This window comes from Hydrogenophaga sp. (assembly GCF_019264445.1).
In the GTDB taxonomy this organism is placed as follows: Bacteria; Pseudomonadota; Gammaproteobacteria; order Burkholderiales; family Burkholderiaceae_C; genus Hydrogenophaga.
Map to the genome: position 1 here is coordinate 56,395 of NZ_JAHVAB010000084.1, position 57,671 is coordinate 114,065.

A 57,671-nucleotide genomic window follows, 5' to 3' on the forward strand; every position below is an offset into this window, starting at 1 on the left:
GTCGGCCTGCAACGCGACCGCCACCGAGGTGGCCACGTCTTCCATGGTGAGGTTGAACGCTTCGCCGGTGGGTGAAAAGCCGAAAGGCGAGAGCAGCACCATGGCGCCCATGTCCAGCGTGCGCTGAATGCCTTCGGTGTCAACCTTGCGCACCAGGCCCGAGTGCTGGAAGTCCACGCCATCCATCAGGCCCACAGGGCGCGCGGTGATGAAGTTGCCCGAGATCACCCGTACCGTAGCGCCCGCCATGGGGGTGTTGGGCAGGCCCTGGCTGAAGGCGGCTTCAATTTCATAGCGCAGCTGGCCCGCTGCTTCCTGCGCGCAATCGAGCGCCACGGGGTCGGTGATGCGCATGCCGTGCGAGTACCTGGCTTCGTGGCCCTTGAGGCGCAGTTGTTCATTCACCTGCGGACGAAAGCCGTGCACCAGCACAATTTCCACGCCCATGCTCTGGATCAGCGCCAGGTCTTGCGCGAGCTTCTCCAGCTTGCCGGCCGCGATGGCCTCGCCGGCGATGCCCACGACCAGCGTGTTGCCACGGTGTTTGTGGATATAGGGCGCGACCGAACGGAACCAGGGGACGAAGGTGAAGTTGAAGACGGTGGACATGAGGCGGGTGGCAGGCAGGCGGTAGGCCGGGCGCGGATAATGGCCGGTTGCCCGATTTTGACCGAAGTTCTCCAGTTGTCCTCCACCCCGCTGCACATCGAATTTCCCGAATCCCTGCCCGTCTCGGCGCGCCGCCTCGAGATCGAGGCCGCCATGCGCGAGCACCAGGTGGTCATCGTGTGTGGGGAAACCGGATCGGGCAAGACCACACAGATTCCCAAGATCGCACTGGCCATGGGGCGCGGCAAGTGCAACGCGAAGCCGGGCCAGCGCGGGCAGCTGATTGGCCACACGCAGCCACGGCGCATTGCGGCTTCCAGCGTGGCCAAGCGCATTGCCGAGGAGCTCAAGACGCCGCTGGGTGAGGTGGTGGGCTACAAGGTGCGCTTTCAGGATCGACTGAGCAAGGACGCTTCCGTCAAGCTCATGACCGACGGCATCTTGCTCGCCGAAACGCAGACCGACCCGGACCTGCGCGCCTACGACACGATCATCATTGACGAGGCGCATGAGCGCAGCCTCAACATCGACTTCCTGCTGGGCTACTTGCGCCAGCTGCTGCCGCGCCGGCCCGATCTGAAAGTCGTCGTCACCTCCGCCACGATCGACGCCGACCGCTTTGCGCAGTACTTCGCATCGCGCCATGGCCCGGCACCGGTGCTGATGGTGTCGGGTCGCACATTCCCGGTGGAAGTGCGCTGGCGCCCGTTTGAAGAAAACCGCGACTACGACCTGAACAACGCCATTGCCGATGCGGTGGACGAACTCTGGCGCGGCCCGCAGGGTGGCGACATTCTGGTGTTCCTGCCCGGTGAGCGCGAGATTCGCGAGGCGGCCGACCACCTGCGCAAGCACCTCAGCCATGTGCCCGCTTTGCGCAACGCCGAGGTGTTGCCCCTGTTCGCGCGGCTGTCGCAGGCCGAGCAGGACCGCATCTTTCAAGACCACAGCGGCCGGCGCATCGTGCTCTCCACCAACGTGGCCGAAACCTCGCTGACGGTGCCTGGCATCCGCTTCGTGATCGATGCCGGTACCGCGCGGGTCAAGCGCTACAGCTTCCGCCAGAAGGTGGAGCAGCTCATGGTCGAGCCGATCAGCCAGGCCGCGGCCAACCAGCGCGCAGGCCGCTGCGGCCGGGTGGCCGATGGCATCTGCATCCGGCTCTACGACGAGGCGGGCTTCAACGCGCGTCCCCGCTTCACCGACCCCGAGATCCTGCGCAGCTCGCTGGCCGGTGTGATCCTGCGCATGAAGGCGCTGCGGCTGGGCGCGGTGGAAGATTTCGCGTTCATCGAAGCGCCGCAAAAGCGCGCCATCGTCGACGGCTACCAGCTGCTCGCCGAGCTCAACGCCGTGGACGAGGCCAACGAGCTCACGCCCATCGGCCAGACGCTTTCGCGTCTGCCCCTGGACCCACGCGTGGGCCGCATGATTCTGGAGGCGCAGCAGCGCGGCGCGCTCGACGAGGTGCTGGTGATCGCCTCGGCGCTGAGCGTGCAGGACGTGCGCGACCGCCCGCTGGACAAGCAGGCCCAGGCCGACCAGGCGCATGCGAAGTTCGACGACGAGAAAAGCGAATTCAGCGGCACGCTCAAGCTCTGGAAGTGGCTGGAGGACAGCAAGGGCGGACACGGCAAAGACCACAAACTCAGCCACCGCCAATACGAGAACCTGCTGCGCGAGAACTTCGTCAACGTGCGCCGCGTGCGCGAATGGCGCGACATCCACACGCAGTTGCACACGGTGGTGGCCGAGCACCAGTGGAAGCTCAATGACAAACCGGCGAGCTACGAGCAACTGCACCTGGCCATGCTGGCCGGCCTGCTGGGCAACGTGGGCCAGAAGCACGAAACGGAAGACTGGTACCTGGGGGCCCGTGGCATCAAGTTCCACCGCCATCCCGGCGCCAACCTGAGCAAACGGCCAGGGCGCTGGATCGTGTGCGCCGAGCTGGTGGAAACCACCCGCCTGTTCGGGCGTGGCATCGCCGGCATCGAGCCGCTGTGGCTGGAGCAGGTGGGCTCTCACCTCATCAAGAAGCAGCTGCTCGACCCGCACTGGGAGAAGAAGGCCGCGCGCGTGACGGCGCTGGAGCGCGCCACGCTGTACGGCCTGGTGGTTTACAGCAACCGCCGCACCGACTACAGCCGGGTCGACCCTGCTGGCGCGCGCGAAATCTTCATCCGGGAAGCGCTCGTGGCCGGCGAGTGGGAGACACGCCTGCCGTTCCTGCTGGCCAATCAGAAGCTGGTGAAGCAGGTGGCCGAGCTGGAGCACAAGTCGCGCAGGCAGGATGTGCTGGTGGACGACGAGCTCATCTACGCGTTCTACGACCAGCAACTGCCTGACCACATTTGCAACGGCGCGGCCATGGAGCGCTGGTACAGCGTCGAGTCGCGCAGCAACCCCAAGCTGCTGATGCTCACGCGCGAGGAGCTGATGCGCCACGAGGCGGCGGGCATCACCACGCAAACCTTTCCCAAGACCTTGCGCCTGGGGGGCGTGGATTGCGCCTGCAGCTACCTGCACGAGCCGGGCGACGCCCGCGATGGCCTGTCGGTCACGTTGCCGATCTTTGCGCTCAACCAGGCCAGCGAAGACCGTTGCGACTGGCTGGTGCCCGGCATGCTCAAGGAGAAAGTGCTCGCGCTGCTCAAGACGCTGCACCAGCGGCCGCGTTCGCGACTGGTGCCATTGCCTGCCACCGCCGAAAAATTCACGCAGGCGCTCTGCGAGCCGGCGGCCTTTGGCGCCGGCAATCTGCTGGATGCCGTGCTCAAGCTCGTGCGCGAAGCCACGCAGCTCGATATCCAGCGCAACGACATCAAGGTCGACATGCTGAGCGCGCACCACTTCATGCACTTGCGCGTGGTGGACGAGCACGGACGCCAGTTGGGCCAGGGCCGCAACCTGGCCGCGCTCAAGGCCGAGCTGGGTACCCAGGCGCGTGGCGCGTTCCAGGCGCTGGCTTCTCTCAAGATGGACAGCCTGCGCCCCGCGCCCGCCGCGCCCACTCGCCATGCGGCGAGCGCGCCTGCCACGCCCAAGAGCAACACGGCCCAGGTGCCTGGCGCCAGCGCCAGCCAGCGCCACACCGCCTGGGACTTTGGCGAGCTGCCCGAGCTGATGGAGATTCGCCAGGGACAGCAGACGCTGATTGGCTTTCCTGCGCTGGTGGACGACGGTGATGCGGTGCGCATCGAGGTGTTTGACGAGCCCGACGTGGCGCAGGCGAGGCACCGTGAAGGCCTGCGCCGCCTGTGCGCGCTGCAGATCCGCGATGCATTGAAGTACCTGGAGAAAAACCTGCCGGGTCTGCAGGCCATGGGTGTCGCCTACATGCAGGTGGGCAAGGAAGCCGGCGGCGGGGGCACGCTGGAGGAGCTGCGCGCGCAAATCCTCGAGCTCGCGCTGGACCGCGCGTTCCTCGGCGATCCGCTGCCCACCGACGAGGCCGCGTTCAAGCGACGGGTGGAGGAGGGGCGCGGGCGCCTCACGCTGATTGCCAACGAGATCGCGCGCACCGCCGGCCTGGTGCTCACCGAGTACGCCGCCGCCGCGCGCAAGCTCAAGGATGGCAAGCCCCCGGCCGACGTGGCCGGCGACATCGCGCAACAGCTGCAGCGCCTGGTGCCCAAGCGCTTTCTGCTGCAGACACCCTATTCACAGCTGCAGCACCTGCCGCGGTACCTCAAGGCGGTGCAGTTGCGGCTGGACAAACTGCGCGCCGACCCCGCCCGCGATGCCGCCCGCATGACCGAGCTGCGCCCGCAAGACCAGCGCTTCTGGCGCCTGGTGGCCGAGCGCAAGGGCGTGCAGGACGCCCGCCTTCAGGAGCTGCGCTGGTTGCTGGAGGAACTGCGCGTGAGCTTCTTTGCGCAGGAGCTGCGCACGCCGCAGCCGGTGAGCGGGAAGCGGCTGGACAAGGCCTGGGCACAGCTCAACAGCTGAACCCGGGGTGCGGTCCTCAGTTGGTCGCCAGCGCTGCGCGCGCTTCGGTCACGCCCAGCGCCTTGTTGGCGAGCAGCTGCTTGACCACCGCTTCTGCGTCGCTGCGCGTCGCCAGCTGGTTGATGCGCACTTCGTGGCGGCCGTCTTTGGCCACCATGTCAGCCGGGTATCCCGCCGCCTGCAGGCGGGTGCGCAGCGCGGCGGCGTCGGCCACGCTGTTGAGGGAGGCGGCCACGGCGCGCCAGCGGCCACCTTGCAGCAACACACCGCTGCCGGGCTGCATCTCGGCCTGCCCGATGAACTTGGCCAGTTGCTCCGGCGTGGCCTGGCCTGCGGGCTTTTCCGGTTGGCCCGTGAACACGACCCAGAACGCGCCTGGCTTGTCCAGCAAGATGCCGTCTTTGGCGTCACGCACCACCTCCACCTTGCCTTCGAACACGCACACCGCGTCGTGGGCAGCGTCGCTCATGGCCCAGAAGTCGGTGCCGCGAATGCCCACCGTGGCGGTGGCCACTTCAAGGTTGAGCTCGCGCGTGTTGCCCAGGGCTTTGCTGGTGTAGTCGGTGGCGTAGCGAAACACCCCCGTGATGAGCTTGAGCGAGCTCTTCTGTTCGGCGGCGCCAGACGCGCTGTCCCGCTTCGTGTCCAGTGACTGAATCTGGAACTGGGTGTCTTCGCCCAGCTTGATGGTGCTGCGGTCGTCCATGCGAAGCAACATGCGCGAACCGTTGGCGGTGATGGCCTTGTCGTTTGCGCGCAGCTGGGTGCCGGGCTCGGCAGGACGGCGCTGGCCATTGCGCTCCACCCAGGCCGGCAGTTGAACCGCTTCGACCACAGTGGCGCTGGGCGCCGCGTGTGCGGTGGGGCTCATGCTCCAGACCAGGCCGCCCAGGGCCAGGGCTGCGCAGGCGTGCCACATCAAGGCGCGGCGGTGCAGGCCTGTGGGTCGAAGCGTGGTGGTGTGTTGCATCAGGGGAGTCTCTTTCAATGAATCAGAACGGAATAAGCAGCCTTCTAGGGAGGCGATTGCTGGTACGCGAGTATCGGGCGGGTGGATGTTCTGTTGGCATGCTTACCGAAAAAACGTCGATTTCAATCACCTCCCGCGTGATCCGCATCACGACCCAGGGCTCGGTGACAGCAGGCGCATCCGTGGGGTCAAGGTTGACATCGATGGGGATCCTGCGCTTCACTTCGCCAGTCTGGTTTTCGGCTGACGGCGTCTCATCTTGAAGGGAATCGATCCATGGACCGACGGGAATTTGTGGAGGCATGTGCGTTGGGTAGCGGTTCACTGGCCGCCACACTGACGGGCACTGCCTGGGGCGCAGACGCCAAGCCCCGCGCCTACCAGCGCGCGCTGCTGCTCGACGAGCTGGGCCAGCCGCTCAAGGCGAGCAACCTCAAGGCCCAGACCAACTACGTTTTTCACTACCCCTTTGAGGCCACGCCCGTGTTCTTGCTGGACCTGGGCAAAGCGGCGGTCGCCACCCCGCTGCAGACGCGCGACAAGCAGAATTACCAGTGGCCCGGTGGCGTCGGCCCCAAGCGCAGCCTCGTCGCGTTTTCAGCCATCTGCGCCCACAAGCTGGTGTACCCCACGAAAGACCTGAGCTTCATCAGCTTTCGCAAAGGCGCAGCCACCAACCCGCAAACGCCCAGCAAGGGCAGTGACCTGATTCACTGCTGTGCCGACCACAGCCAGTACGACCCGGCCCGCGGCGCGCAGGTGCTCAACGGGCCCGCCGAGCAGCCGCTGTGTGCGGTGCTGATCGAGCACGATGCACGCAGCGACACGCTGACTGCGACAGGCACCTTGGGCGGAGAACTGTTTGACGACTTCTTCAAGAAGTACGAGATGAAGCTCAGCCTGGAAGTGGGGCCCAACGCCCGCCAGACCGTCGCCCGCCAGACCGTGGTGCGCGAGCTGGATCGCTTCTGCCGCAACCCCGTGCGGTGCTGAGCCCTCAGGCGGCGCCGCTGGATCGCGGTACGACTCAGAGCCGTGAGAGTCGCTTGAGCGCTTCGCGCAGGGTGTCGTCCTTCTTCGCGAAGCAAAAGCGCACGACGCGCTGGTCAAAGCCGTCGCCATAAAAGGCCGAGAGCGGGATGGCGGCCACGCCCATCTCGCGCGTGAGCCACTGGCAGAAATCGCCTTCAGGCAGGTCGCGCTCGGGCACGGCCAAGCTGGAGATGTCCACGCACTGGAAGTACGTGCCCTGGCCGGGCAGCAACCGAAAACGCGTGGCGGCCAGGCCTTCGCGGAACAGGTCGCGCTTTCGCTGGTAGAAAGCCGCGAGTTCGACGTAGGGCGCCGGGTTGTCCATGTAGCTCGCGAGCGCGTGCTGCATCGGGGTGTTCACGGTGAACACATTGAACTGGTGCACCTTGCGGAATTCGGCCGTGAGCGCCGCAGGCGCCACCACCGTACCGACCTTCCAGCCCGTGACGTGGTACGTCTTGCCAAAGCTGCTGACGATGAAAGCGCGCGCGGCAAGGCCCGGATAGCGAGCCACACTCTGGTGCACCTGGCCGTCAAACACCATGTGCTCGTAGACCTCGTCGCTGATCAGCAGCACATCGGTGGGCGCCAGCAGGTCTTGCAGTTGCTGCATGTCCGCTGCGCTCCAGACCATGCCGCTGGGGTTGTGCGGGCTGTTGATGATCAGGGCGCGCGTGCGCGGCGTGATGGCGCTGGCGATGCGGTCGAAGTCGGGCCGGAAGCTGCCCGGGGTGAGCGGCACGCGCACCGCCACGCCACCGGCCAGCTCAATGTTGGGTACGTAGCTGTCGTAGCACGGCTCCAGCACGACGACCTCGTCGCCCGGCTGTACCACCGACAGGATGGCGGTGAGGATGGCTTGCGTGGCACCGGCCGTGACGGTGATCTCGGTGTTCGCATCGCAAGCCAGGCCGTACAGGGCTTGCATCTTGGCCGCCATGGCCTGGCGCAGCGCGGGCACACCCGGCATGGGCGGGTACTGGTTGTGACCCGCCTGCATGGCACGGGTCACGGCATTCACGAGGGCTGGATCACAGTCGAAATCAGGAAAACCCTGTCCGAGGTTGACGGCGCCATGCTCGGCGGCCAGCGCCGACATGACCGTGAAGATCGTGGTGCCGACCTTGGGCAACCGGGAGGTGAGGGCGGGTGTTCGAGGCAATGGGGGGTTCATGGGATCACAGCTCGTAGTCGTCAGGCGTGCCGCTCATGGCGCGCAGGATCAGGTCGCGCGAGAGCCGGTCGCTCAGCAGTTCGGCAAAACGCAGCACGAAGTGGCGCAGGTAGGTGCCCCGCTTGAAGGCGACCCGGGCCAGGTTGTGGCCAAACAGCTGCGCGGCGGGGCGCGCCACGAGATCGGGCGTGAGGTTCTCGCCCTGCATGGCCATTTCAGCCACGATGCCCACGCCCATGCCGAGCTTGACGTAGGTCTTGATGACGTCCGAGTCGATGGCCTCGAGCACGATGTTGGGCTGCAGGTGGCGCAGGGCAAAGGCCTGGTCGATGCGGGTGCGGCCCGTGAAGCTGGGGTGGTAGGTGATCAGGGGCACCTGCGCCAGGTCGTCCAGCGTGATGCGCTCGCGCTCGAGCAGGGGGTGGTCAAACGGCAGCACCAGGACGTGTTGCCATTCGTAGCAGGGCAGCGTGACAAGTTCCGGGTAGTTCACCAGCGATTCGGTGGCCATGCCGATCTCTGCCACCTCTTCCATCAGCATCTTGGCGACCTGGTCGGGCGAGCCCTGGTGCAGGCTGATGCCGACCTTGGGGTAGGCCTGGCGCAGCGCAGCGACGGGCCCTGGCAGCACGTATCGCGCCTGGGTGTGTGTGGTAGCGATCGAGAGCGTGCCGCTGTCTTGCGCGGAGTACTGCTCGCCGATGCGTTTGAGGTTGTTCACCTCGCGCAAGATGATGTCGATGCTCTTGAGCACCTGCTGCCCCGGCTCAGTCACGCGCTTGATGCGTTTGCCGTGGCGCGCAAAGATCTCGATGCCGAGCTCGTCTTCCAGTTCGATGATGGCCTTGGACACGCCGGGCTGCGAAGTGTGCAGCGCCTTGGCCGCCTCGGTGAGGTTCAGGTTGCGGCGCACGGCCTCCTGCACAAAACGAAACTGGTGCAGGTTCATGGGGTGGTCTCCAGCGCAATCTGCGCAAGCAGCGCGGTCAGCCGCGGGTCTTCGCCAGCGGTCGGCAGCTTCTCAAACGTGACTTGGGGGTGCTCGGCGGTGAGCTCGGCCATGAGCACGGGCAGGTCTTCGCGCGCGTGCTTGCCCATGCCGAAGAACAAGGGCAACACGCGCACGCGGGTGGCCCCGCGTTGCACCAGCTCGCGTGCCGCCGTGGCCAGGTCGGGCTCACACAGTTCGAGGTAGGCGCACGACACCACCGCCTGGCCATCGCTCAGGGCGATCTGTTCGGCCACGGACTCGACGGGCAGGCGCCACAGCGGGTCGCGCGATCCGTGGGCAAAAACGATCACTCCCAGCATGAATGTCCTACCTTCGCAGCACCAGCCACCCGAAAGCGCCCAGTGAAAAAACCGAATAGATCAACGCCGGCGATGCCGCCGCCACCCAGGGTTGCCACTGGTTGAGGTTGCCGATGTAGCCGAAGACGTTGTTGAGCAGGAAGAAGCTGATGCCGATCATCACGCCACCGAACACATAGCCCGTGATGCTTCCCGAGCGAAAGTGCAGGTAGGCAAACGGCAGCGCCAGCACCACCATCACCAGGCAGCTGAGGGGGTAGAAAACCTTGCGCCAGAACTCGATTTCGTACCGCTGCGCGGTCTGGCCGTTGGCTTCGAGGTGGCTGATGTAGCCAAACAGATCGGCTGTTCGCATCCGCTCGGGTTTGAGCAGAGCGACAGACACCATCTCGGCATTGATGCCGCTGGGCCAGCGGAAGCTGTCGGGTGCACTGCGCTGGATGCGGCCGGACGCCAGACCCGCCGCGTCAAACTCGCGCCGCTGCACCTGGCGCAACGTCCAGGAATCGTCTGCTTCGATCTGACCCGTCTCGGCGTGCATGGTCGACACCAGAAAGCCCTGGTTGTTGAACTCGAAGATGCGCACGTTGCCCAGCTCGCCCTGGGGCGACATGGAGCCGACGTTGACCGAGAAGTTGCTGTACGGCTGCTTTTCCTTGAGCCACGCGCCCGTCTGCCCGAGGCTGATGTTCCCCTGGTAACGGGCCTTGAGCAGTTGCGCGGTCTTGTCCGACAGCGGGGACAAGTAGTCGCCGATGGCGAAGGTCAGTGCGACAAAGACGACACCCAGACCCAGCAGCATGCGCAGCGCGCGCCACGGCCCAAGCCCGCTCGTTCGCAGGATGGTGTACTCAGACCCTTGCGCCAGCCGGGCCAGCACGAACACGGAGCCGATCAGAACGGCAATCGGCAGCAGCTCATAGATGCGGCTCGGCATGAGCAAGGCCACGTAGAGCAGGGCGTGGGGCACTTCGTAGACCAGCGTTGGGTCCAGCGCCGAGGCTTTGCCCAGGGCGGGCAGCTCATCGACAAAATCAAAAAAGAAAAACAGCGACAGGAACGCCAGCAGCACGAACGCCACCGCCGCGAACACCTCGCCATAGATCAGACGGCGAATGGTTCTCACGCGCGCGCTCCTTGTGCAACAGGCCGCGATGTGCGCCGGGCACTGATCAGGCCGCGCAGGCTGACGTTGTAGTGCCGCTTCAAGAACCAGAGCAGAGTCATCGCAAAAACGCCCCCGTGCAGGACGAACATGTACCCGGCCAGACTGAAGAGGCCGCTGGCCACCCAGCTCTGGCCGAGGTTGAGCAAGTTGTAATAGAAAACGAAGGCGAACAAGGTGAAGAACAGGTTGCCGCCGCGACCCGCCCGCGGGTTGCCGGTGGTGGTGGCCACGGCAATCAGCACGAAGTTCATGGCCGTGAACGCCATGCCGATGCGCCAGCCCAGCTCCCCCAGGTTGGCGCGGCTGGGCTCGCGTATCAGGGTCAAGCTGGAGCGCGCCTTGAGTGCCTCGCCTCGTTCGCTGATGGCCGAAGAACCAATCTGCGTACCGTACTCCTCGAACTCGCTCACCCGCAGGCTGCTCTGGTCTGCGGCAGCCTCCAGCCGCTGGCCGTTGTTGAGCATCAGGAATTGCTTTTCATCCAGCCACTCGATTCGCCCCGACCGTGCGGAGGTCACGGTCTCCCGGCCGTCGTTTTCGGTGCTGGAGATGAAAATGTTGCGCCCCTCGGTGCCGTCGGCGGTGTCCTTGTCAATGAAAAATACGCGGCGTCCGCTCGACGACTCCTGAAACTGCCCGGGCGCCACGCGCTCCAGATCGCCCCGGCGTTCGAAGCGGTCGCGCAAGCTGTCGGTCTGCTGGTTGGCCCAGGGCCACACAAAGAACACCATGAGCGTGATCGCCAGCAGGATCGGCCACGAAAAGCGCATCACCGGGCCGAGAAATCCCCCGAGCGAGCGGCCGCTGGAGAACCAGATGATCATTTCGCTGTCGCGGTACATGCGCGACAGCGTGAACACGATGGCGATGAAGAGCGCCAGCGTGAGGATGGTGGGCATGCGGCCAATGACGGTGTAGCCCAGCACCAGCGCGATCTCCTGCGGGTCGACGCTGCCACGGGACGCCAGGCCGAGCGTGCGAATCAGCAGCATGGTCAGCACGATCGTGAAGAGCACCACCAGGGTGGCGCCGAAACTGCGGGCCAGCTCTTTGCGAATGGAAGAATGGAATAACATCGATCGAGAACAGGAAAACACGATTATGGACTTCGAACTCAAATCCCTTTCTCCCACGCAGGCCGCGGCGCTGTCGGTCGATGCGCTGCTGGTTCTGGTCCCTGATGCGAAGCCCGCCAAGCCGTCGGGTGATGCCCTGTCCGATCTGGTGGCGAGTGCCACCCGGCAGGGCGATCTGGAGGTCGGTTTGGGCAAACAGCTGGCGTGTTACCGGCCGGCGGGCGTCAAGGCGGCACGTGTCGTGCTGGTGCGCTCGGGCGACGGCGCTGCGGTGTCGGTGCGCAAGGCGGTGAGCGCGGGAATGGCCGCGCTCAAGCAGCCGGGTGTCAAAAAGATCGGTCTGGTACTGAGCTTGCTCGATGCCGGGAACGACAGTGTGCGTGCCGCCGTGTCAGCCTGTGCGGAGGCGACGTACGTCTACACGACCACCAAACCCAGTGCCAAAGCCAGGGCGTTGCAGCAGGTGACCGTGGGTGTGAGCGACGCGGCTGCCGTGCGAGACGGCTTTGACGTCGGTCGCGCGCAGGTGACGGGTGTGGAGTTCGCGAAGGAATGGGCCAACCGGCCGGCCAACCATGCGACGCCGACAATGCTCGCCGAGGCGGCGCGCAAGCTGGGTCGAAAGCCCGGCATCAAGACGGAGGTGCTCGGCCCCAAGCAGGTCGAGGCATTGGGCATGGGCTCGTTTCTTGCCGTGGCCAAAGGCTCTGCGGAGCCGCTGCGCTTCATCGTCATGCACTACAGCGGCGCAGCCAAAAGCAGCGCGCCCGTGGTGCTGGTGGGAAAGGGCATCACGTTTGACACAGGTGGCATCTCCATCAAGCCCGCCCCTGAAATGGACGAAATGAAGTTCGACATGGGTGGGGCTGCCAGCGTGCTGGGCACTTTCGCCGCGCTGGCCGAACTCAAGCCCGCCATCAACGTGGTGGGACTCATCCCCAGTTGCGAAAACATGCCCGACGGCCTGGCCGTGAAGCCTGGCGACGTGGTCACCAGCATGAGCGGGCAGACCATTGAAATTCTCAACACCGATGCCGAGGGGCGCCTGATCCTGTGCGACGCATTGACCTATGCATCGCGTTTCAAGCCCCGCAGCGTGGTGGACATCGCGACACTCACGGGTGCGTGCGTCATCGCACTGGGTGGTGTGCGCTCCGGTTTGTTCTCGACGCGAGACGATCTGGCTCAGGCGCTGCAGCAAGCAGGAGAAACCGCGCAGGACCCGTGCTGGCGGTTGCCGCTGGACGACGAGTACGGTGAAGGACTCAAATCCAACTTTGCCGACATGGGCAACGTGGCCGGGCGGGCTGGTGGGGCCATCACCGCGGCGAAGTTCCTGCAGAAGTTCACGGCCGATCTGCCATGGGCGCACCTGGACATCGCTGGCACCGCCTGGAAGAGCGGGGCGGCCAAGGGTTCCACGGGCCGGCCGGTGCCATTGCTGCTTCAGTATTTGATCGATCAGGCTGCGGTCCTGGCGGCTGCAGGCCAGGCAGCGCCGGCGGGCAAAGCCCATCGTGCGGCTCGCCCAGCCAAAGCCTGATCACGCCTGCGCAATGACGGAAGTGGCTTTTCATTTCAATGCGCCCGACAAGCTCGGGTACGCGTGTCGTCTGTTGCGCAAGGCGTATCTTCGCGGAGCCCGCGTTGTGGCGTTGGTGGATGAGGCCGATCGGGCGGCGCTGGACAGCGCGCTCTGGACGCAAGTGGTGGGCGAGTTCGTGCCGCACAGCGGCCCGGGCGATCCACCCCACGTGCAGACACGTTCTCCCATCCACATCGCTTCCGATGGGGCGGCGCAGAACGGCGCGACCGTTTTGGTCAACCTGCGTGCCGAGGTGCCACCCGGCTTCGAGCGGTACGCGCGCGTGATCGAGGTGGTGACGGTGGACGCTGCCGATCGCGGCAATGCGCGCGAGCGCTGGAAGCACTACAAGGCGCAGGGGATCGAGCCTCAGCGGCATGACCTGCAGCTGGCACCGCAGGACTAGTCTTTCAATTTGTCGTGTCGTCGCGCGGGGTATGTGCCTCGCTTATGGGGCATTCAACGGCGTGATGTGCCTTGGGAAAACCCTTGAACGCCCCTGTGGGCGGGGCGGTGCGCGGAATCCGCTGGTTTTTTGGAGTATCTTTATGGGCGTGGAGAAAAAAAGTTCCCTCCGCATTCCAACCTCTCATCCTTTCCGAGGAAAACCATGCAACTGAACATCAAACTGGCCGTCATCGCGGCGGCTGTCGCTCTTGCCGCTTGCGGCAAAAAAGAAGAGGCTGCTCCTGCTGCCGCGCCTGCAGCTGCTCCAGCGCCTGCCGCCCAGGTCATCAAGATCGGTCACGTTGGCCCGACCAGCGGCGCCATCGCCCACCTCGGCAAGGACAATGAGAACGGTGCCAAGATGGCCATCGAAGAACTCAACGCGGCAGGCCTGACCATCGGTGGCGCGCCCGTGAAGTTCGAGCTGCTCGCCGAAGACGACGCAGCGGATCCGAAGCAAGGCACCGCTGCTGCCACCAAGCTGGTGGACGCCAAGGTGGCCGGTGTGATTGGTCACCTGAACTCGGGCACGACCATCCCTGCTTCGCAGATCTACAACGACGCTGGCATCCCCCAGATTTCTCCTTCCGCGACCAACCCCAAGTACACCCGCCAGGGCTACGCAGGCGCGTTCCGTGTGGTGGCTGACGACGTGCACCTCGGTGGCACGCTCGGCAAGTACGCCGTGGAAACCCTCAAGGCACAGAGCGTGGCCGTCATCGACGACCGCACCGCTTATGGCCAAGGCGTGGCTGACGAGTTCGAAAAGGGCGTGGTTGCCGCCGGCGGCAAAGTGGTCGGACGCGAGTTCACCAACGACAAGGCCACCGACTTCAACGCCATCCTGACCACCCTGAAGGCCAAGAAGCCCGACGTGGTGTTCTTCGGCGGCATGGACGCCGTTGCCGGCCCGATGCTCAAGCAGATGAAGCAGCTGGGCATCAAGGCCAAGTTCATGGGCGGTGACGGCATCTGCTCCAGCGAGCTGCCGAAGCTGGCTGCTGATGGCCTGGCCGATGACCAGGTGTTCTGCGCCGAAGCCGGTGGTGTCGAAGGCGAGCAAAAGGAAGGCATGGACAAGTTCCGTGCTGACTTCAAGGCCAAGTTCGGTGCCGACGTGCAGGTGTACGCACCTTACGTGTACGACGCTGTGAAGGTCATGGCCAACGCCATGGTCACCGCAGGCTCCGCCGATCCCAAGGTCTACCTGCCTGCTCTGAAGGCCACCAACTACAAGGGTGTGACCGGCAACATCGCTTTCGACGAAAAAGGCGACATCAAGAACGGCGCGTTGACGCTCATGACCTACAAGGCTGGCGCTCGCACCACTCTGGCCGTGATCCGCTGATCCAGCCACTTGCTCCTTATTGAAAAAGCCACCTTCGGGTGGCTTTTTTCATGGAGAAAGCAGGGCGATGTCCTACAGCGCCTGTGAGCGGTTCTGTTTATCTTTGGTGGATGGCCCAGTGAGAGGGCCTCAACCCACGGAGATACACATGGACAACCTGTACGAAGCACTTCGCGAGAGTCACGACACACAGCGCGCGCTGTGCCGCCAGTTGGTGCGCATCAAGCCAGACAACCCTCGCGCCCTGGAGGTGTTCAATGCACTGCGGGTGGAGTTGGCAGCGCACGCGGCGGCAGAGGAGCGCTTCCTCTATGCACCCATGCTGCTGGACGACATGGGCCTGAAGTCGTCGCGGCACGCGCTGGCCGAACACCATGAGATTGATGAATGCGTTGAGGCGCTGGCTGCGGCTCGTCAGCGCCCGAAAGCCTGGCTTGAATGCGCTAAAAAGTTGTCGCACGAGGTACACCACCATCTGAAAGAGGAGGAGACCAAGTTTTTTCAACTGTCTGGGAAAATTCTCACCGAGCGTCAGAAGGTGACGCTTGCTGCCAAATACCGACGGGACCTGCAGCGGATGCGGCGAGCAGGCGCTGCGTAGTCGCTGAGATGGTTCAGAGGGTTCGACAAGTGAGATGAGTCCACTGCGCGGAACGTCGAGCCCTTCTGAGGCGCTTAGCCCAGCGCCATGCGGCACATCGCCGCGACCATGCGTGACGCGCGATAATGCGTCGTACCGCGTCATTCGCGGCCTATCTTCTTACAGCGCTTGGCAGAGATCTCTCATGACCCCTTCATCACACTCGGCGACATCAACGCGCTCGCGACTGCAGCGCATCTCGCTTGCATTTCTCTGCCTTTCGGCTCTGAGTGCCTGTGGTGGCGGAGGCGGGGGCTCTGCCTCCCTCGAGAGTACAGCCCAGGTACCGACACCGGCACCAGCACCCTCTCCGACGCCTGCACCCTCTCCGACACCCGCACCCTCTCCGACGCCCGCGCCTTCTCCGACGCCTGCACCTTCTCCGACGCCCGCTCCTTCTCCGACGCCCGCGCCTTCATTGGGGGATGCGCGTTCGTCCGCACGGTTGTTCTATTCGGGACACAGTCTCATGGACAACCCCCTTCCCGACTATGTGGAATCCATCGCACAAAGTCTCAACACCACAGTCGGCTGGAACCAGCAAAACGTGATTGGGTCGCCCATTCGCGTTCGAACTCGCGGCAACGATTCCAACGCGTCGTCGTTCCCCGGCTACAGCACTGGCAAAAACCGAGCTGGCTCCAACCTGAATGTGGTGAGCGAGCTGCGTCAACCGCAAACCCTGGGTGGTCAGCGCTACGACACCTTGGTTCTCACGGAGCGCCACGACATTGTGGGCTCCTTGTTGTGGGAGAACACCGTCGCCTATGCCCGCCATTTCCACGAACGGTTGATTGAAGGCAACGCTCAAGCCAACACCTACCTTTATCACTCATGGTTGGGGGTGCCCAACAAAAGTGCGCCCGCGGCATGGGTCAACTACGAACGGGCAATCGCCCCAGCCTGGCAATGTGTGGCCAGTCGGATCAATCAGTCGCTGCAATCAGAAGGCCGGAGCGATCGTGTGGTGTATCTCCCTGCCGGGCTGGCGCTGGCCAGTCTTGTTGAACAGGCGACGACACCGGGTAGGAGCGTTGCGGGGGTCACGGGTGCGAGCGCACGTGAAACGATGGACCGACTCTTCGTTGATGACGTGCACCTCACCTCGATAGGCGCTTATTACATGGCGCTCGTGAACTATGCATCGGTGTACCGCCGTTCACCTGTGGGTGCATGGGCCCCTGCAGGCGTGACGCCAACCCAAGCGCAAGCCCTGCAGAATGTGGCTTGGCAGGCAGTGGCTTCGCACTACAACTCGTTCACGTCGCCCGATCTGGCTCAGTGCCGTGCGGCGATGCGCGACACCGTGTGTGCGGCGTTCTACAACTTCACCGGCCAGCCAGCTCAGACGGCGTCCTGCGTGGGCACCTTTACGTCGACCTCGCAGAGCAACCCGTTTTACTTCAACGCTGCATCGGATCGAAGCTACTGGTTCCCTGCGCCCTGAGGGTTGGCGCAGGTTTCGGCACTGAGGCGCCGTGATGCGTCGCGCGTGAGCGGCGCGCACACGGTCGTCACGGTGCCTTGTGAGGCTGGGCTTTCTCAGTAGGCGTTCTTGCCCACCAGCGCGCCGAGTGTTCGCACCAGGATGGTCAAATCCAGCCAGAGCGACCAGTTGTTGATGTATTCGATATCGGCCTCGATGCGCTGTTGCATCCGTTCGATCTCGATGGTCTCGCCGCGAAGGCCGCGTACCTGGGCCAGCCCAGTGATGCCCGGTTTGATGTTGTGTCGCGCGAAGTAGGCGTCAATGCGTCGCGAATACTCCTCATCGTGCTGTACGGCATGCGGCCGTGGGCCCACCAGTGACATTTCGCCCTTGAGGACGTTGAACACTTGAGGCAGTTCGTCCAGGCTGGTCCGGCGCAAGAATGCGCCTACGCGGGTGACCCGTGGATCGTTGCGCTTGGCCTGTTGCACCACGCCCGCCTCGGGTTGGTGGACGAACATGCTGCGGAACTTCCAGATGTGGAATATCTTGCCGCTCCATCCTTTGCGAGCCTGTCGGAAGAAGATGGGCCCAGGACTGTCGAGCTTCACCGCGGCGGCGATGATCAGCAACAACGGCGAGATCATCAGCAGGATCAGGGACGCCAGCACAAAGTCTTCGACGGCCTTGAACAAGAGGCGGGTCCCCGTCAGCGGTGTTTCCGAGAGGGTGATGACAGGCAAGCCAGCGATTTCGCGCACGCTGTGATTGACCAGGAGCACAGAGAAAATGTCTGGAACCCAGTGCACCGCCACATGCCGGTCCAGCAGAACGAAGTACATGTCTTCGATCAGGTAGGACTCGCCCAGGGGGATGGCAAAGTACACGGTTCGAACGTCGTGGCGGTCGATCACGGCCAGCATTTCATCGAGCGGGCCGATGATGTTGGGCTCCTGAAGCATGGCAAAGTCGGAGGCTTCGTACAGGTGCGCGCCCGTTTCCCGTGAGCGCCCCTGATCGTTCGGGGAGAGCTCGAGGCACCCCACCACTTTTTGGTTGAGCCAGGGGTTGCCCGACACCTTGTGCTGCAGATACTTCGCCAGTTTGCCGGTGCCGACGATGAGCACGTTTTCTGCGGGGACGGCGTGCTGCATGATGCGGGTCTGCACCGCGCGGCTGATGAACTGCAGCGCCAGCTGCAGCACGTAGCCCGATACGTACAACTGCCCCAGAAGCAATCGGGAATAGGCCTCGGTCTGTTTGGTCACGAAGCCCACGACCAGCAAAAGCCCATAAGCGAGGGACCACGCCTTGAAAAGCGTCAGCGCCTTGCGCGCCATGCTGCTGTTGCTGCGGTAGACGCCGAACTGGTCGTAAGCGAATACCATCCCGATGCCGAGCAACAGAAGAAGAACCGAGTATTCGGCGGTGAGACCGCCAATCTGCTGACGAATCAGCAAGAAGGCCAATCCCATGACGGCCACAAGATCCAGAAGAGCCTGAACGGCCGTGGAGATGCTGCCGCGTCGTTTGAGGATGGACCGCAGGGGTCTCTTGGGTAGGGCCATGGTCGCGAGTATAGGTGTGCGGTTGTGATGAAGAGACGTCTTGGAGCCCTCCAGGACGCCCATGCTTCCCAAACGTGCCGATGTTCACGTTTGCAGCGTCAGGCAGGTGGCGATGACGCCACGGCTGATCCGATCAAAGCCGTTGTTGGACCCCCGTCTTGGGGTAGCGCGTGACGACCTCCCACACGGCTTCCTGCATGGCGCGGGCGGTGAGTTCCTCCGGGGCTTTGGCGGTGGTGCCGTCGGCACGTTGCAGCCGATGGGGAAGGCCCACTGGGCTGCGGTGGTAGAGAACCGCATAGTGGGTGAGGGCGACAAGGTAGTTGCCCAAGTCATTCAGATGGATGTTGTCCTGTGTGCCATCGGGATTGCGCGCGAACAGATCGTGGCGAGACGACAGCCCCGGCATTCCGCCCGCCGCCTCGACGCGCCGAACAAATTGGGCCATCACCTGGCCTGCAGGAATGACATACACCGGTCCGCCGGTGTCGCCATGGGCCATGCCTTTGGCCAGCAGTTCGCCTTCCCAGTACTGGGTCAGGTCGTTGTCCAGCCGTTGCAGCCATCCTTGCCTGTCATCGAGGCTGTGCCAGGTCTCATACAGATAAACGCGGGTGTCTGGGCGGTGCAGGCGCGCCTCACGCGACCACAGCCGCAGGTACTTGGGAGCGTCGAAATGCTCGATGGCGTCGCGAATCTCGACCATCTCGGTAAGGACGACGGCGTCAAACTCACCGCTGCGCACTGCTGCAAGCGCGTCCTGATAGCGAGGATGGGCGTTTTCCTGTTCAAAGCCGTTGATGGGTACGTCGGGCTCCCAATGTGACTTCAGCGAAGCGCCCCAACCGAGTTGCGACCGGTGGTCATGGCCCTGGCTGACCAGCTGCTCCAGCATGGCGGGCATGTCGCGGTTGACCAAACTGTGGCCCAGGTGAAAGACACGAAGTGCCTTGGTGGGGGGCGCCAGCGGCGTCGTGTACATCTGGTCGAGCGCATCCACCGACAGGGACTTTTCGAATCCGCAAGCGCCAAGGGCCAACAAGAGCGCCAGCTTGGCAGAGCGCAGGTACAGCATGGTGTGTGGTTCTCCGAGCCTGTGCAGCGAAAGGCCGCCTATCCAACGCCTTGCGGCGTGACCGCGAGGTTGTCGCGCTGCGCGCCCGCCAAATGGCGACTCAAGTGGATGGCCAGTTCCGACACATTGGGCATTTCCAATATGTCGGCGTGTTTGCCCGGCACGCGTTCGATCACGATGTGGCTGGCCAGCGCATCCCATCCATAGGCGGCCTGTGTGGAGCGATCTCCTGCGGCCTGGAAGAAGGCCACAGGCATTTCGCTCGGCTGGGCCTTGTGCTGCCGGATGGCCTGTGCATACACCTGATTGCGACGCCCGCCGGGTAGTTCCCGCGCGGCATGCAGTTGGGATGCCTGACGGTACAGGTGCATGACGTGCTTCCAGCCGTCTTGTCTGAGCATGCGCCAACGCCGCGCGATGCCCGCCTTCAGATGTTTCCATCCGCGACCCGGGAATGCGCAATCGAGCATGACCAGCAACCCGATCTTCTCCCCCGCTTGCATCAACCTTTGCGCGACTTCATAGGCGAGCACGCCGCCGATGGAGAACCCACCGAGGTAATAGGGACCATGCGGCTGCTGAGCTCGGATGAGTTCCACATAGGCACCGGCCAGCGTGTCGATCGAATAGGGCGGCAGAGGGCTCTCCACAGGCAACTCGAGAAGATCAATCTCCTCCTGGGAAAAGAGGCCGTAGACGGGCATGTCGACCGTGATCTGGCGCGCCAGTTCGCGGTACATCTCGGCGCCAGCCAGCAAGAAAAGCCCGTGCGGTTGCTGCGACGGCCGCAGCAAGGCCATCGATTTGTCGCGCTCCTGACCATGGCTCTCAAGTTGCCTAGCCATACCCATGATCGTCGGCTGCTCGAACACCATGGTCAGCCAGACAGGCCGTTGGAATTCGGTTTCCATCCGCCGGATCATTCGAACAGCGAGCATCGAATGCCCGCCGAGGTCGAAGAAGTTGTCGTCGATACCGATGTGATCGTTCTGCAGCAATTCTTGCCAGATGGGCAACAGGCGCCGCTCGGTTTCGGTGCGAGGCGCCTGGCGGCGGCCTTTCGGGATGGCACGGGCACTCGGGCGCGGCAATGCCTGGCGGTTGATCTTGCCGTTGGGGAGCACGGGCAAGGCAGACACCTGTTCGATCTGCGACGGCACCATGTGTTCGGGCAACCACTGACGCGCTGTCACCCGAAGGGCATCAAGATCCATCGGTCCATCGGGCGCCACCAGGTAGGCCACCAGACGCTGGTCACCGGGGCTGTCCTCGCGAACGACCGCCACGCAACGCTGCACGCCAGTCTGGCTGGCCAGAAACGCTTCGATTTCACCGAGCTCGATGCGAAACCCGCGCAGCTTGACCTGATCGTCCAATCGTCCGCCGTGTTCAAGGGAGCCGTCGTAGCGCCAGCGGCCTCGGTCTCCCGTGCGATAGCAGCGCTGTTCCTTGAGCTCTGGAATGTGTTCCAGCGTGCGGAAGCGCTCTTCGGTCAGCTCCGGGCGTTGCCAGTAACCATCTGCGACGCCATCGCCGCCGATCCAGATCTCACCCCACGCACCCACAGGCTGGAGATGGCCAAGCTCGTCCAGAACCAGGATCTGCGTGTTGTCGATCGCCCGTCCGAGGGAGGTCGGCGTGTCAGCCTCGACCTGCCAGCAGGTGGACCAGACCGTCGTCTCGGTCGGGCCGTACATGTTCCACACCTGGTCGCAGCGCTGCAGCAGTGCACTGGCGAGCGTCGGCGGCAGGGGCTCCCCGCCGACCAGGGCGCGCAAGCCGGGGGTCTTGCCCCAATCGGCCTCGAGCAACAGGTGCCAGCGCGAGGGCGTGGCCTGCATCACAGTGACGGCATGCGTGTTGATCAACCGCTTCAAGGCCGCACCGTCGGTGGCTTCCTGGTCTGAGGTCAGCACCACGGTAGCTCCCACGCTCAATGGCAGCAGCAGTTCAAGCACCGCAATGTCAAAGCCCAGCGTGGTGACGGCGAGCACCCGGTCGCCTGGCCGCAGTCCCGGTTCGCGGGCCATGCTGACAAGAAAATTGACGACGGCCGCCTGCGGCACGCACACACCCTTGGGACGCCCCGTCGAGCCGGACGTGTAAATCAGGTAAGCCGGCCCGTGTTCACCGCCGGATTCCAGGGGGGTGGCAGCGGGTACGCTGGTCCAGTCCTGATCCAGGTACAGGCAGGGCGTCTGTGCCATCCGGCTTGGGGTCAGGGTGGCTGTCGTACCGATGATCAGGGTGAGGCCCGCGTCTTCGATCTGATAGCGAATGCGGTCTTCGGGGTAGGTGGGATCCAGCGGGACATATGTTGCGCCGCTGCGGATCGTGGCCAGGAGCGCGACGACCAACTCCACCGACCTGGGCAGACACAGCCCAATGCGGCTGCCTGGGCCAAACCCGCGTGTGCGCAAGTGGGTTGCCAGTTTGCGCGAAGCCTCGTCCAGCTCGGCGTGAGTGACGCGCTGCGCTCCGAACACCAAAGCGATGGCGTCCGGGTTGATCTGCAGACCCTGCTCGAGGCAGGCTGCCAGCGAGGTGTCCGCCGTGCGTCTCGCCGGGCCTTCACCCCATGCGAGGAGTTGCTGACGGTGCGCGGGGAGCAGCGGGTCCCATTGCGATACGGCTTTGCTGCTGAACGCTTCGACCGAGTGCAGCATCAACAGCAACTGCTCGCCCATGCGCCTCACCGAATCGGCTTCGAACAAGTCCGTGGCGTATTCCAGAACGATGGAGTGGTCAAACTGCGGATCGACCACCACGGTGAGGTCGACCTGCGACGCGCGTCGATCCACATCGACGCGAGACCAAGTGCTGCCACCGAAGTCCACCTCTCGCACAGGCGTGCTCACGAGGTTGAACATCACATTGAACAGGGGGGGCTGCGAGGGCTCGCGCTGGTGATCGAGGGTGCGCACCAGCAGCTCAAACGGCAGATCCTGATGCTCGTAGGCCCCCAGAGCTGCCCCTTTGACGCGGCGAAGCACTTCCGTGAAGTCCGGGTCGCCATCGAGCGAAGTCCTGATCACCAGAATGTTCACCAGCGTGCCAATGAGGTTCTCGCAACCCGGGTGATGGCGGTTGGCAATCGGCATGCCGACAGCGAGATCGGTCTGGCCGGTGTGCTTCAGCAGAAACACCTTGAACAGGGCCAGCAAGGCCATGGCCAGGGTGGCGTCTTGTTGTGTCGCCAGTGATGCCAGTGCATCGGTCAATCCCGCTGGCAGTGGCAGGCGAATGCTCGCTCCGCGAAAGCTGGCCTGACGCGGGCGGGGGTGGTCGGGGACCAGGGCGACAGGTCGCATCCCCTCCAGGCGCCGGCCCCAGTACGCGATTTCCTGCCGCTGGCGTTCGGTCTCAAACCATTGGCGGTGCCACCGGCTGTAAACGGCGTAACGTGGGGGCGGGCCAGGCAGCACCGGTTCGACGCGGGCCATTGCCTGCCGATAGGCAGAGCTCAGGTCTTTGCCGAGCACAGAAAACGACCATTGGTCGGCCACGATGTGGTGCAACACCATCAACAGAACGTGCTCTTGCGGACCCAGGCGAATCAAGGTCGCGCGCATCAGTGGCCACTGGTCCAGCGCGAAGGGGGGATGGCTCAATTCACTCAGGACCGCCGCAAGAGCAGCTTCGTCCGTGCCTTCTGCTTGGCCAGGAAGATCCAGCAGCGCCAATTGAAAGTGACCGTCCTCGACCACGTTGGCCGCAAGACCCTGGTCGGTGGCGACAAAGCGCGTTCGCAGAATCTCATGGTGTTTCACGACCACCTGGAAGGCCTTTTCGAGGGCTTCAGGTTGTACGGTGCCTCGCAGCCTGAGGGCCAGAGGCACGTTGTAGGCGCTGCTCGCAGGCGCCATGGCCTGCATGAACCACATGCGCTCCTGCGAGTAAGAGAGCTGCGTCGACGTTTGCAGTTCCAGCGGATTGAAGGTGAGTTCCGTTTCGTTGCTGAGGGCCTGCGCCGGATGGGCCTGACCATCCTGAAGTGCGCCGAGAGCCTTGGCCATGCCATGCAGCGTGGGATCGGCGAACAATGTGGAGATGGGCATTTCCACCCCCCAGTGCTGGCGAACGCGCGACAGCAACTGGGTGCCCGTCAGCGAGTCGCCGCCGAGCCGCAAGAAGTGCGCGTCAGCGGGCACGTGGGGCACGTTGAGCACGTCGGCCCACAGCGGCGCGAGCTGGCTCATGAGCCGTTCGGTGGCGGCGCTGGTCTCGCGAGCGACCGGCGATGCCTTGAGCTGGTGGGCGGTGAGCTCACCCGACAGATACATGCGCTTGGCTTCGCGTCGCTGCAGCTTGCCGCTGGACGTTCGAGGCAGCGTGCCGCCACGCAAGAGCATGACGTCGAGCAGGTCGACTTCGTGGGCTTCGGCGATGTCGCGGCGCAAGTCGGCCTGCAGCTGCTCCAGCTCACTCGCAGGGAGCTGGTTGCGGCACTCGACCAGCAGCACCACCCGCTCATGACCGGCATGTTCCACCGGACAGGCGATAGCGCCTTTGGGGCGCACCCATTTGGATGCCGCGAGGGCGGTTTCCTCCAGATCTTGAGGATGGATGTTGCGCCCGTGGATGATGATCAGATCGCTGTGGCGGCCGGTGACAAAGATTTCACCGTTCTTGAAGAAACCGAGGTCACCGGTTCTCAGAAAAACGTTGTCACGGTCTTCTTCTGCGAGCTGGCCGCCGAAGCGCTCTCTGGACGCGTCGGGCTGATTCCAGTAGCCACGCCCCACGCTGGGACCGCGCACCCAGATTTCGCCGACCACGTGAGGCGCACATGGCACGCGGGTTTGCGGATCGACGATGCGCACGTCCAGTCCTGGCAGCACGTGCCCACTGCCTACCAGTTCCCTCGACCCTTCGGCCCCTGCAGGCAGCTCGTGAACCTCACGCAGCTCCTCCATCCTGAGCCGGTCCACCGAAATGATCTGGGGCGCCGCACGAGAGTTGCCGAGCGACACAGCCAGAACCGCTTCAGCCAGTCCATACGACGGGGAGAACGCTTCGGGCCGGAAGCCACTTGGCGCGAAAGCCTCGGCAAACTTTCGCAGGGTGTTCGGGCGGATGGGCTCGGCTCCGCACGAGGCGAGCTTCCAGTGCTGAAGCGAAAACGTCGCGTCGGGATAGCGGGCGAGCGCGTTGACGCAGGCTTCGTAGGCGAAATCGGGGGCTCCGCTGTTGGTGATGCCGTGGCGTTCAATGGCTTCAAGCCAGCGCAATGGCCGGATCAAAAACTGCTGAGTCGACATCAGGAAAGAGGTCGATCCATGGTGCGCGGGTACGAGCAAGCCATGCACCAGGCCGTAGTCGTGGAACCACGGAAGCCATGTCAGCGTTCGGTCGAGGGCTGAATCGATATCGGCAACCTGAATGACGGATTCGCACTGCGCCATCATGTTGTCGTGCGTGATCTGTGCCCCACGGGGCTGCCCCGTTGACCCCGAGGTGTACTGCAGGTACCCCAGATCGTCTCCAGTGATCGGGCGCTCAGGCGCATCGCTGGGCAATGGGACGGGAGGCGTGCCGCGCCAGTCGCCCAGACGGTCCAGCGTCGACCATTTCACGTGTGGCGCGTTGATCTCGGCTGCACCGATGTGCTCGCCGCGTGTGAAGGCCATGGAGACCTGGGCGTCATCGCACATTGAAAGCAGTCTGCGCCAGCTCAGCTTGGAGCGGCGCGCATCGGGTGCTGGTGCGGGTACGGCCACCACGCCAGCCACGATGCAGCCCCAGAACAGCAGCACGGCATCGATGCAGTTGTCGTAGGCGAGGAGCACACGGTCGCCTCGCTTGACAGATTTCAGCAACGATGCAGCGATCGTTTGGGCCGCGTTGGCGAGCTCTCCGTAGGTGAGCGTTTCTGCGGGTTGAAGATCGGCTTGCAGAAAAACCAGGGCGAGCTGATCCTTGAACTGCTCAGACCTTTGGAGGATAAGGCTTGCAAAGGTGGACAAGGGGGTACTGGAGTTCACTGAACGGAGAGATCCACCTGTGGGATGGGGTGGGTGTGCGAGACAGAGCTGGGTGGTCTTCGCCGCTTCGATGGGCAGGCCAGCACGACTGGCGACGAATCTTTATACCATGTCACTCAGAGGGAAAAACGCCCTGGCAGGCTCAGCGAAAGGCTACGGCATGTAAGCGATTGCATAGGTTCCTCCGATCTTTCTTTGCTCTGATTTTCGACAAACGTTTGCGTCGACAAGACGCGGTGTGCAGCCAACTCAGGTGGCGCGCAGCAGGGACTTCATGTGCTCGATACGCCGAAAGAATTCGCGCTCGAACGTGCGCTCCCTGGCAAATGCGATGCCTGCTTCTGCCATCTTTCGCATGGTGCTGGGCGAGCGGCTGAGCTCGACGATGACCTGAGCCAAGGCATTCGAGTCACCCATGGGCACTTGCCGACCCGCGTCACAGATCCTCAGAAGACCTGCAAACGCTTCGTTGTCGTAGCCCACGATGGGAACGCCACAGGCGATGGTTTCCAGATACGTGCAGGAGGGGTCGCCTTGGCGGTGGCAGCAGACGAACAGATCCACTGAGGTGCGCAGGTGTGGCATGAGCTCTGTAGCGAAGTCGAGCACCCCCTTGAGGTGCACTTGATTGTTCAGTCCATTCGCTGCGATCTCGCTGGCCATCGAGGCTTTCAGCGGGCCGTCGCCAAAAATCTCCATGACAAAGGGCAGGCCCGCTTTCTTCAAAGCCACTGCGACGTTGACAAGGTGATCCGCACCCTTCATCGCGTTGAGTCGCCCCGAGAAAGCCAGGCGCAAAGGCCGCTCGGTGGTCCATGCGCTGGGCAGATCAACGAGCGATCCCGCTGAAGGAATCATGTCTTCGCTCACTCGGCTGTCGAAGTACAGCAGGGTGTTGGCATTCAGGTCTTTGTAGGCCTCGTAGGTCGGCGTGCCGTTGCATTGCACACCAGCGGCATGCCGTGCTGAAGACTCGTTGGCCCTTTCCTGCCCTCTTGCCCAAGCCCTTCTGCGCCAGCGGCGCCAGAACGGAGGGTTGTCCGCGTCGATCACCTGATACCGCGTTTGCAGCGAATACTCGGTGACGAGCACATAGGGCACCCCCTGGCGCGCGCATTCCGCGGCGACGCCGTTCAACCGGTGGTCGGTGCCGCCCATGACCACGCCGGCAGACAGCATGGTTTCTCTGGCTTTGGCGGTGTCAAAGGGGGCGATCACGAGTTCGTAGGGCAGGGTGTCCGGGTCTACCCACAGATCGTCCAGGTTGTCGGTGCCTGGCGCCTCATCCGGCTCGGCCACAAGCGTGATCGGACCATCCCAGAGGTCCGTGTAGCTCTGCATGCCACTCAGAAATTTCCCGGTGAGCCGAACCTTCCCAGGCCGGCCGATACCGATGGGCAGGCTGGGGGCAATGACGAGTTTGCGATTCACAAAACCTCCGCGGGCCGATGCCGGATGTGAGGCCGGTGGGCAACGAAACTGAAGATGTGTCCATGAGACACGATTTGAGAGCCCAACACCGGCGCATGAGGCTTGGTGCCCGGGCGACGGGCCGTGCGTGTGGCCTTGAAGGTCAACGCATCGGGGTCGAGTTGAATTTCGACATCCTGGAAGTCCAGCATTTCCTCGGTGCTGGGGTACTGCCATTTGAAATAGGCTTCCTTGGCACTGAAAATTCGCGTGACCCAGCTCGTGCCGAGTGCGGGCGCCAGTCGGGACACGGTTTTCAGTTCGGCAGCGGTGCAGATCGAGGGCCACAGCGCAGGCTCTGCCCGCTCGTCCGTTTCGATGTCGACGCCCACCGATGCCCACTGGCTCTTCAAGGCCACGACAGCGGCGCAGCACTCGGACGAGTGAGAAATCGAGCCCACCAATGAGGTGGGCCACAGCGGCGAGCGGTCTTGCCGTGCCGGAATGGCGCAATCTGGCCAGCCCAGGCGGCGCATGGCCGCACGCGCAGCCGCCCGCCCAGCTGCAAACTCCCTTTGCCGGCGCAAAACGGCTCGCGCCATGGTGTCACGCTCTTCGGGCCACAGCGTTTCAGGGTGCCCATCCACACCGGTACAGACGACCGCGAGGTCTGGCCCCACCAGGGACTGCAACGCCACCTGAAGTTGCTCGTGGGTGGGCGTGACGGAGGCCAGCATGCTCAGTTGCTGCCTTGCCCGGCGCGCATGGCACGCCGCCTGGACATGGCATCCACCCGCATCTGCGCACGTTCAGCGGTCTCCTTGACCGCCGCCTCGGTGTTTGCAGGGCGGTCGTCGAGGTGTCGCGCCAGAGCTTCCAGTGTCGGGAAGCGGAAGATGTCCGTGATGCTGAGCTTGGTGCTGCCGAGCACCTGACGGATTTCGCGGTGGGCCTGCACAGCGAGCAGCGAGTGGCCGCCCAGCGCGAAGAAGTTGTCTTTGGCGCCGACTTGCGGCACGCCCAGCACGCGCGCCCAGACCTCGGCAATCGTGCGTTCCACATCGTTTTCGGGCGCCACAAAGACTTCGGTGCGCTCGCGCAGCGTGGTTTGCGATGGTGCGGGCAAGGCCTTGCGGTCCACCTTGCGGTTGGGCGTGAGGGGGAACTCGTCCACGGTGACAAAGTGCGCGGGCACCATGTGCTCGGGCAGGCGGGTGGCGGCCCAATCGCGCAGGCGGTCGGTGGCCACGCCGCCGTCGGCCCGCAGATAGGCCACGAGGCGAACGTCACCAGGCTGGTCCTCGCGGGCCACGACCACCGCCTGACGCACGCCATCGGCGGATTCCAGCACCGCCTCGATTTCACCGAGCTCGATTCGGTAGCCGCGGATCTTCACCTGGAAGTCGGCGCGGCCCAGAAAGTCGATACGGCCGTCCGCGCGCCAGCGGGCCAGGTCGCCGGTGCGGTACATGCGCGCGCCAGCGGGCGCGGCGCATTCGGGGCGCACAAAGGGATCGGCCGGAAAGCGCTCGGCCGTGAGATCGGCACGCTGCCAGTAGCCACGGGTGACGCCGTCGCCCCCGATGTAGAGCTCACCCGGAACACCCACCGGCACGGGCTGCTGGTTGTCGTCGAGCACGTACATCTGGGTGTTGGCGATCGGCCGCCCGATGTTGACCACTGCTTCGCCCGTGCTTGCTGTTTCGGTGGACGACCAGATGGTGGTTTCGGTCGGTCCGTACATGTTTTCGATGGACGCCTTCGTCACCTGCCCCAGCTCTGCCACCAGCGTGCCGGGCAGCGCCTCGCCACCGATCATGAGGTGTTGCACCTGCGAGAGCGCCATTCGGGCCTCGTCGTTCATGGCAATCATGCGGGCCATGCTGGGCGTGCATTGCAGGTGGGTGACGCCATGGCGCTGGATCTGGGCGGCGATGGAGAAGTCGTCCTCCGCAACAACACTGGCCTGGTTGGTCAGGCGCAGCACCTCGGCCAATGGGGTCAGGCTCCGCAGCACCTGCTCGGTGGCAATGCCGTAGTCGATCAGGCAGGCGACTTCGCCGACACCGATGCGCTTGAGTTGCTCGACTCGGGCCACGCAGTCGTCCACGGTGCCGAAAAGGCCGGAGTCTTCGAAGTAGCGGAGGAAGGCGAAGTCGAGGATCGCGTCCATCTCTTCGTCGTTGAGCGAACGCAGGTCGAGGTCGAACGGGTTGTTCACGCCCGCCGGCTTCTTGAAGGCCGGGAACGCCCACGCGTATTGCTTGATGAGGCCTGCGGCACTGCGCAGGTAGTCCTTCATGGGTTCGCGGGCCACTGCGCGCGCCTGTTCGCGGTCAGCCGCCACATAAGTGTGCAGCATCAGCGTCACGGTGAAGTGGGCCGGATCGTGTCCCGCGTCGCGCAAGGCCTGGTGGTAGATCTTGATCTTGCTGCCGACCTCGTCCACGGTCTGACCCAACAGGTGGGTGAGCACGTTGGCGCCAATGGATCCGGCCTCCTTCCAGGTCTCGGGGTTGCCGGCGGTCGTGACCCAGACCGGCAGTTCCTTGGAGACCGGGCGTGGCTGCGTGACGACGTTGAAAGGCTCGCCGTTGACAGTGGGGAAGGGCACCGCTTCGCCGCGCCAGAGGCGGCGCAACTGGTCAATGGTCTCGAACATCGCCTTCTTGTTGTGGGGCGGCGTGTTCTGCGGGCGAAGCACGAAGTCGTCGGGTTGCCAGCCGGAGGCGATGGCCAGCGCTGCGCGGCCATTGGTGAGGTTGTCGATGATGGCCCACTCTTCGGCAATGCGCGCGGGGTGGTGCAGAGGGCCCACGCAGCTGCCAGCGCGCACGCCGATGTTTTTGGTGACGGCAGCCACCGCGGCGCCCGTCACCGACGGGTTGGGGTAGGGGCCGCCAAAGGCATGGAAATGCCGCTCGGGCGTCCACACCGCGCAGAAGCCATGCTGGTCAGCGAACTTTGCGCCCTCCAGCAGCAGCTCGTATTTCTTGGGGCCGGCGCCGTCGTCGTTACCCCAGTAGTAGAGGCTGAAGTCCATCTTCTGGGCAGACACGGGCGCACGGCCGCTGGAGACGAGCGCGCGGTTTTCGTCGCTGGAGAGCACGAGCTTGAAGCCGCGCGCCAGCGTATAGAACAGTTCCAGCACCGAGATGTCGAACGACAGGCTGGTGACCGCCAGCCAGACGCCCGGCGGGTCATGGCGAATGCGGTCGTCCATGCCCCTGAAGAAGTTGGCCACGTTGCGGTGTTCGACCATCACGCCCTTCGGGCGGCCGGTCGAGCCTGACGTGTAGATCATGTAGGCAATGTCGGATGGGCTCACGCCGCTGGCCGGGTTCGTGTCGGGCTGAGCCGCGATCGCAGTGTCCTGGTCGATCACCAGCACCTGGGCCTTGTGGGGCGGCAAGCTGTCGAGCAGTGTGGACTGCGCGATGATCACCGGCGCGCCGCTGTCCTCGATATAGAGGGCAATGCGATCCGGCGGGTAGGCGGGGTCCAGGGGGACATAGCCGCCACCGGCCTTCTGGATCGCCAATGCGCCCACGAGCAAATCCAGCGAGCGCGGCGTGTACAGGCCCACCAATGTGCCGGGGCGCACGCCCATGGCCGCCAAACGGTGTGCCACCCGATTGGCCCGCGCGTTGAGTTCGGCGTAGGTGAGCGCCGTGCCTTCGAACACCACGGCAGTGGCCTGCGGCGTGCGCAACACCTGCGCCTCGAAGAACTGGTGCACGCAGGTGTTGCGCTCGTAGTCGCAGCGGGTGTTGTTCCAGCCGTAGAGCACTTGCTCGCGCTCAGCGGCAGACATGATGGGCAAGCGCCCCAGTGGGGTTTGCGCGGCGGCGGCGTCGCTCAGCAGGTCCAGCACACTCTGCAGACGCTGGGCCAGCTGCGCTGCGGCTGCATCGGGCAGACGCGTGGCGTCGTGCCAGAGCGACAGCGCGCCTTGCGCATCCACCTGCACAGTGACCGCACTGCCTTCGACGAAGCCGGCGCCCTCCGACAGACCCACCTGAGGCGTTTGCAAACCTTTGATGGCGGGGTCGCGCAAGGCCAGGTCAAGTGCGAATGCGGGTGCACGGCGCGCTTTGTCGAGCAGCGCGGTGCAATGTTCGGCAAAGCTGGAGAAGGGGGTGTCGCCTGCCGCAGCCAGGCGCAGGGGCACCCAGCGCGACAGGTAGCCGGGTGCGGTGGGCGTGGACCCGCACTGGTAAGCGAGGTCAAAGGCGGACTTGCCGCTCACGCGGGCCACCCAGGCCGCCACAGCGGCTACCAGGCGGTCACCTGCGAGGCCCGCGGGCGCGCGGAGTGGTGTTTGCTTCAGCGCGGCGGGCGCGCTGCTGGCGGTCACCGAAGGAAGGTCGATGGCTTGTGGCGACTGCAAGCAACGCCGCCAACCGTCTTCACCGGCCACCACGCTGGCCATGGCAGCAGTCAAAGCCTGCGCCTGGGCTGCGTCGAGTGAGTGCAGCCGATCACCCGCTCGTGTGACGGTGGAGGGGCAGACTGCTTGAGCCTTGAGATCGCGCAAACCGGTCAGGCGCACGGGTCGCGAGGCGGTGGCGACCACCAGGCCCGCCGGTGTGGCCTCCAGCACGTCGCCAGGGGCGGCGTGGGTGGCAGCCTCTTCGAGTACAGCGCCTGTCACAGCAAACACGCGGCCACCGATCTCCACCTTGGGCACGGTCAGCGGGTTCCAGTAGGTGCTGTGGTCGAGCGCGCAGACCAGCGCCACCAGCGCTTCGCCATCTTGTGCAAAGTCCAGTCTTGCGGCTGCGGCTGGGCGGTCCAGGCGGGCGTGGTAGCTGCGCTGGCTGAGGTCTTGGCGCACGCGCTGCGGGCCTGGCCCGCGCAGGTCGGCCAGCAACTCGTTGAAGCTCTCCATGGCGGCTTCGTAGCAGCGTGTGTTGAGGGTGAGGGCCGTCTCGTTGGGGCCCATGTCGAACAGGCGCTGTTTGACGATATCGCCCTCGTCGATGCCGCCTTCGATCATGTGCCACGTCACGCCGTGTTGCTTCTCGCGGTGCAGGATGGCCCACACGGGCGCGTTCAAGCCAGCGTGTCGGGGCAGTGGGCCGTCGTGGAAGTTGATGGCGCCTTTGGCTGCGCGGTCCAGCACGGCCTGTGGAATCACCGACAGGTTGGCGATGCTGAACAGCCAGTCAAAGCGGACATCTGACAGCCGCTCACCCAATCCTTCGCCGGGCGCTTCGACCCGAATGCCTTGGTGCACGGCCCAAGCTCTGATGTCTGCATTGCGGGTGACCACCGCCTCGACCTTGTCGCCACCTTGCAGCACACGCTCTGCACACTGGATCAACAGGGACTCATTGCCCATCACCACACAGGAAAAGCTGCTCATGTATCGCTCCGAAAACGGGGAAAGACTCAGGCCGACTTGGTGGGTCGACCACCCACGAGCTTGCGCTGCCAGAGGCAGCGCACTGCGTGAGAGACGAGGTCGCTCAGAAAACGCTCGGGGCCATGGGCGCGCTTGGTGCCGAGAGCCTGACGCAGCATCAACAGCATCGAGCCGGCCAGGTAGGCCAGGGTGGCCAGGCCCGCGTACAGGGCGCCATGGTTCTTGGTGTAGTACCAGAGCCGGGAGTCAAACCAGTACCCCGGCATGCGCTTCCACGACTTCATGCCCGTGGATACCGAGCCAATGTGCATGATCCGGCTCTCTTTGACATATCGGCAATGCCATCCTGCGCGCTGCGCACGCAGGCAGAGATCGGTTTCTTCGAAGTAGAGGAAGAACTTCTCGTCAAACAGGCCGATGTCGTCGAGCGTCTGGCGGCGGATCAGGAGGCTCGCGCCGGCCAGCCAGTCCACATCCATGGAGTCGCTGGGTTCAGGGATCGCGACGATGTGGCGGCGCAGCAGACGGGAAACAGGACCGGTGCGAGCCGCAGACTCGAACTCGCTGAAGATGGAGGGAAAGCGAAATGCCGTGTTGTGATAGACGCCGTCCTGCCCGAAGGTGTAGCCACCTGCGAAGCCACACTTCGGGTGCATTTGCATGGCATCCAGCAGCACGCGCAGCGAACCGGGTTCCGGAAAGGCGTCGGAGTTGAGGAGGTAAACAAAGTCGGGTGCGGAACCGTCGGGCAGTCCAAGCCGTATGGCCACGTTGTTGCCGGCGCCAAAGCCACCGTTGTTGCCCGATGCGACCACGCGAACGCGGTCCCATCCGCGAGCGAGCACCGTGTCCCGAATCTTCTCGTACGAGCCGTCCCCCGAGTCGTTGTCCACCACTGTGATGGCGCCGCTGATGTCCGCCATTTCCCTCACCGCAGACTCAAGTGCCTGCAGCGTCATGTCGGCCGTGCGGAAGTTCAGCAGGACCGTGAGAATGGTGGAGCCGTTGTTCATGGGTTCAGCGTCGCTTCGGCTTCGTGGATGCAGGTTTTGATGTGGCTTGCGAGCACTCGCACATTGGGCTCAAGCACCATGGAGTCGTGATCGCCAGGGACTTCAATGACGCGCAGGCCCGGCATGTGGCGTGTCCAGTCGTTGTCTTCGAACACGTACTCGCGCGCGGCGCTCACCCAGCGCCCGCGCGTCACCTTCCAGTGCTTGTCGAGGGGCGGGCGGAAGAGCACGGCTGGCCCGTTCCAGGATTGCAGGGGATACACAGGCAAAGCCGCGCGGAAGGCCGATTCGATCTCCGCGTTGTGCAGTTGGTGGGCACTGGCGGTTGGTGCCGCGTCGCCGCGCCTGCGCTCCAGCTCCCATGCGATGCGGTCTTGCACCCACCGCTTGATGAAACCCAGGCCGCCGCGGCGCAGTTCAACGAGCTTGATGAGCAGCTTGTCTGCCGTCGAAAGGTAAGGGCGCACGGGCAAAGGCGTGTCGAGCATCACCAGCAGTGCCACTTTCTCGCCCGCAGCTTCCAGCTGGCGCGCGATTTCGTAGGCGGTAATGCCACCACCCGAGAACCCGCCCAACAGGTAGGGCCCTTTGGGTTGTACCTGCCGCATTTCGGCGATGTAGTCGGTTGCGGCTTCCACCAGGGTGTCGTGTGGCGCCTGATCGCCATACAGGCCACGCGCCTGCAGTCCGTAGAAAGGCCGACCCACGCCAATCAGGCGCGCGAGGTGCCGAAGATTGAGCACGTTGCCGAACATGCCTGCCACCAGGAAGAACGGGGTGCGTTCGCCTCCTTCGCCATCGTGCATCGCCACCAGATGCGTGAAGCGGCGTTTGGGGGCCGAGCTTGCCACGGGAGCGCCAGGTTCTCCATCGGTGGAGGTGTCGCCGATGCGCTCGCGAATCATGGCCGCGCACAACGCAATCGTTGGTGCCTCGAACAAAACGGAAATCGGGAATTCGACGCGGTACGCCTTTTTGACCATCGCAAACAGCCGCACAGCGATCAGCGAGTGGCCGCCCAGGTCAAAGAAGCTGTCCTCAACGCCCACCTGGTTCACACCCAGCAACTCTTCCCAGAACCCGACCAGCGTGCGCTCCACGTCGTTGCGCGGCTCCACATAGTCGCTGTCCAGATCGGGACGCTGGAATTTCTGACCCGAACCCGCTTCTTCCGCCACGGCCTGTCCCGCTTGCTGGATGAGCGTCTCGAGCTTCATCGAAGACACCACGACTTGGGAAAGCCCCGTGCCCAGCACCCGCCCGAAGGCATCAGCGCCTTCGTTGGGCAGGATGCCCTGCGAGATGTTGTGCTGCAGCTGTTCCTCAGCGGGTGACAGCTTGATGTGGGTGTCGGTGCGCCGAGCATCTTCAAAGACCAGCTCGCGCGCATCAATCCGGGTGTTGGAGGTGGCAAAGCCGCCTTCCTGCAGCCGTTTGATGGAGAAGCCGAGTACCTCTACGCAGACCTGGCCCTCTGCGTCGCACAGGGTTACATCGAAGACCGCGAAAGGGGCATCAGCGCGGTTGTCCTGTGCGTTGCGCACCCAGCTCACCAGGTGGGCGGGAAGCGCGCGATGGACCCGCACCTCGCGGTACGAGACCGGCACCCAGAGGTGGTCGGGGGCATAGCCTGCAATGAGTCGCATCGCCCAGCCTGTGGCCAGATCGAGCAGGGCAGGGTGGAGCAGGTAGCCTTCTTTGTCGATGTCTGCGTGAAATGCAGACGGCAGTTGAAGGCGTGCGACGCCCTCGTTGCGGCCGTATGCCACCGACTGAAGGACACGCCAGCGTGGCCCGAAATCGAGGTGTTCTTCCTGGGGAGAACGGAGACCTGCGGGGTCTTCCTCCCGGTGCTGCAGGCATCGGCCTGTGATGTCAGCGATGTCCAGGGCAGGTGCGACGGGCAATGGACCCGGTACCAGCGTCGCCTGCGCGTTGAGCTGGAAGCCCTGACGGCCTTCAAACAGGACATCGCTGCGGATTTCCAGGGCATAGCCCTCATCGCTGCGTTCAAGTCGTGTCCGCACGGAGCGGGTCTGCCCGTCATTGACTTCAAGTGGACGGAAAAAGTACAGGTCGCGTATGGTGAAGGGGCCTGTTTCCCCGTTGCCACGCAACGCCTGGGCCGACAACTCAAGATAGCCGGTGCCCGGCAGCAACGCCTGGCCGCTCGCGGTGCGGTGGCCGTCCAGAATCCACCGATCCTGTGTTTGCCATTGCGCCATGAACACACGGTGACCAGCAGCATCCAGGGTGGACTCGTCCAGCAGCGGGCTGCTGAGCGGTTGTCGTGGCGCCGGGGCCGCGTCACCCAGTCGGCTCGCCATGGCTTTTGCAGCCATGCCGACTTCGTTCCAGATGCCCCAGTCGATGGCCTGCACGCGTGTGCGGTGACCAGCGCGGCTGTGCGCGTAGGCGTTGAGGTACTCGTTGGCGGCCACGTAGTCGACTTGACCCGCTGGCGCGGTGACGGTACTGGTCGAGGAGAACAACACCATCTGGTCGATGCTGCCGTCGGGAAAGAGCTCGTGCAGGATCTGCATGCCATGCACTTTGGGTGCAAACACTTCCTCGACGGCGCCCGATGTTTTTGTCAACAGCGGACCGTCGTCCACCACACCGGCTGCGTGCACCACCATGTGTATGGCGCCAAAACGCTGGCGGGCGAGGGCTATCGCTGCCTGCATGTCCTTGATGTTGCACACGTCGGCCGCCACCACGAGCACCTCGGCGCCCAGAGCTTCGAGCCGACGCACCGCACGGATACGCATTGCCTGTGCGCTGTGCCCATCCGCACTGCGCAGCAGGGCCTCCCATGTTTCGGTGGCAGGCAAAGGCTGGCGAGTGAGCAGTACCAGTCGCGCACGCTTCTCACGAGCCAGGCGTTCCGCCACCGTCAGGCCAATGCCGCCCAGACCGCCTGTGATGAAGCAGACGGTGCCGTTCGCGAGTTGCTGTAGCTCGGGATTGGCAGGCAACGCAAGAGGTGCGAAGCCCAGCTCAAACCGTTTTTCTCCGCGCAGGGCCGCCACACGGTTGCCAGGTTGCGCGAACAAGTCCTCCAGCACGCGGTCCGCCAGTGCTTCGATGGCTTCGGGCCGAGGCTTGGCTCGCCAGCCCTTTTCCACGACGGGCAACATGAGGTCCAGCACCGTGCAGGTGAGACCAGGCAGCTCTCGGGGCGCAACGCGCGCAGGACCCATCACCGTGGCCTTCTCAGGGTAAGGCAGTGGCTCGTCCCTGACGCGCACGGCGCCGGTGCTCAGCACCGTCAGGTGCAAAGGCTTGGGGAGGTTTTCCGCGACAAGCGCTTGCGACAGGAACAGGAGGCTGAAGAAACCCTGCTCAAGGTTGCGCTGAAAGAAATTGCTGCCTGGACGGAAGCGCTCGTCGCGCGTCACCAGCCAGCCATGCACGATCTGCTGCGGTACGCGGCCTGTGGCCATGAGATCTCGCATCAGGTCGTCGTAGCCTTCGCGGCCACGCTCGGGCGCCAGCAGGTACTCATCCTCGCTCACGCGGGCAAACACATCGCCTGCACGCACCAAGGTGACGCGGTGTCCAGCGGTTCGTAGGCGCGCCACAAGGCTTTCGGCCAGCCCCGCTTCATCCATGAAGAACAACCAGCTTTGCGGCGGTGTGCTTGCAAGATCCTGGGTGACGTCGAAATCCACATCGGCCTGGCGTGGCCGCCAACGCGGCTGGTAACCCCATTGACCGATGTCGTCCGACCGGATCAGAGGCGCAGCGGTTGGCGTCGCGTGGCGTGCTTCGCCGGGTTCGATGAAGTAGGGCTTGCGCTGGAACGCATACGTAGGGAGTGGGACGCGATGACGGCGTGCCTCACCCCAGATCGGCTCCCAGTCGACCGCGACGCCGTTGGCCCAGAGCCTGCCCAAGGTGCCGAGGAACCAGACGTCGTCGGCAATGGCGTGCTCAGGATGTCGCAGGGAGTTGATGACCTGCGATGAGGGAACCCCGTTTGCCTGACTGAGCGAGCCCAGCGCTTTGCCGGGGCCGACCTCCAGGTAGACCCGTTTCGGGTTGGCCTGTGTCAGTGTGGCCAGGCAGTCCGAAAAATTGACCGTGTTGCGCAGATGACCGACCCAATAGAGGGGATCGGTGGCCTGCTGTGCACTCAGGGGCTTGCCATCGCGGTTGGAGATGATCTGCAGCTGCGGCGCGCTCAGGCGAATGCTTCGAAGATAGGCTTCGAATCGACCCAGAATGGGATCGAGCATCCGCGAATGGGCCGCAATGTCGATCTGGACGCGCTGCGGCTCGATCTCGCGGGCGCGCAGCGTCGCCTCCAGCGCATCAAGCGCGTGCTGAGGGCCTGACACGACGCAGAGCTCAGGCGCGTTCACGCTGGCCATGTCCAGCTCGTCGCCGAGCAAGGCGCGCACCTCTGCCGCAGGTAGCGGCACACTGAGCATGCCGCCCATGGGCACGGTATCGAACAACTGCCCTCGCAACAACACGAGGCCGATGCAGTCTTCGAACGACATGACCCCCGCCAGACACGCCGCAGTGTTCTCACCCATGGAGTGGCCCACCAGCGCAGCCGGTTTCACACCCCAAGACATCCACAGCTGAGCCAGTGCGTATTCCACGATCATGATCAGCGGCAACTGCACCGAGGGCCGCTTGAGCCTGTCCACCGCATCGGCGTGGTGATGGGCCTCGGGAAGCCACAGTGAACGGATGTCGTAATCCAACGAGCGCTGCAAGACGTCGAGGCCGCGATCCATCCAGTCCTGGAATACCGGCTCCGTGGCATAGAGCTCGCGGGCCATGCCTGCATACTGCGCGCCCCCGCCCGGGAACATGAAGATGACCTCGGGGTCCTCGCCCAGGTGGCTGTGGGTGAACACCCGTCGGGTATCTGTGCCTTCGAGGAGGGTTGCGGCCTCATCGTGCGTCGCAGCCACCAGCACGCGCCGGTGCTCAAATGCCCGACGACCTGCTTTGAGCGTGAACGCCACATCGGCGAGCGGCTGTTCGGGGTGCGAGCGCAAATGCGAGGCGAGCGCCTTGGCGTTTGCGTCCAGTGCGGCGCGCGAGCGCCCGGAGACGACCAGCAATTGAAATGGCCAGTCTGATGGATCCGAGGGCGCCACGACCGGGGCCTCTTCCAGGACCGCATGCGCGTTGGTGCCTCCGACGCCTAGCGAGTTCACACCAGCACGACGAGCTCCTTTATGGGACACCCATGGCCTGAGCGCATGGTTGACTTGAAAGGGGCTCGACTCGAAATCGATGGATGGGTTCGCTTGCTCGTACCCCAGGCTCGGGGGGATTTCCTGGTGCTTGAGCGCCAGTGCGACCTTGATCAGGCTCGCCACGCCTGCAGCGGTGTCGGTGTGACCGATGTTGGTTTTGACAGAGCCAATGCGGCAGAAGCCGTTTTCGTTCGTCGTTTCGCGAAACGCCTGCGTCAGCGCGGCGACCTCAATCGGATCACCAAGGTAGGTGCCCGTGCCATGGCACTCCACGTAGTCAATGGTCTCGGCCGATACACCGGCCACGGCCTGCGCCTCGGCAATGGCTTTGGCTTGGCCGTCCACGCTGGGCGCTAGGTAGCCCGCTTTGGCCGCACCGTCGTTGTTGACGGCAGTGCCTTTGATGACTGCCCAGATGTGATCGCCATCGCGCAGTGCGTCTTCAAGCCGGCGCAACACCACGACGCCCGCTCCCGAGCCAAACACGGTGCCCTGCGCGCGATGATCGAAGGCATGGCAGTGACCATCCGGCGAGAGGATCTCCCCCTCCTGAAAAATATAGCCCCTGGCGTGTGGCAGCTCGATCGTCACGCCTCCAGCCAGTGCCATGTCGCATTCGCCACTCAGCAAAGCCTGACTTGCGTAATGCACGGCGACCAGTGACGTGGAACAAGCGGTCTGAATGTTGACGCTGGGTCCCTTGAGGTCAAAGATGTGACTGACTCTGGTCGAGAGAAAGTCCTTGTCATTGCCCGTGTGGCGCAACAGGAACATGCCCGTATTGGCCACGAGATCCGGGTTTGAGCAGATATTGAAATAGAAATAGCTGCCCATACCGCAGCCGGCGTAAACCGCGATGGGTCCAGAGAAACTTTCTGGTGGATGCCCCGCACTTTCGAGTGCTTCCCATGCCACTTCCAGAAACTGGCGGTGTTGGGGATCCATGATGGCCGCCTCCTTCGGACTGAAGCCGAAGAAGTCCGCATCGAAATGTTCGAAACCGTCCAGCACCGCCGCTGCAGGTACATAGTTTCGGTGGCGCATGCGCTCCGCGCTTTCGCCAGCGGCCAGCAACTCCGCCTCCGTGAGCTGGCGGATGGACTCGATGCCTTGGCGCAGGTTGGACCAGTAGGCTGTTGTGTTTGCTGCACCCGGAAGGTGAGCGGCCATACCCACGATGGCGATGTCATTCGATACGTCTGATCGCGTGTTCACACAGTTCTCACAGGCACGGTCACCCACTCATACCCCCCATTGGGTGAGCGATTATGGCTCACTGGTTTGTTGTCCAGTGTGCGTTCATTCACACTTTCGGGGGATCCGTGGGCGTCGAAAAGGAGCTGTCGCCAAAGTGGCTGTTTCCAAAGTGGCTGTTGCCCGATTGGCTGTTGCGGAAGTTGGTGTCACCCAGCACACCGAACTGACTGCGGTCATTGAGCACTTCGTCGACCAGATGAACGTCGATCAATCGGGCCTCTGCAGCAAATCCATAAACGAGTGCCGTGTCGCAGAGGATGTTGATGCTTCGCGGGATGCCTTGCGCGGCCTTCGCGATTTTTGAAGTGGCCAAAGGCGTGAACAACTGACGCTCTCGGCCGGCGACCTTCAGCCGGTGGTCAATGTAGTCACCGACTTCCACCGAATTCAGCGGCGAAATATAGAAATCGGCGGCGACGCGCTGCGCGAACTGTTGCAGCTCAGGCCGTTTGAGCAGCGTGCGCAGCTGAGGCTGACCGACGAGGACCACTTGCAACAGCTGGTCTTTGTCAGCGTTGATATTGGAAAGCATGCGCAGCGACTCCATCGCTGCCGGATTGACGTTTTGTGCCTCGTCAACGATGAGGACCACCCGGTTCTTCTTGCTGTATTCCGCGATCAGGAAACGTTGAAAGGCGTCGTAGCGCGCGACCGGCGATGTGCTTTCGTAGGGTTGACCGAAGGCCAGCATGATCCACTCGGTGAGGTCGGCGAGATCGGGGTGGGTATTCGTCACCAGCCCGACCTTGACATCGTTCCCCAGCTCATTGAGCAGCCTGCGGATCAGGGTGGTCTTGCCGCACCCGATATCACCGCAGATGACGGTGAAGCCAGCCCTGTTGTGAATGGCGTACTGCAACATGGTGTAGGCCAGGGAATGGCGCTTTCCCATGTAGAGGAAGTCGGGGTCTGGCTGGATGGAGAAGGGCTTTTCTTTCAAGCCGTAGAAGGATTCGTACATGTCGTGTGCGGTGGTGAATGCCGCAAATTCGGCAGCGATCGATAGGTTCCGCCAAAAGGGCCGGGAGGCAGCAAAACGAGGGGTTTGGTCGCTCGGTGAGGCGGATCGTCCAGCAAGCAGCCCCGCCTGTCCATCGATCCACTGTAAACATTATCGACTACGATCCCGCCACAAATCGCAACGGGCGGCGGCTGTGAATTCGATTGACTGTACTTATGAACGATGTATGTGAAATATGTGGAGTGCCTGTCTCGCTGGGCGACCTGAACAGCCACGTCAGGCTGTTCACCGACCCCACGCTCAGAGCAGACGGAGCCTGGCTGCTCACGCTGAACACGGAAATGCTGGCTCGGGGCGTGCGCGAACCGGATTACTGGAATCTGGTCAAAAAGGCCGATGTCATCACGGCGGACGGGATGCCGCTGGTATGGGCGTCTCGAATCAAGTCCCCAAAGACGCCCATACCGGGCCGCACCACGGGTGTGGATCTTGTGGATGCGATCCTGCGCGGTGATGCCGTGGCGCCTTACGCCGTGATTGGTGGGAAAAGCCCGCTAAAAACCATTGAGCGCTATGGGCGTGTGGCGGTGGAGGCCTGCAAGTACGTGTTTGATGGTCGCGTGGACATGTCCGCGGAGCAGCTTGACTTGTTTTGTCGCGAATTGAGCCTTCGTGAGGTGCAAGTGGTGTTCATTGCCTTGGGTGTACCCAAGCAGGATCAACTGGCTTTTGCGCTTCGCCAACGAATGCCGCGATTGATGCTGACCGGCATCGGCGGAACGTTCGAGATTCTCGGGCCAGAAGGCAGCCGAGCACCTCAGTGGATGCAAAAAACGGGCCTGGAGTGGGCGTTCCGCCTTTTCAACGAACCTGGGCGACTCTGGCGGCGTTATCTCATCCACTATCCCCGTGGCGTTTGGGCTTTGCTGAAGGATTGTGTGACCCTCGGGCGATGAGGGGCGGTGCAGGCCCTGGTGCCGAAAAGGGTGAGCCGTCGAATTCGGCTGATTCGTAAGCGGCCGCAACAATCGTATTTTGATCGGCGCGCTTTCTGCTAAGCGTTTTTGTACAGGACGATCCTCGCCCGCCGTCAGCCTCCCTGCAAGGGGCGGCCGCTTCCACGGACCACGTGGCGCTGCAGATTGCGCCTCTCGTCCGCATCGCTCACGCAACTTGTAACAAACGCCACCGAGACCGAATTTCGAGCCTCGATAATTGCGCCTTCGCATTGTGGATGTCGTGTGACCGTGTCGTTTGTCTCTGGTGTTTCAGGCTCAAAAAGCGTTGCGGGTATTGCATACCGCTCGAAGCTTGTGAGAGGCCGTTTGGCGGGTTCTCAGTGCTTTTGTAGCGCTGCATATCCCGTTCGTCGCCGTGACGTTATTCACGCTGACCGACCCTTGGAAACTCTCACCCATGGCGATTCACAGCGCCCCCTTTAATCGAAGTTCGCATCAAAGCCCAGTCGTTTCCAGCAGGTCACCTTCCATGTCCAACCTCTCCCAACTTCGCACCCGCAGCTCGCAATTGGCCGCTGTATCGGTTCTTTTTTGCGGCGTCCTGTCCGCCTGCGGTGGTGGCGGCGGCGGTGACTCTGCCGCTGACCTTGAGGAAGCGCAGCGTGCTCGAAATCGCACGCCCACAACGGCACCTGCAAAGACTCCCGTGACGGCACCGGCACCGGCACCGGCACCGGCACCGACTACTTCACCGGCACCTGCACCTGCACCTGCACCTGCACCGGCGCCTGCACCTGCACCTGCACCGGCTCCTGCACCGGCTCCTGCCTCAATGATGCCGACGGTCAATTCCGCCAGGATCCCAGCAAGCACGGCAGGCGCCAGCGCCGAAAGAGTCAGCACGACGGGCGAACGGCCGGGCGCTGGCGATGGCACGGGCGCTTTCCGGACGGTTTGCGATTACAGCCACATGGCTTTCGACGACCCGATCGTGTATCCGGGGCAGCCAGGCCGCTCGCATTTGCACACCTTCTTCGGTAACACGGGTGTGACCGGCAATTCAACCGCCGCAACGATCGCAAACTCTGGAAACTCAACGTGTCGCGGTGGCATCGTGAACCGCAGCTCGTATTGGGTGCCATCAATGATCGACACGCGTGACGGCACGCCGCTGAGACCTTCGGAATCACATTTCTATTACAAGACGGGCTACTACGGCGTGGTGCCAAGCTCTGTTCAAGTGTTGCCTGCAGGTCTTCGAATGATTGCAGGCGATGCGAAAAACACGACTTCGAGTGGTCCATTCGCCTACAGTTGCCACGGCGACAACATTGCTGCGCAGCAGGGCCCCGGTATCCCGAACTGCCCTGTGGGTTCTGAGGTCTGGCAACACATCTACTTCCCACAATGCTGGGACGGCGTGAACCTCGATTCGCCCGATCACAAGAGCCACATGGCATATCCGACGGCGGGTCGGGGTTGCCCTGCATCTCACCCGGTGCCGCTGCCTGAGATCACCTTCAACATTGTTTACCCGGTGACCGAGGCCAACGCACCTCTGCGCTGGCGCCTGTCCTCCGACAACTACGGTTCGAACCTCCCGGGAGGCTACTCCGCCCACGGGGACTGGTTCAACGGTTGGCGCGCAGACATCATGGACACATTCGTCCGGAATTGCGATCGCCCCGCCATGGACTGCGGATCGCACATGCTGGGCGACGGTCGGGTGATCTATTGATGTTGCTGGACCCCGGTCAAACCCGGGGTGCCGCGACAGTTTCCGTTGGCGGATTCAAAAGTGCCTTCGGCACCACGTATCTTGCGCCATGTGGCGCGGTCCATTCCAGGCGGATCCTCTGGTCTGCAGTGGGCAACTGGCTGACAACCACCTCCACGGGATAGAACCTGCCTGCAGCAAGCTCGACCAACTCGCCGGCGGTTGCGCCTTCGCCAGCGACCACTTTGCGCGCCACCAGCACCCTCATGTGCGGAGCATCGGCATGAAAACGGTACTTGCCACTCAAAGGCGCCTTGATCCACCCACTCCAGCGCACGGAGGCTGCTGCTGGCGCTGAAGTGCCTGCGGGCCATTGAACGGCCCCGTCGAAGTCGACCACTTCATCGACGCGAACCACCTGCGCGGTTCCGCGCAAGTCAGTTCCCGAGAAATACTCCGCCCGCAGACCTGTGCCCACGGCGTTGGCCGCCGTGCAGATGTCTGCGCGCTCGGCGGCGCGAAGCAGCTCTGCAGACATGCGATCGCCCGCACCTTCACGTTGGGCTGGCGCTGATCCGACGTGACGCCACACAAGCAGTGCTGCCACACTGGCCGCGACCAGGGTCAATGCGGTTCCGACAAGGATTCGCCGCGATGGAGTTGAAGATATCCGCATACGTATGTGACTTTAGCCTCTGAGTCGCAGAACAGAAAGTCGGTTCCACTGGATGTCCATGCGCGTCGGCCGGCCGATCAGCCGCTTATTGTTCAGCGACCACGTGTCCATTGTGAAGAAGCGCGTCTCGACCGAACGGCGAGTGTCACCGCGGCATAGACCACGAAACCCCAAGGCGCACGCAGGGCCATGCCGAGCACCATGCCCAGGGTCGGCGCCATTTTGCCTTCGTTGAGGAGCAGATGCGGCCACTTCTCTGCGATCTCTTTGACCCCTTGGTCCTGTCGGCGCCTGACCTTTACCAGGCGGCTGAATCCCTCAACCATGGGCCATTCGTAGGTGGCTGTCACGCCTTTGCGCTCATGCGGTGCGAAAAGCAATCGAACGTAGGTGTCGTCGGAAATGATGTCGGGAAACTTGCCCCACCGCGAACGGCCGGCTGCGTTGACAGCGAAGGCGCCAAATCCAGGTGCTTCGCTTTGAGCAAACGGCAGCATTTGCCAGAAACGTGCGTAGGCGCGAGTCACAGAAGACTGCGCTTTGGCAATGCGCGGGCTTCCGCTGGCGTAAAGAGGTGCTTCAGTGGCACTCAAGGCCTCGACCAGCATTCGGATCAAGCTCGGGCTCACCAGAACGTCGGCATCAAGGTACAAGCGCAGCTCACCGGCCGCAGTATCGTCGCCCACGTTCAGTGCATTGAGTTTTCCCGGCTGCGCAAGATCGATAACTTGAAGATCCCATCCGATGCGTGCAGCAGCGGATTCAAAGGAGCGAGCAACATCCACGGTCCGGTCTGTGCAGGCGTTGGCTACCACGAGCACCTGGACTGGCGTGTCCACAGGATCAGAGCCGAACAGCGCACGGAGGCAGGCGGCAAGGTACGCCTCCTCATTGTTGGCAGGCACGATGATCGCAAGTCCATGAGCGGCACGCTTGCTGGTGAGGGCTTGTGTCATGCCTGTCCTCGAAACAACCGGGCAAGCTTGCCCGCTTCCACGTCGATGTCGTGGCGCGCATTCACCCGCAGGCGTGCACGAGCGCCCATTTCCTGCATTCGGGAAATGTCGCAGCTCAACGCTTCGGCCAATGCGCATGCCAGAGCCTCGACATCCCCTGGCGCCACCAGCCACCCATCCTGGCCGTGCCGCACGAGCTCCGGGATACCCGCGACAGTGGTGGTGACCACAGGGCGTCCAAGGGCCATGGCCTCCATGATGACCACCGGGAGGCCTTCTGCAAAACTCGCCAGCACCATGGCTCTGGCTGCCAACATTTCTTCACGCACTTGCTGGCTGCTGATCCAGCCCGTGATGCGCACGTTGTCCTGCAAGCCGTATCGATGAATCATCGCCTCCAGCTCCTCGCGCATTTCCCCGTCGCCAGCGAGCACAAGTTCGAAATGAACGCCCTTGCCCTTTAGCAGATGCACGGCCTCCAGCAAGATGAGTTGCCCCTTCTGTTCGCAGAGTCGGCCCACGCAAACAAGGCGGGGCGTATCGGTCAGCACGGTTCGTTCAGCGCCCTCGTGGAAGCTCTTCTCCAAACCACAGTGCACGACTTGAATGCGTTTCCAGTGTGCATGTGCTACCCAGCGGTAGAGTTGGCTGCGCCCGAATGAGCTGATGGCGGCGACGAATGCCGCACGCTCGATTTTCGTCCCGAGGTGAAGCGCTGTTGGTTGATCGAACTCCTCCGGTCCATGAACTGTGAACGAGTAGGGCGCTCCGCCCATCGTCCTGGCCAGCATGACGATCTCGCTTGAGTTCGTGCCAAAGTGGGCGTGTACGTGGTCGACGGGGCGTTGACGCAGCTGAGCCAGCATTCGACATGCTTCCGCCACGTAAACCAGGTGATAGGGGAGGGATCTGCCGGAGCCTCGACTCATGCTCCAGGCCAGACGCAGCGCCTGCAGGAAGGCAAACGGCGTGCGGAAAAACTGCGCGATCAGTGCCCCGATCAGACCTTGCCAGCCATGACGCAAGACATAGAACGTCTTGCGTTGCTCCGTCACATCGTCCGGATCTACCAGCGGGTCAGCCCAGCCGCGCAAAGCGAATCGCTGTACCTCGAATCCCGCGCGCTCCAAGGCCAGGATTTCTCTGCGAATGAAGCTATGGCTGACTTTGGGATATTGGTTGATGAAGTACGCGATTTTCATGGCTGTGATTGCCCTCTGGCGGTTGCGCCAACAATGATCGCCGTCAGAGAACCCATCTCAAGGATACAGTTCAACGACAGTCCTGCGAGATGTCTGCTCAGTGCCTCGTCCACTGCATGAAACGAGGCGGCCCGTATAGCGACGAATACGATCAATCCCGCCGTGCCCGCGCACGCCAGCCAGGTAGACCTTGGCGCCCCCCAAGCCAAGACGACCATTGCGGCGAAGACGGTTGCACCAACGACAGGCATGGCGGCAAGAAAAGCCTCCTGGTACTGCTGGCGTCCCTCGTACCAGCCGTGCGAATGGGCTGCCTTTCGCGCGATTTCCGTGAGCGCGGATTGAATGTCCAGTTGCTTGTTGATGCCCAGCAGGACCATGCCAGCCAGCAGGGTGTCCCAGACGAGCCTCTCGTGGTGGCTCAATGTGCGGTGGAGGTGGCCTGCGCGGCGCGTCACCCTGTAGCAGGCCCACGCTGCACAGATGTAAAGCAGAACGGTGATCCAGCCGCCCGGCGTGGGGTCGCCGATGCCAGGTGACCAGGCTCCGATCCATCCCTCGTTCATGTGCCGCGCCCCACGACTATTTGTATTCGATGAGCCGCCCGGAGCGTCCCAGCAGCTTGGTCAAGCCGAACTTGAGCACGCCCTGGGCTTCGGCAAACTTCCCGGCCACGCTGAAAAAAGCCAGGGCCGGCGATCTGGTGCGAAAGGCGAGGCGAGCCCACTGCAAGGGATAGAGCAATGCCAGTGCGGCTGCACGAGGGTCGACTCCAACGACCAGGCCGGCAATCGCGATAGGCAGAAGCAGTCCCCAAAGTACCGTGCGCGTCGTTTCTCGTACCCAGTGACGTTCGGGAGATGCGCCGTGCAGCCATGCGCCTTCGGCAAACGCGTGGCCTGCTCGCACGGTGCGGCGCCACCACTGTCCCCATCGGGTGATGGCAGCGTCGTGTCGCGTCATCTCGATATCCAACCGATGAATGCGCCACCCTTTTCTGCGCAGCCGCACGCACAACTCAGGCTCTTCTCCGGCAATCAGTTGGTCGCGATAACCGTTCACCTGAACCAGCGCATCGACGCGCATCAGCGCATCACCTCCGCAACTCAGCGCGTCGCCGATCGGGGTGTCCCATTCGAGATCGCACATCTGGTTGTAGATCGACGCCTCTGGATGACGTTCTCTGCGGCGGCCACACACCACGGCACAGTCCGGATGGGCATCGAGATACCGGCTCGCTTGATCGAGCCATCCTGGAACCACTTCACAGTCGCCATCAATAAACTGCACGTAGCGCGTTTGCGGGTGGGCATTGATCAGGAGGCGGTAGCCGGCATTTCGGGCGCGTGCAGCCGTAAAAGGTATGGCCATATCCAGGGCGAGCACCTCAGCCCCCAGACCCTGAGCCATCTGCACCGATCCGTCGGTGGATCCCGAGTCCACGTAGACGGCTGCGGCAATAAACGGCACCACGGATTCGAGGCACACGCGCAGCCGATCACCTTCATTGCGACCGATGACCACGGCACCTACGGACGGTGTGGGTCGCACTGTGTCGTTGTCGGAGTGTGGGGTATTCACGATGTGGGCCAATCTGTTTGACTCGAGTCCGAGGAGGTCCCACCCAGTGTGTGGTTGTAAGCGCCATTGATGCGGTCCGTCCGGCGTCTGCTCACGCGACGCAGAGACTTTCGGGGTACACCAAGAAAGCGGATGTAGTGTGCCATCGCAACGCACGGCGCCACCCAAGCGCAGCGGCTTCGCTCAAGCCGAATGAGGAGTTGTGTGACTTTGTTGCCTCAGGAGTCGAGGCGGGGTGCCGGCGGAGGTGCTTTCGGCGGCAGACAACGTGCGGGAATGCCAATGGCCGTGTGGCGTGCGGGCACATCCTGCAGCACGACCGCATTCGCACCGATCACGGCATGCTCTCCCACGAAGACGGGTCCCAACAACTTGGCCCCCGCACCGATGTCGACGTGACCCGCGATGACAGGTGTTCCACCAGAAGCCAGTGTGCCTAGCGTGACCTGCTGAAAGATCAGGCAGTTGACGCCGATGCGAGCGTCAGGGTGGATCACGATGCCATTCGGGTGCGGGAGCAGGAGACCACCGCCAATCTGGCAGTTCACAGGGATGTCTGCGCCCGTGAGCGCGCTCCAGAAGCGGTGCCGGGCGGTGGCCCACAGGCGCAACGGATACAACCAGGCGCCTCCGCTGCGCCAGCGCTGGTGGTCGCGAATGCTCTTCAACAGGCGCTTGCCAGGATTCCATTCCCCCGGGGCCAGTTGTTCGCGCTGCCAGTCGGGGGCTGAGGCGCTCAAGGGTTCGGCGGGCTGCTTGGGGTCATTCATCGCGACATTCATCCTTGCATCTGCCTGCAAAGTGCCCGGTGCTTGGGGGCGGATATTCTGTTGACCACGTTCAAGAAGTGCAGGCGCGGATTGTGTATCTATTCACACCAGTTGCTACCAGCATTGGTTTAACATCCTCTGCGTAGCAACAAATTGTGACACGGCCCATGCGAGATGCAGTGCATCTTACTCATGCTGTCGTCGCGTTGATCACGTTGCGTCATCGTTTCAGTCTGAAAGAGCCGCACTGGGCTGCCGCACCGGTCGTTCACATACCTAGGAATATCCAACATGAAATCTGCACTGCAATCGATCCTGTTCTTGTGGCTGCTTCTTGTCGGTGCATCCGCAGGGGCGCAGTCCGCCACACCCTACCAGCTGCGTCATGGAGACGCGCTGACCGTGTCGGTTTGGAAGGAAGAGGCGCTGCGCATGGAAGTGCGTGTGTTGCCCGATGGGAGCATCACGTTTCCTTTGGCCGGTCGTATCGAGGTTGCGGGACTGACGACCCCTCAAGTGGAGCAGCGCATCACCAGCAAGATCAAGGAGTACATCCCTGAAGCGGTGGTCACCGTTGCGGTGACGGGTATCGACGGCAGCCGCGTTTATGTGCTGGGCAAGGTGGCCACTCCTGGGCTCGTGACGCTGATGTCGCCATCCACCACGGTTCTGCAGGTGCTCAGCCAGGTGGGCGGTGTGGACCGGTTCGCGGACGCGAACTCGATCCGGGTGTTGCGCCAGACCAGTGGTGGGTCCACGGTCTTGCCAGTGCGCTACAACGATTTGATGCGCGGCAGCTCTCTGGAAACCAATGTGGTTCTGCTGCCCGGTGACACGATTCTGGTGCCTTGAACATGATGAAGGCACACACCTTTTTGTGCGCGGCCCTCGCCCTGTGGGGCAGCGCCGCGAACGCTCAGCAGTCCGTGAGACTCGGCGCTGAAGTCGAGAGAATCGAGAATCCGCTGCTTTCCAACGTGAGCCCAGGTGGTGCGACGGTGGTGCGGCTGTTGCCGAGTTATGAATACGAGACGCAAAGGGATCGAATTCGCTCTCGTTTCACCTTGGGCGCTGTGCTTGAGCGATCGAGCAACACGCAGTTGCTGGCCAGTCGCGATTACCCGAGCCTTGGCTATACGTGGGGATACACGTGGCCGACGGCGAGCCTTGAATTGCGGGCCAGCCTGGCCGAGTCCGCCACGCGCAACACGGAACTGCAAGACTTTGGCCGCGTGACTGTGGATAGCCGGGAGCGCACGGTGTTGGCGGGTGCCACATGGACCAAAGAGCTGACGGCACGCACGCGGATGGCCCTCGGATTTGAAGACAACCGCGTCAGCTACGACACGCCGTTGCTCCGGGGCTACCGGGAGCAGGAGATCAACAGCCGGTTTTCGTGGGAAGCGTCGGAGCGGACCTCGTATTTCATCGAGCCCGCCCACGCGCGGTTGACGCCGTCGGGCGCTGGTGCCACATCCACATTGAATCGTTTGCTCGTCGGCATGACGGGCGAGCTCGCTCCCGATTGGTCGCTGACCGTGTTTGGTGGGCAAGCGCGCACCGGCAGCACACAGAAGAGGTCGGACAATGTCGGTGGCCTCCGTCTGAACTATGCGGGCAGTCGGATCTCGACTGCCGTGGAATGGGCTCGCGACATGGAACCCGTTGGCACGATCGCAGGCTACGCGCGCACTGAAGCGCTGCGTTTGCGCGTCGCGTACCAGCTCACCGACAAAGCGACCGTGGCAGCCACTGCGTCGCGCAGCCGGTCGGTCGGCTTCACGAGCGGCACGGGTAGCGTGATCAGTGTCACGCTTGAGAACGAACTGGCGGAGCGGTGGTCTTCCGTTCTGGGCGTTGAAGACCGACGGGCGACGGATGTGGTCGGGGCAACGGGTCGCGGCTGGGCCGTCCGGGCGGGGCTGGTTTACTTGTTTTCTGGCCGCTAGAGGCGATATTCATGTTTGGTGACTACCAGCTCAGTCTGCACGACTACCTTTCGATCTTGCGCCGCCGGGCGCTGGTCATGATTTTGGCGTTTGGGGCCGTTCTTGCCGCATCCGTTGTCCTCGCGTTCGTGTTGCCGCGGATCTACGAGTCGACAGCGACCATATTGGTAGAGGGGCCGCAGGTGAAGGTCGCCGTGGAAGACGGCGCTGCGCGGCCGCGGCCAGAGGATCGCGTCAACCTCATCCGCCAGCGGTTGATGACCCGTGAGAATCTGACGCGAGTTGCGGAAGAGCACCAGCTTTTCACCGGTGGCGGTGAGAAGCGGCTTTCTGACACCGATGTGGTCAAAGCGATGCGCGCAAGCATCAAGCTCGAACTGATGCGGGGAGCCGCTGAGCCTTGGGATGCAAGACCGTCTGCCATCTCCTTCAATCTGTCTTTTCAGCACGGAGACGCTGAGAAAGCACTCGCGGTCACCCGTGAGCTGGCCAACATGTATCTCGCCAGCAACCGCCAGGATCGCGTGGACAAGGCTTCGCGGACCACGGAATTCCTGACCGCCGAGTCCGAGCGTGTTCGCAAGGAGCTTGAGTCGCTTGAGTCGAAGATCGCGACTTTCAAGTCTCAGCAGGGCGGAGCAATGCCCGACAGCGCGGCATCGAGCCTTGTGGGATTGCCGAGCCTCGAAGCCGACCTGCGCAATGTCGAACGGGATCACCGCCTGGCACTCAATGAGTTGCGCTCGTTGCAGGTGGACTTGAGCGCCGCCAGACGCGGTGTGGTGGCTCCTGGTGCTGGCGCAGAGGTCGGTCCAAGCCAAACGGAGCAAGAGCTCGAGCGCGCTCGAACCGAGCTTGCCGGACTGCGGGCCATTTATTCCGACAACCACCCCGATGTGCGATCGCTTCTTCGGCGAATCCCCAGCCTTGAACAAGCCGTGAGCAATGAATCACGCGCGCAGACGCCAGCGCGCAATGCGGCACGTGAGCAGGCCAGCCTGGCGATTTCTCGCCTGGAAGCGCAGGTGGAGGCGGCCCGGTCAAGGGCGGATTTGCTGGCCAGCCAGCAGTCGTCTCTGAGGGGCAGCATCGGGCAGCTTCGCGCACAAGCCGCGAGGGCGCCTCAACTTGAACGCCAACTGGCCGTGCTGCAGCGCGACTACGAAGCAGCGAAAGCCAAGTACGAAGAGCTGCGCACCCAGTTGTTGTCTGCCCAGGTGGTGGAGAACCTCGAAGGGGGGCAGCAGGCCGAAAAGTTCACGTTGCTTGAACCGCCTTTGCTGGCCGAGTATCCCCTCAAGCCCAACCGCAAAAAGGTGGTGGCAGCCGGCTTCTTCGCCGCGATTGTCGCTGCCTTGGGTGTGGCCTTCCTGCTGGAAATGTTGCTCGCACGCGTGTGGGGTGCCAACGCATTGACCGTCGCGGTGAACCAGCAACCGCTTGCGGTGATCCCGTACATCGACATCAATGCAGACGGTTCAGCCGTCGGAACATCTCGCGAACGCTCGGTCTTTGCGACGTTAATGGGTGCATTCCGCACCAGAACGCGCTGAGTTTTGTTATCTATCGCCTAGACTGAGGAACGGTCGTTTAATGGAACGCATCAAAGAGGCCATCGAGAAGGCCAAGAACCAGAGCCCTGTGCGAGAGCAGTCTGCGCCGTCCGCGCGGAATCCGGTTGCTGCCAAGCCGTTCAAATCTTCCGCGACCGAGTTGCCCGCGGCATTGGACACGGAAATACAGTACAGGCAAACGCCTGTGGTGCAGCTGGATATGGCGCATCTTGAGCGGCATCGCATCGTCGCCCATCAGAAGTTGCATCCTGCTTCTTGGGCGTTTGACTTTCTGCGAACGCAGGTTCTTCAGAAGATGGATGAAAACGGCTGGCGAACGCTCGCCGTGACCTCGCCCACCATGGAGTCGGGCAAAACCGTCGTCGCCATCAACTTGGCCATCGGTATTGCGCAACAAACCAACAGAACCTCCCTTCTGGTCGACTTTGATCTGCGCCGACCACGCGTCGCCAGCATGCTTGGCCTGCAGCGGGACGTGTCGCTGAATCAGGTCTTGGCGGGGCAGGCCCGCGTGGATGAGGCCATGGTGAATCCTGGCATCCCACGTTTTGTGGTGCTGCCCACGCAGAGACCCGTACCCAGCTCCGCAGAACTGCTGGGGTCGAGTCGTGTGGGTGCGCTCATGGGAGAGCTGCGCGAAAACTACGCAGATCGGATTGTGGTGGTCGACTTGCCACCGGTTTTGGCGGCCGACGATGTTCTGGCGCTGCTTCCGAGAGTGGACTGCGTGCTGATGGTGGTGGGCAATGGCGTGTCCACCAAGAAGGAAATCGAGGAGGCCATGGGTCGGCTCTCGAAGTTTCACCTGTTGGGTGTGGTGCTCAACAAGGACGATGCACCTGTCAGGAACTCCTATTACTGAGCGCCCGGTCTTGTGCTTGCACTCCGCCCAATTTGTACCTCGCGTTGGGCACGCTTGAATCGAGCGCCACGCAGCGCGTCTTAAATCATCGACTGACTGGATCCAGACGTGCCTGAGCATATACGCGCGCTCATCGTTGTGCTTGTGCTGAGCACAACGGTGTGGTGGATCGTCCGTCCAGCCATCGTGCAGATCATCCCTGCAGCCACGTTTGCACGGTGGCGGGTGCTCTGGTATGTGACGACGTTGGCGTGGTTCCTCGCGCACAGCTTCTGGATCTACGTATGCGTGATGGTCATTGCGCTGATGGTGGTCGGTCGGCGAGAGGTGCATGCCTTTGGCCTCTACCTGTTGCTTCTGCTCGCGGCACCTCCGGCGGCGGCGCCCATTCCCGGCATGGGCGTCATCGACCACCTGTTCATCCTGGACCACTACAGGCTGCTGGCGCTCGCCTTTCTTCTGCCCTGTGCCTGGCGCCTGGCAATGGAGTCGTCGGCAAGGCCTTACTCCAAGACGCTGGTTGACTGGTTGGTTGTCGGCTACCTGGTTCTCAACACGGTGTTGAGCTACCGTGAAGGGAACTTCACCAGTGACACGCGCGCGGCGTTCTTGCTCTGGATCGACTTCTTTTTGCCCTACTACGTGGCGAGCCGGAGCATCAAGGATGCCGAGGGCTTCCGTCACGCTCTGGCGGGGTTGGCGCTGGGGGGTGTCTTGCTCTCAGTCCTGGCTGCCATCGAAGTGCTGCGCAGCTGGAAGCTCTACGAAGCAGCCACCGCAGCGCTGGGGCTGCATACGTTCGGTGCTTACAAGACGCGAGGTATTTTCATCCGGCCCGCAGTCACCGTCATGGATTCGATTGTGGTGGGGTATGTGGTGGTGGTGGCTGCAGGTGGCTACCTCTACCTGCAGAGCCTGATTGAAGGCCGAGCCAAACGCTGGCTCGGCTGGCTCGGCCTGACCGTTGGCGTGCTCGCGTGTCTGTCCCGGGGACCATGGGTGGGAGCCATGCTGCTGCTTTTCGTTTTCTTGCTCACGAGCGCAAACCCTGTCAAACGCATGCTGCAAGGCGCTGTGGTGGGAGCGTGTCTGCTATTGGCGCTGTCTGCCACGGACTTCGGCCAGCAGTTGATCAACTTGCTCCCGTTCATTGGCAGCCAGGAGCAGGACAACGTGGAGTACCGAGCCGATCTTTTGAACGTTTCGCTGATCGTGATCGAACGCAACCCTCTTTTTGGCGCATCGGATTTCATGTCTGCCCCCGAGCTGGAGGTCATGAGACAGGGGGAGGGCATCATTGACATTGTGAACAGCTACCTCGGCGTCACCTTGCATGCCGGACTGGTCGGGCTGAGCCTGTTTGTCGGCATGTTCTTGGGTGCCTTGCTGAAGCTCAGGCGTGGCATGCGCTGGGCCCGTCAATTCAAGGACACAGACGGGCTGCTGCTCGGTCGGGCCTTGCTGGCGTCTGTGATCAGTGTCATGTTCATCATTTTTACCGTCAGCGGAATCACGGCAGTGCCCACCATTTATTTCTCTTTGGTGGGCATCTCATGCGCGTATTTCGCCGTGCAGAAATCCAAAACCAGAGTCCACCAGATGCGTGAACGTCGATGAGCTCATCCCCTGAGCCAGGCACCGCTGAGGCGCCTGCACCGCAAAGTTTTGGTGGTCGTGCACGATCCGGAACGCTCTGGATTGTGGCGGGCTTCGGGCTTGGGCAATTTTTGCGACTGGCTGCCAATGTCGTCCTTGCCTCGATCCTGTTCGAGGAAGTTTTTGCCCTCATGGCCATCGTGCTTGCCGTGATGATGGGATTGGCCATGTTCTCGGACATTGGCTTGCAAACCAACGTCGTCCAGCACCCCCAGGGCGATGAGCCCGATTTCCTGAACACGGCGTGGACCCTTCAGGTGGTGAGGGGCATCCTTCTCTTTCTTGTCGCAGTTGCACTCGCGTGGCCGCTCTCGCGTTTTTACGGTGCGAACGACCCGAAAGCCTATGAGCTGCTCTACCTCATCCCTATCGTGGCACTGACGTCGCTGATCGATGGCCTGCAATCAGCCAAGGTCATGACCGCAGCCAGGCATTTGCGAATCAAGGAGGTGACCAAGATCGAGTTTCTTGTCGTGCCCTTCAACATGGGCGTGATGTTGCTGCTCGCCTGGCACTACCGGTCCGCCTATGCGTTGGCTGTGGCATCCGTGTTGTCTTCTGTACTCCACACGGTGCTCACCTACCAGATGCTGGAAGGCGCCAGATCCCGATTCCGCTGGGCTCCTGAGGTGGTGAAGACCATCATCTCTTTTGGGAAGTGGGTGTTTCTGAGTACGTTGCTGACCTTCTTGGCCATTCAGCTGGATCGCTTGGCGTTGCCGCGAATATTCAGCTTGGCCGAAGTGGGGGTGTATTCCATCGCTGCGAGCCTGGCGGTGATCGTGCCCACGCTGGCGGGGAAGCTGCAGTGGAGCGTGCTGTTCCCCTGGTACTCCCGAATGCTGGAGGAGGGCATGTCATTGCCCGAGGCGTTCGGGCGCACGCGCACGGCCATGATGGCGTCGTCCAGCTTCCTCTGCGCCTTGCTGGCTTCGGGTGCGTCCAGCTTCTTTGCGCTGGCCTACGACACCCGCTACACCATGGGTGGCATGCTGCTGCCCATCCTGGCGTGTGGCGCTTGGTTCAGCTGCCTGGAGACGATGTACGGGGCCACTTTTGTGGCGGCAGGCCGGCCCAAATGGTCCGCCCTTAGCAATGCGACCAAGGTCGCGACCTTCGCGTGCCTGCTGCTCCTTGTTGCGGTGTTTGACCTGAATATTCTGGTGGCAGCGTCCTTCCTGACATTGAGCGAGTTTTTGCGTTGGCTGGTCTGCCATGTGCTTGGGCGCCAGCTGGGCTTGCGCAACGCCCGATCCGAGATCGGCATGTTTGTTGTTTTCTTGGCCGTTTCGCTCGCCGGTTGGTGGCTGGTCGAGCATGCACCACTCATCTCAGACTTGAAGCCGTTCTGGCGGCTCGCCGTGTTGGGCGTCGTGGTCACGCTGTTGTTTGCGCCTTTGTTCGTGCGGTTTTTGCTGCCGCTTGTCAGAAGGCGGTGAAAGCCGGCGATTTTTGGCGGGGGCGCTTGCACTGCATCGCGCACCAACAAAAAAGCCTCGTCTCCTTGCGGATCCGAGGCCTTTGTGTGATCAACCGGAGCTCTGACGAGCGTTGATCCCTGATTTTTGGCGGAGAGGGCGTCTGCCAAGCAGGGATTCAAATCGATCCCAAACAGTCCAAATTTTTAGACTCCCCCCTCTGAGATGCGCCTGCGCACCGTCTCAAGGGATCCAATTCAATCCTCTGCAATCCAACCTACTATGGTAGAAAGGATGGTAGATAAAAACATGAGGCATCATGGCCAGAAAAGCAAAAGAACTGTCAGCATTGGAGGTCGGGCGATTGCGCGTTGCGGGGCATCACGCCGTTGGCGGCGTCGCGGGACTTTACCTGTATGTCAACGACGCTGGCGCAAGGTCTTGGGTCTTGCGCTTCATGGTTGGTGACAAGCGCAGGCATATGGGGCTAGGTGGCTTTCCGGATGTTCCTTTGGCTCATGCTAAAGAGAAGGCCCGGCAAGCGCGAGATGAAATCAGCAACGGCATTGATCCAATTGCCCAACGCAAAGCCGCCGTGAGCCAGTTGCTCGCTCAGCAAATGAGTGAGAAAACCTTTGAGCAAGCGGCTACTGCCTACATCGAAGCTCACGGTGACTCCTGGAAAAGCCCCAAACACCGTGCCCAGTGGGAGGCAACCTTGAAGGCTTACGTATATCCCGTCATGGGCAAGCTGCACGTGCGCGATGTCGGTCAGGAGCAAGTCCTCAAGGTCCTCGAACCCATCTGGAAGACCAAGAACGAGACCGCGTCCCGTGTGCGTGGCCGCATTGAAAGCGTCCTGGACTGGGCCACTGTGCGCAAGTACCGGAGTGGGGAGAACCCGGCGCGCTGGAAAGGGCATCTTGATCACTTGCTGGCGGCGCCGAGCAAAGTCAAGAAAGTCGAGCACCACCGAGCCCTCCCCATCGATGAGATGCCTGCCTTCATGACGGATCTGCGCAAGCGCGACGGCATGGCTGCGCGGGCGCTGGAATTCACGATTCTGACCGCTGCGCGAAGTGGCGAAGTGCGCGGTGCTTCCTGGTCTGAAGTTGATCTGGAAGCTGGCATCTGGACCGTGCCCGCTGAACGCATGAAAGCTGGAAAGGAGCACCGGGTGCCGCTTTCATCGGCGGCACTACAACTGCTCAAGGCCTTGCCGCGAGTCGAGAAGGGCGAACACGTCTTTTACGCTCCACGAGGTGGGCAGCTCTCGGACATGTCACTGACTGCGGTCATGCGGCGCATGGAGGTCGATGCCGTTCCGCATGGCTTCCGGTCCACATTTCGCGATTGGGCTGGCGAGCGAACCCACTACCCCAGAGAACTCGCTGAACAAGCACTTGCCCACGCGCTGGACAACAAGGTCGAAGCCGCATACCGCAGAGGCGATGCGTTGGAGAAGCGCCGACAGATGATGACCGACTGGGCGGGCTATTGCGCGGGAAAGAAAAAACCCTCGATCAGCGATTTTCTGAAGGGCTAACCCACCGTTTCGAACGCCGAGAACTGGCCTGCTTGGTCTCGGCGCTTGTAAGGCGGTTCAGCCACTGCCCTGGCCACCAGCTACTTTGCGTCTAGGGTAGGTGAGACGTACTTCCAAACGCTTGGGCATGTTCCACTAAGCCCGCCACATCCTTGAACTTGTCGTAAATAGTGGACTTGTCTCCGACAGCCAGCGCCTTGAAGTGCA

39 protein-coding genes (2 of these 39 only partly in view) are annotated in these 57,671 nt (G+C 62.9%); 16 read left to right on the plus strand and 23 right to left on the minus strand.

The annotated features are described in order from the left end of the window. Nucleotides 1–609 carry the start of an amino-acid N-acetyltransferase gene (argA, locus tag KXJ60_RS20005; RefSeq protein ID WP_291131843.1) on the minus strand. It extends 732 nt beyond the left edge of the window, so only the first 609 of its 1,341 coding nucleotides appear in the window; it begins with the start codon at nt 607–609; the stop codon falls past the left edge of the window. 57 nt (nt 610–666) lie between these two features. On the opposite strand from argA, the gene hrpA reads away from it, so the two are divergent. Next, entirely contained in the window at nt 667–4,560 is a 3,894-nt protein-coding gene (gene hrpA / locus KXJ60_RS20010) for an ATP-dependent RNA helicase HrpA (RefSeq protein WP_291131845.1), read from the plus strand. Between the two features lie 16 nt (nt 4,561–4,576). Here hrpA and KXJ60_RS20015 read toward each other — a convergent pair whose 3' ends face one another. Next, a complete protein-coding gene (locus tag KXJ60_RS20015) occupies nt 4,577–5,530 on the minus strand; it encodes a FecR domain-containing protein (protein ID WP_291131847.1) in 954 nt (317 codons plus the stop codon). A 276-nt stretch (nt 5,531–5,806) separates the two neighbouring features. Here KXJ60_RS20015 and KXJ60_RS20020 point away from each other — a divergent pair, with 276 nt between their 5' ends. Next, a complete protein-coding gene (locus tag KXJ60_RS20020) occupies nt 5,807–6,523 on the plus strand; it encodes a (2Fe-2S)-binding protein (protein ID WP_291131848.1) in 717 nt (238 codons plus the stop codon). Nucleotides 6,524–6,557: 34 nt separating this feature from the next. Here the strand turns inward: KXJ60_RS20020 and KXJ60_RS20025 are convergent, their stop codons facing one another. Genes KXJ60_RS20025 through lptF form a run of 5 tightly spaced genes read right to left on the minus strand, consistent with a single transcriptional unit; the run spans nt 6,558 to nt 11,291 of the window. Continuing rightward, complete coding sequence (locus KXJ60_RS20025; protein ID WP_291131850.1) at nt 6,558–7,736, minus strand: pyridoxal phosphate-dependent aminotransferase; 1,179 nt, start codon at nt 7,734–7,736, stop codon at nt 6,558–6,560. A 4-nt stretch (nt 7,737–7,740) separates the two neighbouring features. Beyond that, a complete protein-coding gene (locus KXJ60_RS20030) occupies nt 7,741–8,685 on the minus strand; it encodes a CysB family HTH-type transcriptional regulator (protein ID WP_291131852.1) in 945 nt (314 codons plus the stop codon). Next, nucleotides 8,682–9,047 (minus strand): CbiX/SirB N-terminal domain-containing protein, encoded by a 366-nt coding sequence (locus KXJ60_RS20035; protein ID WP_291131854.1) that lies wholly within the window; start codon nt 9,045–9,047, stop codon nt 8,682–8,684. The genes KXJ60_RS20030 and KXJ60_RS20035 overlap by 4 nt, the downstream gene beginning before the upstream one ends. Nucleotides 9,048–9,054: 7 nt before the next feature. Continuing rightward, nucleotides 9,055–10,173 (minus strand): LPS export ABC transporter permease LptG, encoded by a 1,119-nt coding sequence (gene lptG, locus KXJ60_RS20040; RefSeq protein WP_291131855.1) that lies wholly within the window; start codon nt 10,171–10,173, stop codon nt 9,055–9,057. After that, nucleotides 10,170–11,291 (minus strand): LPS export ABC transporter permease LptF, encoded by a 1,122-nt coding sequence (gene lptF, locus KXJ60_RS20045; RefSeq protein WP_291131856.1) that lies wholly within the window; start codon nt 11,289–11,291, stop codon nt 10,170–10,172. Before lptF ends, lptG begins: the two co-directional genes overlap by 4 nt. A 25-nt stretch (nt 11,292–11,316) precedes the next feature. Between lptF and KXJ60_RS20050 the strand changes: the two genes are divergently transcribed. The 5 genes from KXJ60_RS20050 to KXJ60_RS20070 all read left to right on the plus strand — a co-directional run bounded on the left by KXJ60_RS20050 (nt 11,317) and on the right by KXJ60_RS20070 (nt 16,758). Continuing rightward, nucleotides 11,317–12,834, plus strand: coding sequence for a leucyl aminopeptidase (locus KXJ60_RS20050; protein WP_291131858.1), 1,518 nt, complete (start codon nt 11,317–11,319; stop codon nt 12,832–12,834). A gap of 13 nt (nt 12,835–12,847) precedes the next feature. Beyond that, entirely contained in the window at nt 12,848–13,282 is a 435-nt protein-coding gene (locus tag KXJ60_RS20055) for a DNA polymerase III subunit chi (protein WP_291131859.1), read from the plus strand. Nucleotides 13,283–13,486: 204 nt separating this feature from the next. Continuing rightward, entirely contained in the window at nt 13,487–14,671 is a 1,185-nt protein-coding gene (locus KXJ60_RS20060) for a branched-chain amino acid ABC transporter substrate-binding protein (RefSeq protein WP_291131861.1), read from the plus strand. A gap of 148 nt (nt 14,672–14,819) precedes the next feature. After that, nucleotides 14,820–15,272 carry a hemerythrin domain-containing protein gene (locus KXJ60_RS20065; RefSeq protein ID WP_291131863.1) on the plus strand — a complete coding sequence of 151 codons (453 nt, stop codon included), beginning with the start codon at nt 14,820–14,822 and terminating at the stop codon, nt 15,270–15,272. A gap of 508 nt (nt 15,273–15,780) precedes the next feature. Beyond that, the gene (locus tag KXJ60_RS20070; protein WP_291131864.1) at nt 15,781–16,758 is read left to right on the plus strand and encodes a hypothetical protein; all 978 of its coding nucleotides are present in this window, start codon (nt 15,781–15,783) and stop codon (nt 16,756–16,758) included. 95 nt (nt 16,759–16,853) lie between these two features. Here KXJ60_RS20070 and KXJ60_RS20075 read toward each other — a convergent pair whose 3' ends face one another. The 9 genes from KXJ60_RS20075 to KXJ60_RS20115 all read right to left on the minus strand — a co-directional run bounded on the left by KXJ60_RS20075 (nt 16,854) and on the right by KXJ60_RS20115 (nt 40,598). After that, a complete protein-coding gene (locus KXJ60_RS20075; RefSeq protein WP_291131865.1) occupies nt 16,854–18,308 on the minus strand; it encodes an undecaprenyl-phosphate glucose phosphotransferase in 1,455 nt (484 codons plus the stop codon). 788 nt (nt 18,309–19,096) lie between these two features. Beyond that, nucleotides 19,097–19,153: a hypothetical protein gene (locus tag KXJ60_RS21715; protein ID WP_363318072.1), complete on the minus strand. Its 57-nt coding sequence runs from the start codon at nt 19,151–19,153 to the stop codon at nt 19,097–19,099. 268 nt (nt 19,154–19,421) lie between these two features. Next, the gene (locus KXJ60_RS20085; RefSeq protein WP_291131868.1) at nt 19,422–25,367 is read right to left on the minus strand and encodes a non-ribosomal peptide synthetase; all 5,946 of its coding nucleotides are present in this window, start codon (nt 25,365–25,367) and stop codon (nt 19,422–19,424) included. A gap of 249 nt (nt 25,368–25,616) precedes the next feature. Beyond that, complete coding sequence (locus KXJ60_RS20090) at nt 25,617–26,708, minus strand: glycosyltransferase (RefSeq protein ID WP_291131869.1); 1,092 nt, start codon at nt 26,706–26,708, stop codon at nt 25,617–25,619. Between the two features lie 86 nt (nt 26,709–26,794). Continuing rightward, a complete protein-coding gene (locus tag KXJ60_RS20095) occupies nt 26,795–27,514 on the minus strand; it encodes a 4'-phosphopantetheinyl transferase superfamily protein (RefSeq protein WP_291131871.1) in 720 nt (239 codons plus the stop codon). A 2-nt stretch (nt 27,515–27,516) separates the two neighbouring features. Then, nucleotides 27,517–32,145, minus strand: coding sequence for a MupA/Atu3671 family FMN-dependent luciferase-like monooxygenase (locus KXJ60_RS20100; protein ID WP_291131872.1), 4,629 nt, complete (start codon nt 32,143–32,145; stop codon nt 27,517–27,519). Between the two features lie 26 nt (nt 32,146–32,171). Beyond that, nucleotides 32,172–33,158, minus strand: coding sequence for a glycosyltransferase family 2 protein (locus KXJ60_RS20105; protein ID WP_291131873.1), 987 nt, complete (start codon nt 33,156–33,158; stop codon nt 32,172–32,174). Then, the gene (locus KXJ60_RS20110; protein ID WP_291131874.1) at nt 33,155–39,595 is read right to left on the minus strand and encodes a type I polyketide synthase; all 6,441 of its coding nucleotides are present in this window, start codon (nt 39,593–39,595) and stop codon (nt 33,155–33,157) included. The genes KXJ60_RS20105 and KXJ60_RS20110 overlap by 4 nt, the downstream gene beginning before the upstream one ends. Nucleotides 39,596–39,683: 88 nt before the next feature. Next, complete coding sequence (locus KXJ60_RS20115; RefSeq protein WP_291131876.1) at nt 39,684–40,598, minus strand: AAA family ATPase; 915 nt, start codon at nt 40,596–40,598, stop codon at nt 39,684–39,686. A gap of 215 nt (nt 40,599–40,813) precedes the next feature. On the opposite strand from KXJ60_RS20115, the gene KXJ60_RS20120 reads away from it, so the two are divergent. Together KXJ60_RS20120 and KXJ60_RS20125 are read left to right on the plus strand one after the other, a co-directional pair. Continuing rightward, entirely contained in the window at nt 40,814–41,554 is a 741-nt protein-coding gene (locus KXJ60_RS20120) for a WecB/TagA/CpsF family glycosyltransferase (protein ID WP_291131878.1), read from the plus strand. Between the two features lie 973 nt (nt 41,555–42,527). Next, nucleotides 42,528–43,295, plus strand: a complete 768-nt coding sequence (locus tag KXJ60_RS20125) for a DUF1996 domain-containing protein (RefSeq protein ID WP_291131880.1) — start codon at nt 42,528–42,530, stop codon at nt 43,293–43,295. A gap of 16 nt (nt 43,296–43,311) precedes the next feature. On the opposite strand, the gene KXJ60_RS20130 is transcribed toward KXJ60_RS20125, so the two are convergent. The 6 genes from KXJ60_RS20130 to KXJ60_RS20155 form a co-directional block, all read right to left on the minus strand. Further along, on the minus strand, nt 43,312–43,812 hold the full coding sequence (locus tag KXJ60_RS20130) for a PA14 domain-containing protein (protein WP_291131882.1): 501 nt from the start codon (nt 43,810–43,812) through the stop codon (nt 43,312–43,314). 230 nt (nt 43,813–44,042) lie between these two features. Beyond that, the gene (locus tag KXJ60_RS20135; RefSeq protein ID WP_291131883.1) at nt 44,043–44,906 is read right to left on the minus strand and encodes a glycosyltransferase family 2 protein; all 864 of its coding nucleotides are present in this window, start codon (nt 44,904–44,906) and stop codon (nt 44,043–44,045) included. After that, nucleotides 44,903–46,108: a glycosyltransferase gene (locus KXJ60_RS20140; protein WP_291131884.1), complete on the minus strand. Its 1,206-nt coding sequence runs from the start codon at nt 46,106–46,108 to the stop codon at nt 44,903–44,905. Before KXJ60_RS20140 ends, KXJ60_RS20135 begins: the two co-directional genes overlap by 4 nt. Then, complete coding sequence (locus tag KXJ60_RS20145; protein ID WP_291131886.1) at nt 46,105–46,674, minus strand: hypothetical protein; 570 nt, start codon at nt 46,672–46,674, stop codon at nt 46,105–46,107. The genes KXJ60_RS20140 and KXJ60_RS20145 overlap by 4 nt, the downstream gene beginning before the upstream one ends. A gap of 16 nt (nt 46,675–46,690) precedes the next feature. Continuing rightward, nucleotides 46,691–47,632 (minus strand): glycosyltransferase, encoded by a 942-nt coding sequence (locus tag KXJ60_RS20150; protein WP_291131888.1) that lies wholly within the window; start codon nt 47,630–47,632, stop codon nt 46,691–46,693. Nucleotides 47,633–47,907: 275 nt separating this feature from the next. Further along, the gene (locus KXJ60_RS20155; protein WP_291131890.1) at nt 47,908–48,459 is read right to left on the minus strand and encodes a serine acetyltransferase; all 552 of its coding nucleotides are present in this window, start codon (nt 48,457–48,459) and stop codon (nt 47,908–47,910) included. Nucleotides 48,460–48,750: 291 nt separating this feature from the next. Between KXJ60_RS20155 and KXJ60_RS20160 the strand changes: the two genes are divergently transcribed. From KXJ60_RS20160 to KXJ60_RS20190, 7 genes are all read left to right on the plus strand, one after another. Then, nucleotides 48,751–49,311, plus strand: a complete 561-nt coding sequence (locus KXJ60_RS20160; RefSeq protein ID WP_291131892.1) for a polysaccharide biosynthesis/export family protein — start codon at nt 48,751–48,753, stop codon at nt 49,309–49,311. Beyond that, on the plus strand, nt 49,308–50,408 hold the full coding sequence (locus KXJ60_RS20165; protein WP_291131894.1) for a hypothetical protein: 1,101 nt from the start codon (nt 49,308–49,310) through the stop codon (nt 50,406–50,408). The genes KXJ60_RS20160 and KXJ60_RS20165 overlap by 4 nt, the downstream gene beginning before the upstream one ends. 11 nt (nt 50,409–50,419) lie before the next feature. Next, entirely contained in the window at nt 50,420–51,961 is a 1,542-nt protein-coding gene (locus tag KXJ60_RS20170; RefSeq protein WP_291131896.1) for a Wzz/FepE/Etk N-terminal domain-containing protein, read from the plus strand. 40 nt (nt 51,962–52,001) lie between these two features. Then, nucleotides 52,002–52,844 (plus strand): CpsD/CapB family tyrosine-protein kinase, encoded by an 843-nt coding sequence (locus KXJ60_RS20175; protein WP_291131898.1) that lies wholly within the window; start codon nt 52,002–52,004, stop codon nt 52,842–52,844. Nucleotides 52,845–52,952: 108 nt separating this feature from the next. Then, nucleotides 52,953–54,461, plus strand: coding sequence for an O-antigen ligase family protein (locus tag KXJ60_RS20180; RefSeq protein ID WP_291131900.1), 1,509 nt, complete (start codon nt 52,953–52,955; stop codon nt 54,459–54,461). Then, a complete protein-coding gene (locus KXJ60_RS20185) occupies nt 54,458–55,939 on the plus strand; it encodes an oligosaccharide flippase family protein (protein WP_291131903.1) in 1,482 nt (493 codons plus the stop codon). The genes KXJ60_RS20180 and KXJ60_RS20185 overlap by 4 nt, the downstream gene beginning before the upstream one ends. 298 nt (nt 55,940–56,237) lie before the next feature. Beyond that, a complete protein-coding gene (locus tag KXJ60_RS20190; RefSeq protein WP_291131905.1) occupies nt 56,238–57,464 on the plus strand; it encodes a site-specific integrase in 1,227 nt (408 codons plus the stop codon). 91 nt (nt 57,465–57,555) lie between these two features. Here the strand turns inward: KXJ60_RS20190 and KXJ60_RS20195 are convergent, their stop codons facing one another. Further along, nucleotides 57,556–57,671 carry the 3' portion of a DEAD/DEAH box helicase family protein gene (locus KXJ60_RS20195; RefSeq protein WP_291131907.1) on the minus strand. The gene runs 2,995 nt beyond the window's last position, so 116 of the gene's 3,111 nt are visible here — the last part of the coding sequence; its start codon lies off the right edge, out of view; the stop codon is at nt 57,556–57,558.

Bases quoted from the DNA above. Each gene is read 5' to 3' on its own strand.
- KXJ60_RS20015 (WP_291131847.1), bottom strand. From the start codon at position 5,530: ATGCAACACACCACCACGCTTCGACCCACAGGCCTGCACCGCCGCGCC.
- KXJ60_RS20020 (WP_291131848.1), top strand. From the start codon at position 5,807: ATGGACCGACGGGAATTTGTGGAGGCATGTGCGTTGGGTAGCGGTTCA.
- KXJ60_RS20025 (WP_291131850.1), bottom strand. From the start codon at position 7,736: ATGAACCCCCCATTGCCTCGAACACCCGCCCTCACCTCCCGGTTGCCC.
- KXJ60_RS20030 (WP_291131852.1), bottom strand. From the start codon at position 8,685: ATGAACCTGCACCAGTTTCGTTTTGTGCAGGAGGCCGTGCGCCGCAAC.
- KXJ60_RS20035 (WP_291131854.1), bottom strand. From the start codon at position 9,047: ATGCTGGGAGTGATCGTTTTTGCCCACGGATCGCGCGACCCGCTGTGG.
- lptF (WP_291131856.1), bottom strand. From the start codon at position 11,291: ATGTTATTCCATTCTTCCATTCGCAAAGAGCTGGCCCGCAGTTTCGGC.
- KXJ60_RS20050 (WP_291131858.1), top strand. From the start codon at position 11,317: ATGGACTTCGAACTCAAATCCCTTTCTCCCACGCAGGCCGCGGCGCTG.
- KXJ60_RS20055 (WP_291131859.1), top strand. From the start codon at position 12,848: ATGACGGAAGTGGCTTTTCATTTCAATGCGCCCGACAAGCTCGGGTAC.
- KXJ60_RS20060 (WP_291131861.1), top strand. From the start codon at position 13,487: ATGCAACTGAACATCAAACTGGCCGTCATCGCGGCGGCTGTCGCTCTT.
- KXJ60_RS20065 (WP_291131863.1), top strand. From the start codon at position 14,820: ATGGACAACCTGTACGAAGCACTTCGCGAGAGTCACGACACACAGCGC.
- KXJ60_RS20070 (WP_291131864.1), top strand. From the start codon at position 15,781: ATGGACAACCCCCTTCCCGACTATGTGGAATCCATCGCACAAAGTCTC.
- KXJ60_RS20075 (WP_291131865.1), bottom strand. From the start codon at position 18,308: ATGGCCCTACCCAAGAGACCCCTGCGGTCCATCCTCAAACGACGCGGC.
- KXJ60_RS20090 (WP_291131869.1), bottom strand. From the start codon at position 26,708: ATGCAGAGCTACACGGACCTCTGGGATGGTCCGATCACGCTTGTGGCC.
- KXJ60_RS20095 (WP_291131871.1), bottom strand. From the start codon at position 27,514: ATGCTGGCCTCCGTCACGCCCACCCACGAGCAACTTCAGGTGGCGTTG.
- KXJ60_RS20100 (WP_291131872.1), bottom strand. From the start codon at position 32,145: ATGAGCAGCTTTTCCTGTGTGGTGATGGGCAATGAGTCCCTGTTGATC.
- KXJ60_RS20105 (WP_291131873.1), bottom strand. From the start codon at position 33,158: ATGAACAACGGCTCCACCATTCTCACGGTCCTGCTGAACTTCCGCACG.
- KXJ60_RS20115 (WP_291131876.1), bottom strand. From the start codon at position 40,598: ATGTACGAATCCTTCTACGGCTTGAAAGAAAAGCCCTTCTCCATCCAG.
- KXJ60_RS20120 (WP_291131878.1), top strand. From the start codon at position 40,814: ATGAACGATGTATGTGAAATATGTGGAGTGCCTGTCTCGCTGGGCGAC.
- KXJ60_RS20125 (WP_291131880.1), top strand. From the start codon at position 42,528: ATGGCTTTCGACGACCCGATCGTGTATCCGGGGCAGCCAGGCCGCTCG.
- KXJ60_RS20130 (WP_291131882.1), bottom strand. From the start codon at position 43,812: ATGTCTGCAGAGCTGCTTCGCGCCGCCGAGCGCGCAGACATCTGCACG.
- KXJ60_RS20135 (WP_291131883.1), bottom strand. From the start codon at position 44,906: ATGACACAAGCCCTCACCAGCAAGCGTGCCGCTCATGGACTTGCGATC.
- KXJ60_RS20140 (WP_291131884.1), bottom strand. From the start codon at position 46,108: ATGAAAATCGCGTACTTCATCAACCAATATCCCAAAGTCAGCCATAGC.
- KXJ60_RS20145 (WP_291131886.1), bottom strand. From the start codon at position 46,674: ATGAACGAGGGATGGATCGGAGCCTGGTCACCTGGCATCGGCGACCCC.
- KXJ60_RS20155 (WP_291131890.1), bottom strand. From the start codon at position 48,459: ATGAATGACCCCAAGCAGCCCGCCGAACCCTTGAGCGCCTCAGCCCCC.
- KXJ60_RS20160 (WP_291131892.1), top strand. From the start codon at position 48,751: ATGAAATCTGCACTGCAATCGATCCTGTTCTTGTGGCTGCTTCTTGTC.
- KXJ60_RS20170 (WP_291131896.1), top strand. From the start codon at position 50,420: ATGTTTGGTGACTACCAGCTCAGTCTGCACGACTACCTTTCGATCTTG.
- KXJ60_RS20175 (WP_291131898.1), top strand. From the start codon at position 52,002: ATGGAACGCATCAAAGAGGCCATCGAGAAGGCCAAGAACCAGAGCCCT.
- KXJ60_RS20185 (WP_291131903.1), top strand. From the start codon at position 54,458: ATGAGCTCATCCCCTGAGCCAGGCACCGCTGAGGCGCCTGCACCGCAA.
- KXJ60_RS20190 (WP_291131905.1), top strand. From the start codon at position 56,238: ATGGCCAGAAAAGCAAAAGAACTGTCAGCATTGGAGGTCGGGCGATTG.